47 protein-coding genes (1 of these 47 only partly in view) are annotated in these 57,057 nt (G+C 72.8%); 21 read left to right on the top strand and 26 right to left on the bottom strand.

Going from position 1 to position 57,057, the window contains the following annotated elements; genetic code table 11:
- Positions 1-47, top strand: partial view of a GntR family transcriptional regulator gene (locus tag ACIOD2_RS44685; protein ID WP_400551671.1) — the 3' portion only. The gene continues 682 nt to the left of window position 1, outside the view; only the last 47 of its 729 coding nucleotides appear in the window; its start codon lies off the left edge, out of view; it ends in the stop codon at positions 45-47.
- 193 nt (positions 48-240) lie between these two features.
- Positions 241-405: a hypothetical protein gene (locus ACIOD2_RS44680; protein ID WP_400551670.1), complete on the top strand. Its 165-nt coding sequence runs from the start codon at positions 241-243 to the stop codon at positions 403-405.
- A 49-nt stretch (positions 406-454) separates the two neighbouring features.
- Here the strand turns inward: ACIOD2_RS44680 and ACIOD2_RS44675 are convergent, their stop codons facing one another.
- Together ACIOD2_RS44675 and ACIOD2_RS44670 are read right to left on the bottom strand one after the other, a co-directional pair.
- On the bottom strand, positions 455-583 hold the full coding sequence (locus ACIOD2_RS44675) for a hypothetical protein (protein ID WP_400551669.1): 129 nt from the start codon (positions 581-583) through the stop codon (positions 455-457).
- An 8-nt stretch (positions 584-591) separates the two neighbouring features.
- Entirely contained in the window at positions 592-3,261 is a 2,670-nt protein-coding gene (locus ACIOD2_RS44670; protein ID WP_400551668.1) for an AAA family ATPase, read from the bottom strand.
- Positions 3,262-3,374: 113 nt separating this feature from the next.
- On the opposite strand from ACIOD2_RS44670, the gene ACIOD2_RS44665 reads away from it, so the two are divergent.
- The gene (locus ACIOD2_RS44665; protein ID WP_400551667.1) at positions 3,375-3,794 is read left to right on the top strand and encodes a hypothetical protein; all 420 of its coding nucleotides are present in this window, start codon (positions 3,375-3,377) and stop codon (positions 3,792-3,794) included.
- A 26-nt stretch (positions 3,795-3,820) separates the two neighbouring features.
- Here the strand turns inward: ACIOD2_RS44665 and ACIOD2_RS44660 are convergent, their stop codons facing one another.
- Positions 3,821-4,570: an SDR family NAD(P)-dependent oxidoreductase gene (locus ACIOD2_RS44660; protein WP_400551666.1), complete on the bottom strand. Its 750-nt coding sequence runs from the start codon at positions 4,568-4,570 to the stop codon at positions 3,821-3,823.
- A 94-nt stretch (positions 4,571-4,664) separates the two neighbouring features.
- On the opposite strand from ACIOD2_RS44660, the gene ACIOD2_RS44655 reads away from it, so the two are divergent.
- The 4 genes from ACIOD2_RS44655 (at position 4,665) to ACIOD2_RS44640 (ending at position 9,153) form a co-directional block, all read left to right on the top strand.
- The gene (locus ACIOD2_RS44655; RefSeq protein ID WP_400551665.1) at positions 4,665-5,273 is read left to right on the top strand and encodes a TetR/AcrR family transcriptional regulator; all 609 of its coding nucleotides are present in this window, start codon (positions 4,665-4,667) and stop codon (positions 5,271-5,273) included.
- 73 nt (positions 5,274-5,346) lie between these two features.
- Complete coding sequence (locus ACIOD2_RS44650; RefSeq protein ID WP_400551664.1) at positions 5,347-7,320, top strand: hypothetical protein; 1,974 nt, start codon at positions 5,347-5,349, stop codon at positions 7,318-7,320.
- A 2-nt stretch (positions 7,321-7,322) separates the two neighbouring features.
- Positions 7,323-8,891, top strand: a complete 1,569-nt coding sequence (locus ACIOD2_RS44645) for a hypothetical protein (RefSeq protein WP_400551663.1) — start codon at positions 7,323-7,325, stop codon at positions 8,889-8,891.
- Positions 8,892-8,910: 19 nt separating this feature from the next.
- On the top strand, positions 8,911-9,153 hold the full coding sequence (locus tag ACIOD2_RS44640) for a hypothetical protein (RefSeq protein WP_400551662.1): 243 nt from the start codon (positions 8,911-8,913) through the stop codon (positions 9,151-9,153).
- 4 nt (positions 9,154-9,157) lie between these two features.
- Here the strand turns inward: ACIOD2_RS44640 and ACIOD2_RS44635 are convergent, their stop codons facing one another.
- From ACIOD2_RS44635 to ACIOD2_RS44620, 4 genes are all read right to left on the bottom strand, one after another.
- Positions 9,158-10,471: a DUF4474 domain-containing protein gene (locus ACIOD2_RS44635; RefSeq protein ID WP_400551661.1), complete on the bottom strand. Its 1,314-nt coding sequence runs from the start codon at positions 10,469-10,471 to the stop codon at positions 9,158-9,160.
- Positions 10,468-10,776 (bottom strand): hypothetical protein, encoded by a 309-nt coding sequence (locus ACIOD2_RS44630; RefSeq protein ID WP_400551660.1) that lies wholly within the window; start codon positions 10,774-10,776, stop codon positions 10,468-10,470. The genes ACIOD2_RS44635 and ACIOD2_RS44630 overlap by 4 nt, the downstream gene beginning before the upstream one ends.
- A gap of 125 nt (positions 10,777-10,901) precedes the next feature.
- Entirely contained in the window at positions 10,902-11,735 is an 834-nt protein-coding gene (locus ACIOD2_RS44625; protein ID WP_400551659.1) for an oxidoreductase, read from the bottom strand.
- A 426-nt stretch (positions 11,736-12,161) separates the two neighbouring features.
- Positions 12,162-12,779, bottom strand: a complete 618-nt coding sequence (locus ACIOD2_RS44620; RefSeq protein ID WP_400551658.1) for a TetR family transcriptional regulator — start codon at positions 12,777-12,779, stop codon at positions 12,162-12,164.
- Positions 12,780-12,895: 116 nt separating this feature from the next.
- On the opposite strand from ACIOD2_RS44620, the gene ACIOD2_RS44615 reads away from it, so the two are divergent.
- From ACIOD2_RS44615 to ACIOD2_RS44605, 3 genes are read left to right on the top strand one after another with little or no spacing between them, the layout of a single operon-like run.
- Positions 12,896-14,449 carry a long-chain fatty acid--CoA ligase gene (locus tag ACIOD2_RS44615; RefSeq protein WP_400551657.1) on the top strand — a complete coding sequence of 518 codons (1,554 nt, stop codon included), beginning with the start codon at positions 12,896-12,898 and terminating at the stop codon, positions 14,447-14,449.
- Entirely contained in the window at positions 14,446-15,438 is a 993-nt protein-coding gene (locus ACIOD2_RS44610) for an LLM class flavin-dependent oxidoreductase (protein WP_400551656.1), read from the top strand. The genes ACIOD2_RS44615 and ACIOD2_RS44610 overlap by 4 nt, the downstream gene beginning before the upstream one ends.
- A gap of 11 nt (positions 15,439-15,449) precedes the next feature.
- On the top strand, positions 15,450-16,205 hold the full coding sequence (locus ACIOD2_RS44605) for an SDR family NAD(P)-dependent oxidoreductase (protein WP_400551655.1): 756 nt from the start codon (positions 15,450-15,452) through the stop codon (positions 16,203-16,205).
- Positions 16,206-16,224: 19 nt separating this feature from the next.
- Here ACIOD2_RS44605 and ACIOD2_RS44600 read toward each other — a convergent pair whose 3' ends face one another.
- The 3 genes from ACIOD2_RS44600 to ACIOD2_RS44590 form a co-directional block, all read right to left on the bottom strand.
- The gene (locus ACIOD2_RS44600; RefSeq protein ID WP_400551654.1) at positions 16,225-16,779 is read right to left on the bottom strand and encodes a hypothetical protein; all 555 of its coding nucleotides are present in this window, start codon (positions 16,777-16,779) and stop codon (positions 16,225-16,227) included.
- Positions 16,780-16,781: 2 nt separating this feature from the next.
- On the bottom strand, positions 16,782-18,323 hold the full coding sequence (locus ACIOD2_RS44595; RefSeq protein ID WP_400551653.1) for a Na+/H+ antiporter: 1,542 nt from the start codon (positions 18,321-18,323) through the stop codon (positions 16,782-16,784).
- Between the two features lie 99 nt (positions 18,324-18,422).
- Positions 18,423-20,405, bottom strand: a complete 1,983-nt coding sequence (locus ACIOD2_RS44590) for an amino acid transporter (protein WP_400551652.1) — start codon at positions 20,403-20,405, stop codon at positions 18,423-18,425.
- 512 nt (positions 20,406-20,917) lie between these two features.
- Between ACIOD2_RS44590 and ACIOD2_RS44585 the strand changes: the two genes are divergently transcribed.
- Positions 20,918-23,995, top strand: coding sequence for an ATP-binding protein (locus ACIOD2_RS44585; RefSeq protein WP_400551651.1), 3,078 nt, complete (start codon positions 20,918-20,920; stop codon positions 23,993-23,995).
- A gap of 212 nt (positions 23,996-24,207) precedes the next feature.
- Here ACIOD2_RS44585 and ACIOD2_RS44580 read toward each other — a convergent pair whose 3' ends face one another.
- Complete coding sequence (locus ACIOD2_RS44580) at positions 24,208-24,972, bottom strand: ABC transporter permease (RefSeq protein ID WP_400551650.1); 765 nt, start codon at positions 24,970-24,972, stop codon at positions 24,208-24,210.
- Entirely contained in the window at positions 24,969-25,919 is a 951-nt protein-coding gene (locus ACIOD2_RS44575; RefSeq protein WP_400551649.1) for an ATP-binding cassette domain-containing protein, read from the bottom strand. The genes ACIOD2_RS44580 and ACIOD2_RS44575 overlap by 4 nt, the downstream gene beginning before the upstream one ends.
- Before the next feature lie 354 nt (positions 25,920-26,273).
- Between ACIOD2_RS44575 and ACIOD2_RS44570 the strand changes: the two genes are divergently transcribed.
- Positions 26,274-26,477, top strand: coding sequence for a hypothetical protein (locus ACIOD2_RS44570; RefSeq protein ID WP_400551648.1), 204 nt, complete (start codon positions 26,274-26,276; stop codon positions 26,475-26,477).
- Positions 26,478-26,481: 4 nt separating this feature from the next.
- Here the strand turns inward: ACIOD2_RS44570 and ACIOD2_RS44565 are convergent, their stop codons facing one another.
- Positions 26,482-27,105: a TetR/AcrR family transcriptional regulator gene (locus tag ACIOD2_RS44565; protein ID WP_400551647.1), complete on the bottom strand. Its 624-nt coding sequence runs from the start codon at positions 27,103-27,105 to the stop codon at positions 26,482-26,484.
- A gap of 90 nt (positions 27,106-27,195) precedes the next feature.
- Here ACIOD2_RS44565 and ACIOD2_RS44560 point away from each other — a divergent pair, with 90 nt between their 5' ends.
- From ACIOD2_RS44560 to ACIOD2_RS44545, 4 genes are read left to right on the top strand one after another with little or no spacing between them, the layout of a single operon-like run.
- Complete coding sequence (locus tag ACIOD2_RS44560; protein ID WP_400551646.1) at positions 27,196-28,713, top strand: FAD-dependent oxidoreductase; 1,518 nt, start codon at positions 27,196-27,198, stop codon at positions 28,711-28,713.
- Positions 28,714-28,752: 39 nt separating this feature from the next.
- On the top strand, positions 28,753-29,544 hold the full coding sequence (gene map / locus ACIOD2_RS44555) for a type I methionyl aminopeptidase (protein WP_400551645.1): 792 nt from the start codon (positions 28,753-28,755) through the stop codon (positions 29,542-29,544).
- A 53-nt stretch (positions 29,545-29,597) separates the two neighbouring features.
- Positions 29,598-30,476, top strand: coding sequence for a cyclase family protein (locus tag ACIOD2_RS44550; protein ID WP_400551644.1), 879 nt, complete (start codon positions 29,598-29,600; stop codon positions 30,474-30,476).
- 11 nt (positions 30,477-30,487) lie between these two features.
- On the top strand, positions 30,488-31,507 hold the full coding sequence (locus tag ACIOD2_RS44545; RefSeq protein ID WP_400551643.1) for an aldo/keto reductase: 1,020 nt from the start codon (positions 30,488-30,490) through the stop codon (positions 31,505-31,507).
- A 7-nt stretch (positions 31,508-31,514) separates the two neighbouring features.
- On the opposite strand, the gene asnB is transcribed toward ACIOD2_RS44545, so the two are convergent.
- The gene (asnB, locus tag ACIOD2_RS44540) at positions 31,515-33,038 is read right to left on the bottom strand and encodes an asparagine synthase (glutamine-hydrolyzing) (protein WP_400551642.1); all 1,524 of its coding nucleotides are present in this window, start codon (positions 33,036-33,038) and stop codon (positions 31,515-31,517) included.
- 78 nt (positions 33,039-33,116) lie between these two features.
- On the opposite strand from asnB, the gene ACIOD2_RS44535 reads away from it, so the two are divergent.
- A complete protein-coding gene (locus tag ACIOD2_RS44535; RefSeq protein WP_400551641.1) occupies positions 33,117-33,869 on the top strand; it encodes an IclR family transcriptional regulator in 753 nt (250 codons plus the stop codon).
- Positions 33,870-33,999: 130 nt separating this feature from the next.
- On the opposite strand, the gene ACIOD2_RS44530 is transcribed toward ACIOD2_RS44535, so the two are convergent.
- From ACIOD2_RS44530 to ACIOD2_RS44495, 8 genes are all read right to left on the bottom strand, one after another.
- Positions 34,000-34,278: a DUF6881 domain-containing protein gene (locus ACIOD2_RS44530; protein WP_400551640.1), complete on the bottom strand. Its 279-nt coding sequence runs from the start codon at positions 34,276-34,278 to the stop codon at positions 34,000-34,002.
- A gap of 14 nt (positions 34,279-34,292) precedes the next feature.
- The gene (locus ACIOD2_RS44525) at positions 34,293-39,194 is read right to left on the bottom strand and encodes an RHS repeat-associated core domain-containing protein (protein WP_400551639.1); all 4,902 of its coding nucleotides are present in this window, start codon (positions 39,192-39,194) and stop codon (positions 34,293-34,295) included.
- 98 nt (positions 39,195-39,292) lie between these two features.
- Positions 39,293-40,294, bottom strand: coding sequence for an SDR family NAD(P)-dependent oxidoreductase (locus ACIOD2_RS44520; RefSeq protein WP_400551638.1), 1,002 nt, complete (start codon positions 40,292-40,294; stop codon positions 39,293-39,295).
- On the bottom strand, positions 40,291-41,325 hold the full coding sequence (locus ACIOD2_RS44515) for an NAD-dependent epimerase/dehydratase family protein (RefSeq protein ID WP_400551637.1): 1,035 nt from the start codon (positions 41,323-41,325) through the stop codon (positions 40,291-40,293). The genes ACIOD2_RS44520 and ACIOD2_RS44515 overlap by 4 nt, the downstream gene beginning before the upstream one ends.
- A gap of 77 nt (positions 41,326-41,402) precedes the next feature.
- Complete coding sequence (locus ACIOD2_RS44510; protein ID WP_400551636.1) at positions 41,403-42,371, bottom strand: alpha/beta fold hydrolase; 969 nt, start codon at positions 42,369-42,371, stop codon at positions 41,403-41,405.
- Between the two features lie 95 nt (positions 42,372-42,466).
- Positions 42,467-43,918 (bottom strand): helix-turn-helix domain-containing protein, encoded by a 1,452-nt coding sequence (locus ACIOD2_RS44505; RefSeq protein WP_400551635.1) that lies wholly within the window; start codon positions 43,916-43,918, stop codon positions 42,467-42,469.
- Between the two features lie 87 nt (positions 43,919-44,005).
- The gene (locus tag ACIOD2_RS44500; protein ID WP_400551634.1) at positions 44,006-45,397 is read right to left on the bottom strand and encodes an SMP-30/gluconolactonase/LRE family protein; all 1,392 of its coding nucleotides are present in this window, start codon (positions 45,395-45,397) and stop codon (positions 44,006-44,008) included.
- Positions 45,394-47,232, bottom strand: coding sequence for a ricin-type beta-trefoil lectin domain protein (locus ACIOD2_RS44495; protein WP_400551633.1), 1,839 nt, complete (start codon positions 47,230-47,232; stop codon positions 45,394-45,396). The genes ACIOD2_RS44500 and ACIOD2_RS44495 overlap by 4 nt, the downstream gene beginning before the upstream one ends.
- 387 nt (positions 47,233-47,619) lie before the next feature.
- On the opposite strand from ACIOD2_RS44495, the gene ACIOD2_RS44490 reads away from it, so the two are divergent.
- Complete coding sequence (locus ACIOD2_RS44490) at positions 47,620-48,228, top strand: TetR/AcrR family transcriptional regulator (protein WP_400551632.1); 609 nt, start codon at positions 47,620-47,622, stop codon at positions 48,226-48,228.
- Complete coding sequence (locus ACIOD2_RS44485; RefSeq protein WP_400551631.1) at positions 48,225-49,055, top strand: class I SAM-dependent methyltransferase; 831 nt, start codon at positions 48,225-48,227, stop codon at positions 49,053-49,055. Before ACIOD2_RS44490 ends, ACIOD2_RS44485 begins: the two co-directional genes overlap by 4 nt.
- On the opposite strand, the gene ACIOD2_RS44480 is transcribed toward ACIOD2_RS44485, so the two are convergent.
- From ACIOD2_RS44480 to ACIOD2_RS44465, 4 genes are all read right to left on the bottom strand, one after another.
- Positions 49,040-49,900 (bottom strand): sucrase ferredoxin, encoded by an 861-nt coding sequence (locus tag ACIOD2_RS44480; protein ID WP_400551630.1) that lies wholly within the window; start codon positions 49,898-49,900, stop codon positions 49,040-49,042. The two genes, ACIOD2_RS44485 and ACIOD2_RS44480, sit on opposite strands and share 16 nt — an antisense overlap.
- 136 nt (positions 49,901-50,036) lie before the next feature.
- Entirely contained in the window at positions 50,037-51,224 is a 1,188-nt protein-coding gene (locus tag ACIOD2_RS44475) for a cupin domain-containing protein (RefSeq protein ID WP_400551629.1), read from the bottom strand.
- 17 nt (positions 51,225-51,241) lie between these two features.
- A complete protein-coding gene (locus ACIOD2_RS44470; protein ID WP_323326627.1) occupies positions 51,242-51,376 on the bottom strand; it encodes a hypothetical protein in 135 nt (44 codons plus the stop codon).
- A gap of 551 nt (positions 51,377-51,927) precedes the next feature.
- Positions 51,928-54,900, bottom strand: a complete 2,973-nt coding sequence (locus ACIOD2_RS44465; protein ID WP_400551628.1) for a helix-turn-helix transcriptional regulator — start codon at positions 54,898-54,900, stop codon at positions 51,928-51,930.
- A gap of 383 nt (positions 54,901-55,283) precedes the next feature.
- Between ACIOD2_RS44465 and ACIOD2_RS44460 the strand changes: the two genes are divergently transcribed.
- Together ACIOD2_RS44460 and ACIOD2_RS44455 are read left to right on the top strand one after the other, a co-directional pair.
- Complete coding sequence (locus ACIOD2_RS44460) at positions 55,284-55,892, top strand: LuxR C-terminal-related transcriptional regulator (RefSeq protein ID WP_323326623.1); 609 nt, start codon at positions 55,284-55,286, stop codon at positions 55,890-55,892.
- A gap of 275 nt (positions 55,893-56,167) precedes the next feature.
- Positions 56,168-56,737: a LuxR C-terminal-related transcriptional regulator gene (locus ACIOD2_RS44455; RefSeq protein WP_400551627.1), complete on the top strand. Its 570-nt coding sequence runs from the start codon at positions 56,168-56,170 to the stop codon at positions 56,735-56,737.
- Positions 56,738-57,057: the final 320 nt, after the last annotated feature.

Genomic DNA, 57,057 nt, shown 5'->3' with positions numbered 1-57,057 from the left:
GTCTTGGTGATTTGCTCGCGGGCACCACGGGCGCCGCGCACTCGTGAGACTCAGCCGCCGAGGCCGGGCCTGCGCCGCAGCGACTCGGCCGCGGCCGAGGCCCTGCCGCTCGAAGACACCCGGCGACCTGCTCGCGGGCACCGGACTCCCCCGGCCCGGCGCCGGGCTCAACGGCTCGGCGAAACTCGCGATCCCTTGTCTCGCACTGGCTTCCCGGACCGGCGCGCCGCCTCGACCTCGTTGTCCCCTGGCCGAGCGCCGGCCCCTCGATCAGCCGCCGAGGCCGGGCCGGTCCCGCAGCTACGGTCGGGCGATTCAGCGGCGGCCGAGGCGCTGGTGCTGGAGGACGCCCGCGGCGGTCTTGGTGACCTGCTCGCGGGCACCACCGGCGTCGCGCACGCCTGACTCCCCCGCCCCGGCGCCGGTTCGAGGGCGTGGTCCGTCGCCCCCTCGATCAGCCGCCGAAGTCGGGCCGGGCCCGCAGCTGCGGGCGGGCGATTCGGCGGCGGCCGAGGCGCTGGTGCTGGAGGATGCGCGCGGCGGTCTTGGTGATCTGCTCGCGGGCACCACCGGCGTCGCGCACGCCTGAACTCAGCCGCCGAGGCCGGGCCGGTCCCGCAGCTGCCTCCGTGACGTGATGCCCAGCTTGCGGAAGATGTTGCGCAGGTGGGCGTCGACGGTACGAGGACTGAGGAACAGCTGCGCGGCGACCTCGTTGGACGTCGCGCCGGTGGCGACCATCCGGGCGATGTGCGTCTCCTGCATGGTGAGCTCGCCCGTCGTGCTCTTGGTCCGGGCCTGCGCGGTTTCGCCGGTGGCGCGCAGCTCGGTGGCCGCGCGCCGGGCGAACGCCTCGAGACCCGCGTCCGACGCCAGCCGGTGGGCGGTGCGCAGGTGCTCGCGGCAGTCGCGACGGCGGCCTTCGCGGCGCAGCCATTCGCCGTACAGCAGGTGGGCCCGGGCGCGGTACGGGAGCAGCGGGCTCTCCCGCAGCTGTTCGACGGCTTCGCGGTAGTGGTCCTCGACGCCGGTCACCAGGCCCCGCGCGTACGCCGCGACGCCGAGGCCGGTGGCGGTTCCGCTGGCCTCCGTGCGTTCGGTCAGCGAGTCCATGGCCTCAGCCGCCTCATCGGGGTGGCCGGAGCGGACGGCTGCCTCCACCAGCTCGGGCAGGGCGGCACCGGCGAGGGAGAGGTCGCCGCCCGCGGTGGCCTGACGGGCGGCGGCCAGGGCGGCCGGGTAGTCGGCGCATCCGTTGTGCAGCACGGCGGAAGCCCAGTGCACGTTGGCGATCAGCTGCCCGGCGCCGCTCGCGGTCGCCGTCGCCGTGGCGGTCTCGAAGAGCTTCTCCGCTTCCTCGCGGCGCCCGCGCATGGCCGCCAGGTGCAGCCGGGGGTACAGCATCGGCGGGCCGCCGATCGCGTCGGCGATCGCCTCCTCCTCCGCGATCGCCGCCATCGCCTGCCCGAAATCGCCGCTCAGCGCCCCCTGCGAGGCCAGCTGCGCCAGGCCGAGCCGCAGCACCAGCGGGGAGCCCGACTCGCGGCCGGTCTTCACCAGCCACTCGGTGATCGCCGCCTGCGCGTGGGGGTCCCACATCTCCGACGCGAGCATGATGCCGAGCGCCGGCCGCCGGGTCCACATCGGAGTGTCGCCGCCGTCGAACACCTTGCGCAGCAAGGGAGCCGCGGCCCGATGCCCTTCCTCGGCCAGCAGGACCAGGACGTCGAGGACGTCCGGAGAGCGCGGCGCGGGCGCACCGGACCGGGCCGCGGCCAACACTGTGTCCAGCACACCGCCGGGCCGGCCGACGAGCAGGCCCATCTCGATCGCGTCCAGGTAGACCTCGCGTGACCGGTCAGGATCCACTGTGGACAGCCGCTGCGCGGCCCGCACCATGTACGCCGGCCCGTCGCCGTCGTGGTGCCGCTGGAAGGCGATCTGCCCGCGGAGCAGGTCGACGTCCACGTGCTGGAGTTCGTTCAGGGCCAAGGGATCGACGGTCGTGAGCAGCTCCGCCGCCGCGGCGGGGGCGCCGGCGTCGAGGCCGGCCTGCGCCGCGACGATCGTCCGCTCGATCCGCCGGCCGGCGTCCAGTGACAGCGCGGCCGCGCGTTCCAGGAACGCCGCCGCGGCCACCACCCCACCTCGCGACCGGGCCCGGGACGCGCACCGCTCCAGCTCGGCGGCGACGTCGTCGTCGGGGCCCGCGCAGGCCTGGGCCCGGTGCCAGGCCCGCCGGTCCGGGTCCCCGGCCGGGTCGGTGACCTCGGCCAGCACCCGGTGGGCCGCCTGGCGCAGGCTCGCGCCGGCGGCCTGGTAGACCGCCGACCGGGCCAGCGGGTGGCAGAAGCGGACGCGGGTGGCGAACTCGACCAGCCCGGTGGCGGCCGCGGCCGCGCCGGCGCTCGGCACGTCGATGCCGAGGAGCCGCGCGGCCGGCCACACCAGGCCGGGATCGCCGGTCGGCTCGGCACTCGCGATGGTGAGCAGCAGCCGCGCTCCGGCGGGCAGCTCCGTCAGCCTGGCCTGGAAGCCGTGTTCGATCCGGGACGCCACCGGCACCGCGGCCGGCGAGGCGAACCCGCCGGGCCCCGGAAGTTCGAGCAGTGCCAACGGGTTCCCGCGCGCCTCGGCCAGCAGCCGGGCCCGCACCTGCTCGTCGAGCGGTGCCCGGCTCTGCGCCGCCAGCAGCTCCCGCGCGTCGGCGTCGGCCAGCCCGCCGACGGTCACCCCCGGCAGCTCGGCCAGCTCACCCGCCGCGGCGGGCAGCCGGACCGCGAACACCACGGCGACGGGCTCGGCGCCGACCCGGCGGCCGAGGAAGGCCAGCGCCTTCGACGACGCCGCGTCCAGCCAGTGCGCGTCGTCGACCACGCACAGCAGCGGGCGTTCCTCGGCCGCCGACGCCAGCAGCGCCAAGGTCGCCAGGCCGACGCGGAACAGGTCCGGGGTGCCTTCGGCCAAGCCGAACGCGATCCGGAGGGCGTCACGGTGGCGGCCGGGCAGGTCGTCGAGGCGCGCCAGCACGGGCACGCACAACTGGTGCAGGGCGGCGAACGGCAGCTCCGACTCGAACTCGGCCCCGCAGGCCCGCACGACCCGGAACCCCGGCGCCCGGGCGGCGTGCTCCAGCAGCGTGCTCTTGCCGATGCCCGCCTCGCCCCGCAGGACGAGCACCCCGCCTTCACCCTTGCGGGCCGCGGCGGTCAGCTCGTCGATCCGCCGGATCTCTTCCCGCCTGCCGAAGAGCGTCCGCATGGCCCGAATGCTAGACGGTCCCCGTCGGCAGCCGGGTAGGTGACAACCACCGACGCGAACGGGCGCCCGCCGGTGCGAGCGTGAGGGCACACCAGCAAACACCGGAGGTAACGATGACCACCGAAAACGCCACGCTCGCCACCCGCACCACGACGTCACGCCGAGACCTGGTGGGGCGCGGGCTGCTGCTGCTCGCCTCGCTCGCCACCGTCGGCGCGGGGATCCGCGGGATCGTCTACATGACCCAGGTTTCCGACGACCGGGTCTGGATCGAGAGCTGGCGGATGACCGCGTTCATGCTCGTCGCCGGCCTGTTCGCGCTGCTCGCCTGGACGCCGCGGGCCCAGCGCGGGGTGTGGGAGCTGCTCTTCGCCCAGAAGGCCGTGCTCGTCGTGATCGCCGTGGCGCTGGGCGACGTGCCCGAGGCCCGCGAAGCCGGGTTCGTCGACTTCGGCCTCGTCGTGATCCTCGTGGTGTCGTACCTGCTCTGCCGCGGCTGGGAGAGCTGGCGGACCAAGGCCGCGGTGGCGTGACCGGTCGCGCCACCGCGGGCCGGCGGTCAGATCTGGTTCTCACCGCCGTCGACGTACAGGTTGCTGCCGATGACGAAGCTGCTGTCCGGGGAGGCGAGGAACGCCACCGCGGCGGCGGCTTCGTCCGGCCGGCCCATCCGGCCGATCGCGATGTCGCCGGCCAGCTTCGCCATGAAGCCGTCCGCGTTCTCCGCGCCGACGAGCTCGGTGATCCCGTTGGTGTCGATCGGCCCCGGCGAGACCGCGTTGACGCGGATGCCCCGGCCGGTGAGCTCCTGGGCCCAGGTCCGCGCGAACGACCGGACGGCCGCCTTCGACGCCGCGTACAGCCCGAAGGCCGCGGTGCCGTTGTCGGCGGCGGTGGAGGCGTTCAGGATCACCGAGGCGCCGTCGTTGAGCAGGGGCAACGCTTTCTGCACGGTGAGCAGCGTGCCCCAGACGTTGACGTCGAAGATCCGCTTGTACTCCTCGGCGGTGACCTCTTCGAGCGTCGAGAACAGGGCGGTGGCCGCGTTGGCGAACACCACGTCGAGGCCCTGGCCGCGGTCGCGTACCGCGTCGTAGAGCCGGTCCAGGTCCGCGGGGTCGGTGATGTCACCGGGGATCGCGGTGACGCCCGCGCCGATCACCTCGACGGCCTCGTCGAGCTCGGTCTTGCGCCGGCCGGTGATGAACACGTGCGCCCCTTCGGCGGCCAGCCTCGCGGCGGTGGCCCGGCCGATCCCCCGCGTGCCGCCGCCGGTGACGACCGCGGTCTTGCCTTCCAGCTTTCCCATTCCTCAGACCTCCAGAGACTTCGGCACCGTTCGGTACAGAATTCGACCGTAGCACTTCCGGACCGATCGGTACCGAAGGGGTAGGATGGGTGCCATGGACGTCGCCGGGAAGACACCGATCGGCCGGCCGCGGGGGTTCGACGCCGACGCGGCCCTCGAGCGGGCCATGCTCGTCTTCTGGGAACAGGGTTACGAGGGCGCCAGCCTGAGCGACCTGACCGCCGCCATGGGCATCACGAAGACGAGCATGTACGCCGCCTTCGGCAACAAGGAAGACCTGTTCCGCAAGGCCCTCGAACGCTACGAGGAAGGCCCGGCCGCCTACGTGGCCCGTGCGTTGCGGCAGCCGACCGCCCGCGAGGTGGCCACGGCGTTCCTCGCCGGTTCGGTCTCGGCGAGCACCCGCCCCGGCTGCCCGTCCGGCTGCCTGGGCGTCCAGGGTTCGCTGGCCGCGGGCGAGGCCGGGCGGACCGCCCGGGACACCCTGACCGCGTGGCGCGACGAAGGCCGCGCGCACCTGCACGACCGGTTCCGGCGGGCCGTCGACGAAGGCGACCTGCCCGCCGACGCCGACCCGGCACTGCTCGCCCGCTACGTCATGACGGTGGCGAACGGCATCGCCGTCCAGGCCGCCGGTGGCGCCGGTCGCGACGAACTGCAGCAGGTCGCCGACGTCGCCCTGCGGAACTGGCCGCCCGCCTGAGCACCGCCGCCGTTCGAGCGCGGATTCGGCGTTTGCTCGTTTTCGGCGGGCGGCACCTCCTACCCTCACTGGTGTGGACGGCATCGACAGTCTCCGGCACGCGATCGAGACGATCCCCATTCCCGGCGCCCCGCCCCGCCTGTCCCGGCAGGGCGCGGCCGTCGGGCTCGCCCTCCTGGACACCTCGCTGCGGCTCAACCACGTGCGCCGGCTGACCGAACGGCTGACCGTCGTCGAGCACGGGACCGCGCGGCGCAGCACCGAGGTCGACGTCAGCCTCAAGCTCCTCGACGAGGGTCAGCGCCAGGCCACCGCGCAACTGCAGGACCTCATCGGCCAGGAACACGGCGAGCGGGCCGCGTCGAGACCGGCGCGCCAGCGTTCGCTGTGGGTGCCGCTGGCTCGCCTCCCCCGCCGCGACGTCTCCCCCATCGACGTGTTCGACAGCTCCGGCCAGAAGCTGCCGCGGCTCACCCAGCACGAGGCGTCCCGGCTGGTCGCCTCCGGGCTCTACCGGCTGCTGCGCGGGATCCTCGCCAGCGACGAGAACGCGCAGACCGCCAAGCACGAGCTGAACACCTTCCTGTTCCAGGTGCACGAACCGCGCTGGCTCATCCAGCAGGCGCTGCTGACGCTGCTCACCGAGCGGAACCACCCGGAGGAGGAGTTCGCGCTGGCGCCGGCCGGCGGCACGGTCGCCGGCTACGGCAGGCAGTGCCGGGACCTGGCGCTGGACATCCTCGCCGGCTGTTCCGAGCTGCTGGTCGAATACGCCTACCTGCTGAACGTCGCGGTCCGCGACTACATGCTCGTGGTGGCCCTGGACGACTCGGTCGAGGAACACCGGCTCAGCTACGAGACCCCGCTGCACGTCGACGCGCGGCAGCCGGTGGCCAGGGAACAGTGGCGGCGGCTGGCCTCCAGCCGCCGCGGGTACGTCGTGACCTACGAGACGATGATCCCGGCGACGCTGAAGTCCTACCACCTGGTCGCCCGGACCGCGCCCGAGGCCGAGATCTCCCGGATGTACCTGTCCACCGACGCCGACCAGCACCAGGTCGACGGCCTGACCGAGGACCTCGTCTCGCTGGCCGAACGGCAGGACGCCGCCCCGCTGCAGGAGGCCGACGGCGCCCGGCACAAGATCCTGGAGCTGCAGGCGCAGAGTGTGCTGCGGCGGCTGGCGGACCTGGTGCGCCGCCGCAAGTGGGAGGCCGGCCAGTCCGGCGTGGAGCTTTCCCCGCGCAGCCTGCCGGCCTGCCACCGGCTCGCCGCCGCGGCCACCACGGGCGAGGCGGTGCGGACGGACTCGGGCGAGCTGGACAACTCGCTGCGGCGGCACCCGGAGTTCACCGCCGCGAACCTGCGCGAGGCCGCGCGGGAGCTGACCGAGCGGGAGTTCGGGCAGGACCTGGTGCTCGTCAACGGCATCGCCGACAACGAGGCGCGGGCGTACTGGCGCCGCTCCGGCGGCCGGGACTCGCGGGGCGACCACGTCCGCGTGCGCGCGACGCTCGTGCTCAAGGACTCCACGAAGTCCGGCCCGCTCAACGTGACGTTCTACGCGCTGGCCGTCGCGGCGGTCTCGTTCGTGCTCGGCTGGCTGCTGGTCGGCAGCCCGTGGTTCTACGGCCGGACCGCCACCCAGGAGCTCGGCCACATCGGCGACGGCCAGTCCGTGATCACGATGCTCTTGCTGTTGCCGGGTTTCCTCTACAGCCGCCTGTCACTGCCGCCCCGCCGTACCGTGCTCGGGTACCTCGGCACGCTGCCGCAGGCGCTCGTCCAGCTGAGCATCGCGGCCATCGCCGGGTTCGCGGCCGCCGTCGCGACGCAGAGCCGGGGCGAGGTCGTGCAGGTCACGCTCACGATCGCCGTCGGGTTGCCGGTCATCGCCGCGCTCGTGCTGTTCAGCCAGGCGTCGTGGCGGGAGTCGGCGATCCCGTTGTCCCGCATCGGGGCGCCGCGGTGGGCGGGCACCGGCGCCTGGGACCGCCGCAAGCCGCTGGACGCCGACGTCCGGTTCGACTCGTCCGGGGGGTGGTGAGGATGCGCGGCCAGCGGATCTCCGTGCGGAACGTCGCCGACCTGGCCCGGGCCGGCTTCGAGATCGCGCGGCAGCCGGTGACCAAAGTGGACTTCGAGGTGCACCACGCGATGGCCCGCCACGGGTACCTGCGCGACCTCGTGTCCGCGGAGCCCGACAGCACGGTCTTCCTGGAGACGCTGTGCTCGGCCACGAACGGCGCCGGCGTCGTGATCGGCACCCGCACCCGGAAACCGCTGGACGGCACGGAAGTCGTCGAGCGGGTCGAGGGCCAGCAGCCGGCGGAACGCCCGCAGCAGCACGCGGGCGCCTGGACGTTCCACCAGACCACCTCCCCCAACCCGACGTTCATCTACGAGTCCGCGCAGACCTTCGAGGGCCTGATCGCGATCGACCCTGGCGCGCGCGAGGTGTGCGAGTGGCACGGACTGGCCCTGCGCGACCTGGTGAAGGAGATCTCCGACGCCGCGTCGGCGCTCATCGACGCGCCGCTGCTGTCGTTGCAGAGCCCGGCGCAGCTGCCGACGATCGTCAAGACCCGCAACCACGATCTCCGCACCCGCAAGGAGGTCGCACCCCCGTGCGCGTCGCTGGCGGTCCGGTTCTCGATCGCGGTGCGGGACGTGTCGGCGGCCGTGCGGTTCGAGCTGGCCGACCGGTTCCGGGAGCTGTGCGAGAAGCACCGGTACAGCTTCTGGCTCGCCGACACGCGCCCGGGCCACCGGCAGGGCAACTGGTTCGAGGTCTACCACGCCGACGGCGAGTTCTCCCCGCTGTACAAGGGAGATCTGCGGTCCCGCCAGCGGATCGGCACGTGCCTGCCGGTGACCTTCGTCGGGCCGGCGCGGATCGGCTCCACGCACGCGATCGCGTCCTTCCTGCAGCGCTACCCGCAGGTGGGGGTGGTCGGCTGCGCGGGCACGACGCTGTCGGACGTCGCGTTCGTCCACCTGCAGCTGTCGATCCACGGGGTGGCCGCCGACCGGCTGAACCGCATCCTGGGCAAGCTCCTCGGCGAGTCCTCGACCGCGGCCCGGCCGTACAAGCTGCTGCGCGAGCTGTTCAAGCGGCTCGGCCTGCCACCGGACCCCGACGGGCCCGCCTCGTCCGCGCCGGACCCGACCAGCGACTACCAGACCTTCGCCGGTCCCGCGTTCGCCTACCGCCCGTACCAGATGCCCGACTGCATGGCGGTGTGGGTGTCGTGGGAGATCGCCCGCCAGCACGAGGGTCTCGCCGCCCCGCTCGACTGCCTGTACCGCGCGCTGGCCCAGGTCGCGCCCCGGGTTTCGCCGGGCGACCCGGCTTCGGCGGCCGACCTGGCCACCGTCGAGTACCTCATCTGCCGCGCCACCGAGCAGTCGGTGGTCCGGGGCAAGGCGAAGCTAGCCGTGCCGAAGACGGTGCTGCGCCAGTTCTCCTCGGGCGGCGTCGAACCGCCCGCGGCCAAGCTGTGCGCCTCCCTGGAGGAGGCCTGGAAGGCCCACGTGGACCAGTCCGGTGTGGACGGAGTGAGCGAACTGACGGTGGCGTGGCGCGAATCCTGGCTCGGCCACTGGACCTATTCGTGAAGCGGCCTAGAGTGGGGGCATGACCGAGTCGGAGGAGCTGGCCCGCGCGCTGCGGACCACGGCCAGGAACGCCGCCACCACGGCACTGCGCGAAGGGCTGGAAGAGATCGACGCCCGGCACGGCGCGCGGGTCGCCGACGAGGTGGCCGCCCTGATCGACGTCGCCGGGGTGTACGCCGGGCTCGCCGACCGCGAGGTTCCCGCGCGCGGGAACGGCGACCGCGACGACGAGCCGTGGGAGTACCGGCCACTCACGTCGTAGGGCTTCACTTCTTCCAGTCGTAGCTGAGGGTCGGCGGGTCGTCGGAACCCTTGGTGACGGTGAGGTTCTGGCCGGGGTGCGCGGCGGCGTACCGGGTCATCTCGTCGTACATCCGGTCGCGCATGCCCACGTCGCGCACCTCGATCGTGGCCCGCTGGCCCAGGTTCCCGGAGTCCACGCTCGGGTCGTTGCGGATCGCCAGGTTCCAGAAGTGCTTCTTGTCGGTGCCGTCGGCGCCCTGGCCGTCGTTGGTGAAGTAGACCTCCCCGGTTCCCTTGTCGTAGATCGTCTGGGTCACCTTGATCTGGTCGTCCCCCTGGGCGGCGGAGAAGTAGCCGGAGTCGTCCCCGGCTTCGCTGGTGTAGAAGCCGACTTCGCCGCCGTACGCCTGGCCGAACCCGTAGCTGCCCTTCCACAGTTCCAGCCGGTACTGCTTGCCGGTCTGGGGATCGGTGAACTCCATGTTGTCGCCGCCGTCGCTGGTGTGGTCGAGCTTCGCGCCGATCACCGGCTCCAGCTTGTCGTAGAGGTCGTGCCAGCCGAGGTAGCTCTGCACCGAATGCTCGCCGGTCGTGTAGTAACCGCCGTCCTCGACGTACTTGAAGCCGAAGTAGTCGTAGATCTTCTGCGCGACTTCGGGGTTCTGCATGATCTTGTCCCAGTCGCCGTGCAGCAGCGCCCAGTCGAGTTCGGGGTGCTTCGCGATCAGCGCGGCGAGGCCGGGGATCTCCTTGAGGATGATCGCGCCGATCTCGGCGAGGTTCCGTTTCTCCGACCCCGCGAGCTCCCAGACCGCGCCGGTCTTGGTGCGCAGCTTCAGGCCCTCGGCGAGCAGGACGGCGTCGTAGGTGGTGACCACCCGCTGCAGGTCGGCCAGCAGGATCAGCGCCTTGGCCTTGACGAGCTTGTCCTCCGCCCACGCCAGCACGATGTTGCCCATGCCGTGCCCGTGGTCGTTCCACACGCCGTCGAGCTTCGTCTGCAGGGCCTTGGCCTCTTCGCGTTTGCTCCGGCCTTCCTGCTGGGCGTGCGACAGGGCGTCACGGACCACCTCGAACGACCGCGCCGACTCTTCGAGGTCTTCGGCCTGCTCGTCGCGGTTCTTCTTGAAGTCCTCCAGCGACGACAGCGCCCGTTCGCCGGCCCCGCCGTGCCAGCCTTCGCTCAGCTCGACGCGGACGCTCTCCAGCAGGGACTTGGCGTCCTTGACCGCTTCCTTGGTTTCCCGGCAGGCCCGGGCCCGGTCGTCCAGGTCGGTGGGGCTGCCCTTGTCGAGCTGGTCGGCGAGCTCGTAGATCCTGTCGAACACCGCCGTCACCGATCGATCTTCGCGAAGCCGCTGTCGAGCGATTTCAGGAAGGCGTCGCGGGCCTCGTCATCGGTGGCGTCGTAGCTCTTCGCGGCGAGCTTGATGCTTTCGACCAGGGCCTCGACCTGCTGCTGCGCGGCTTCGAGGTCTTCCTTGCGGGTCAGGAGCCAGACTTCGTAGTCACCCGCGTAGCCGGCCGCCCGGTCCGTGCCCCCGACGTTCGGCGGCCCGCCGGCCGACAGCGACGGCGGCGTCCCGTTGCCGAGCTTGGCCGCGGCCTTGCTGATGTTCTCGACATCGACCTCGAAACCCACTGAGCTTCCTCCCGCACCGACGAGCCGAGTGACACCCGGTCCGCGAAATGTAACAGCCGGGCCCGTGCCGGAACGTCCGTTTCCGGAGACCCGCCGAGGGAGCACGCGCGGACCGGCCGTCCGGTTTAGCGCGGGAAGTCGGCGGACGCGCTGACCGCGGCGAACTTCTCGGTCTCGGCACTGCGGTGCGCGGCCGACTCCAGCGCGCTCCGGACGGCGTCGGCACCCAGCACCAGCCGGCGCGGCAGGTCGCCGGAGGCGAGCACGTCGAGGATCACCTGCGCGGCGCGCACCGGGTCGCCGGGCTGAACGCCGTCGTTCGCGGCGCGGTAGCGGTTGAGCGCGCCGACGGTCTCCTCGTAGTCCGGGCCGGCCGGGTGCAGCGTCATCGACGAACCCTGCCAGTCGGTGCGGAACGCGCCGGGTTCGACGATGACGACCCGCACCCCGAACGGCGCGACCTCACTCGCCAGGACCTCGGAGAAGCCCTCCACGGCGAACTTCGCGGTCTGGTAGGCGCCCATGCCCGGGGTGCCGCCGACGCGGCCGCCGATCGAGGAGAACTGCAGGAACACACCCGATCGCTGCCGGCGCAGCACCGGCAGCGCCGCCCGGGTCACGTTCACCACCCCGAACAGGTTCGTCTCGATCTGGGCGCGGAAGTCGTCCTCGGCCATCTCCTCGATCGGCGCGCTGTTCGCGTAGCCGGCGTTGTTCACCACGACGTCCAGCCGCCCGAAAGCCGTCACGGCTGCCTCGACGGCGGCTTGTGCCGCGGCCGGGTCGGTGACGTCGAGGGCCACCGCGCGCACCCGGTCACCGAACCGGTCGACGAGGTCCTGGAGCTGCTCCGGCCGCCGTGCCGTCGCGACGACCTGGTCACCGGCCGCGGCGACCGCCTCGGCCAGGCTGCGCCCGAATCCGCGGGACGCCCCGGTGATCAGCCACGTCTTCGTCATCTGCCCGCTCCTTACTCAGTAAATGCCACATCCTTGTGACAGTTACAAGGCGGACGGGCAGCGATTTAGTCCCTCGACGTCTGTGACGGCGGGCACGGGCAACCTCGGCGGCCCGTCGGCGTGCAGGCGGAAACACCAGGGGGACGTGATTCCGACTCGGCGTTCGGCATCGGCGCCGTCGCCCTGCCCGGGATCGACGGACGCTGCGCCTGGTCGCTTTCCTGCGGGGAGTCCTGGTCCCGGCGAGCATCGCCGGCTTGGTCCGCGTCGTCGGCGGCGGCGAGGCCGCGATGTCCAAAGTGGTCGTGACGCACCGCGGCACGCCGGTCACCGTCGAGGTGGCGCGGCCTCCTCGGCGTCCGCATGCTCAGGTTCCCCTTGGCACGGCTCGCCGCCGCTCGCAGGAGGAGCCCTGAGCCGTGAACGTCAGCCGACGAGGCGCGGGAACAGCTCGCGCACGCCGCGCCGGAGGTCGTCCAGCGCGCCTTCCGCGCCGACCAGGTGGCGCAGCAGGGCTTGCTGGAACAGGCCGTCGAACAAGGCGTACGCCTCGGACGGCGAGCACGTCGGCTCGGCGCCGGCCAGATCGGCGTAGCCGCGGACGTTGCGCCAGATCATGTCCTGCAGGCTGTCGTCGATCTCGGCGACGTCGTCGCGGAACGCGGCCTCGAACAGGGACTGGGTGCGCAGGTCGTACCAGAGGCGGTGCATCAGCGGGGCGTCGCCGAGGGCGGCGGCCAGCCCGTCGGCGCACGCGGCGGCGAGCTCGCCGGCCGTGGCCGCCTCGCCGACGCCGCCTTCGTAGCGCTGCACGCAGGCGGCCTTGTAGCGCCGCACGCAGTAGGTGATCAGCTCGACCTTGTCGGCGAAGTAGTAGTGCAGCAGCCCGTGCGAGAACTTGGTGTGCTCCGCGATCGTCCGCAGGCTGGTGCGGGCGTACCCGAGGTCGGCCAGCGCGAGGAGAGCCGCGTCGGCGAGCTCCCGACGGCGCTCCTCGAACTTGTCGACGCCGGTCCGGCGCCTCACGGCGGCTGCGCTGGTCACCGGCCGAAGATACCATCGAGCGACTCTCTGACCAATCGTCCAAGAAAATCTTGACATTCGTCCAAATGGCGGTCAAGGTCGTGACCAGCCACCGACGCAGCTCGGGAGGGACGACGATGTCTCTGTACTTCTACCTGGAAAAAGGCGCCTCCCTGAACCCGGACGCGCCCTGCCTGACCCTCGACGGGAACTCCGTCTCCTACGGCCAAGTGGTCGAGCTGGCCGGGGCCGTCGCCCGCGCGCTGCGGCACTCCGGCGTGCGGCCGGGAGACAAGGTCGGCATCCTCTCGGCCAACGACCCGACCGCGTTCACGTGTGTCTTCGGCATCGCCCGCGCCGGTGCGGTCTGGTGCCCGATCAACCCGCGCAACGCCGCCGGCGAGAACGCCGAGCTGCTCGACCTGTTCGACTGCGCCACCTTGATCTTCCAGCCGGGCTTCGAAGACCTCGTCCGCCAGATCGTCCCGAAGCTCCCCAAGCTGACCACCCTGGTCCGCCTCGGCGACGGCGACGACTTCGCCCCGGGCTTCGGCGACTGGCTCGACGCCGCCCGCGACGATCCGCCGGCCGAAGCCGCGCAACCCGACGACGTCGTCGCGCTGGTCGGCACCGGCGGCACCACGGGCCGCCCCAAGGGCGTCATGCTCACCGACCGCAACCTCGAGGTCATGTCGGCGATCACGCTGATGAGCTACCCGTTCGACGGCCGGCCGGTGTACCTGGCCCTGGCCCCGCTGACGCACGCGGCCGGCGTCCTGTGCTTCCCGATCCTCGCCCGCGGCGGCGAGGTCGTGATCATGGCCAAGCCCGACGTCGGCCGGTTCCTGGAGCTGGTCGAACGCCACCGGGTCACGCACACGTTCCTGCCCCCGACGCTGATCTACATGGTGCTCGGCCACGAGGCCCTCGACCGCACGGACCTGTCGTCCCTGCAGTGCTTCTGGTACGGCGCGGCGCCGATGTCGACGGCCCGGCTGACCGAAGCCCTCGAGCGCATCGGGCCGATGGCCCAGCTCTTCGGCCAGTCCGAAGCGCCGATGATGATCTCGACGATGGCGCCCGCCGAGCACCGGCACCCCGACGGCACCGTCCACACGGGACGGCTGTCCTCGGCCGGCCGGCCCTCGCCGCTGGTCACCGTGGCGATCCTCGACGACGGCGGAAAGCCCGTGCCCCAAGGAGAACGCGGCGAAATCTGCGTGCGCGGCTCGCTCGTGATGGCCGGCTACTACCGCAACCCGGAGGCCACGGCGGAGTCCTCGGCCCACGGCTGGCACCACACCGGCGACATCGGGTTCCTCGACGACGAGGGGTACCTGCACATCGTCGACCGCGCCAAGGACATGGTCATCACCGGCGGGTTCAACGTCTACTCCGCCGAGGTCGAACAGGCCGTGATGGCCCACGACGCCGTCCGCGACTGCGCCGTGATCGGCCTGCCCGACGACAAGTGGGGCGAACGCGTCACCGCCGTCGTCCAGCTCCAGCCCGGCGCCGAGCTCGACCCGGGCGAGCTGATCGCGTTCGTCAAGGCCCGCATCGGCAGCGTCAAGGCGCCGAAGCAGATCGAGATCTGGCCGGAGCTGCCGCGCTCCACCGTCGGCAAGGTCCTCAAGGCCGACATCCGCTCCACCTTCACCCAAAGCAGCAAGGAGGCTGTCCGACCATGAAACTCGCGCTCTACCTGCCGAACTTCCGGGACAAAGTGACCGTGCGGGAACTCGAGGACCTCACCGCCCTCGCCGAGGACCTCGACTTCGACTCCGTCTGGACGCTCGACCGGATCATCGTGCCGGAGGCCTCGGACCGCGGGGAGATGCAGTACCCGTTCGGGATGCTGGACGAAATGGGCAAGCAGCTCCCGGTGAGCTCGCGGGGCGAGTTCCTGCAGGGCATGCCGCTGCTCCCCTGGCTCGCCGCGAAGACCTCGAAGGTCCGGATCGGCATGAGCATCATCGACACGCCGTACCGCTCCCCCGGCGTGCTCGCCGCGGAGCTGGCCACCATCGACCACCTCTCGGGCGGGCGGCTCAACGTCGCCGTCGGCTCCGGCTGGATGCCGGAGGAGTTCGCCGCCGCCAGCGCCGCGCACATCTTTCCCAAGCGGCACAAGCACGTCCGCGAAACCCTGGAGATCATGCAGGGCATCTGGACCAACGAGGTCTTCGAGTACCACGGCGAGTTCGCCGACTTCGAGCCGGCCGGGTTCGGGGCCAAGCCGGTGCAGAAGCCGCACCCGCCGATCTTCTTCAGCGGCCTCAAGGACCCGAAGCGCTCGGCGAGCCGCATCGCCAAGTACAACCTGTCCGGCTGGATCGGGATCCAGGACTCGCCCGAGGACATCCAGCGGTGGCGCACCGAGATCCAGCGTGAGCTCGACGAGCTCGACACCCAGCGGTCGGTCGACGACCTCGAGATCTCCAGCATGATCTGGTTCGTCATCACCGACCAGGACATGGACCAGACCCCCCGTGGCAAGGGCACCAACCTGCTCGTGGGGTCCGCGGCGCAGATCACCGACCAGCTCAAGCGCTACAAGGAAGCCGGGCTGACGATGCCCTTCCTGTGGCCGCCGTTCCAGGACGTGCCGGTGGCGAAGACCCTCGACGACCTGAAGCGGCTCAAGGAAGAAATCCTGCCCAAGATCGACGCGATGTGAGAGGAACAGGAATGTCCGAACTCGAAGGAAAGCGTGTCTTCGTCACCGGGTCCGGTGCCGGGATCGGCAAGGCCATCGCGAAGCTGTTCATCGAACGCGGCGCCCAGGTCGTGGTCAGCGACCTCAACGCCCTCTCGGCCAAGCAGGCGGCCGAGGAGATCGGCGCGGCCGGCGTCGCCAACTGCGACGTCACCGACGAAACCCAGGTCCAGACCGCGATCCAGCAGGCGGTCGAGATCCTCGGCGGCCTCGACGTCCTGGTCAACAACGCCGGGATCGAGGTGTCCTCGCCGCTGCTGCAGCAGTCCACGGAGAGCTTCGACCGGATCTTCGCGGTCAACGTGCGCGGCACGTTCGTGACGATGAAGGCGGCGACCCCGCACCTGGTGGAGTCCAAGGGCAACATCGTCAACATCTCGTCCGTCGCCGGCGTCGGCGGCAGCCCGCTGCTCGGTTCCTACTGCGCGACCAAGGCCGCGGTCATCCAGCTGACCCGCGTCGCCGCGGTGGAGATGCGCCCGGCCGGGATCCGGGTCAACGCGGTCTGCCCGGGCTTCGCCGACACGGCCATGGTCGAGCGGCTCGTCCCCGACTTCGAAGCGGCGACCCAGGTCCCCTTCGGCGACCTCGTCGCCGCGAAGCAGGGCCGGCTCGGCACCCCGCAGGACATCGCCGAGGTGGCGGCGTTCCTGGCGTCCGACCGGGCGAGCTGGGTGACGGGCAGCCACTACGTCCTCGACGGCGGCCTGACCGCGTCGCTGGTGTGAGCTCCGGCCGGCGGGCCCGTCACGAGGCGGGCCCGCCGGCCAGCGCCCGCCCGAGGTCGGCGGGATCGCGGATCCAGACGTCGACCGCCGTTCCGTCGCGATGGGTGAGCGTCAGGCAGCCCTGGCGGCCCGGGCCCCACAGCGGCACCACCTCCGCGGCCCAGGACCGGTCGAACACCAGCGGGCCGACACCGCGCCGGCGGTCGCCTTCCCTGGGTTCCCACCGCAGTTCGCCGCCTGACAGGGTCAGCCGTCCCAGCAGTTCGCCGACCTCGTCTGTTCGCCGGGCGTGCCGTCCCTTGGCGCCCAGGAGGTGGGCCGCCGAAACCGGCAGCTGGGCCGGCCACGACGGCGGGGCGCCCGCGGTGCGGCGCCGCCGTTCCCGCCGGAGATCCCGCCGGACGACGATCGTGAGCACGAGATAGACCAGCGCGAGCGTCCCGAGCAGGACGCCCGCCGCGGGCACCCAGCCCGTCTTCAGTCCGAGCAGGGCCGACAACCCGGTCAGGTAGCCGAGGCCGAGCAGCGAACGGGTGCGTCGCCGTAGTTCCCGGTCGCGGCCGTCTCCGGTCATCGTCACTCCAGCCCGGCGTGTTCCAGGTCCAGCAGCCGCTGGATGCGGCGGCGCGTTCCGTCGGTGATCTCGCCCTTCTCGAACAGCCGGGTCAGCTCGGCGGCCTCGACGTCGATCAGCTCCCGACGCAGCCGCCGGTAGTCGGTTCTCCTCTCCAGGTCGGCGGCGTCGTCCTCGACGCGTTCCAGCCGCGCCTGCCAGCCCGTGCGCAGCTGGTCGACCACGAACTCCGGCGCCGACTCGGTTTCGGACAGGTGCCGCAGGTGGTCCAGGCCGGCTTCGGCGAGCTTCCGCCGCGCGGCGCTGAACTCCGTCCGCAGGTCGGCCGGGTCCAGCGCGATCCCGGACCGCCGCACCAGGGGCGCGAGGGTGAAGCCCTGCACCACCAGCGTCAGCACGATCACCGCCGTCGTCAGCAACAGCACCAGATCACGCGCCGGGAGCGCCGAACCGTCCAAAGTGGCCATCGGCAGCGACAGCGCCGCGGCCAGCGGCACCACGCCACGCGCCCCCGCCCAGGAGACGACAGCGGGTACCTGCCAGGACACGCGCTGACCACCGCGGCGCTGGCGGATCGCCGAAAGCAGGAACACCAGCAGCAGGCGCACGAGCACCAGCGTCACGGCGATGGCCACCGCCTGCAGCAGCCACCACGCGCCGGTGCCGGTCAGGCGGCGCACCAGGGTGGGCAGCTGCAGCCCGATCAGGCCGAACACGACGCTCTCCAGCAGGAACACGACGGTCTGGTAGACCGCGCCGACCTGCAGCCGGATCCGCGCGGTCGTCAGGCGCTCGGCCTGCGTCCCCAGGATGACGCTCGCCACGACGACCGCCGTCACGCCCGAGCCGCCGACCGACTCGGCCACGACGTACCCGGCGTACGGCGTGACCAGCGAGATCACCGTCTCCAGGACCGGGTCCTCGGTGCGCCGCCGGATCAGGAAGGCCCCCAGCGCGGTCAGCACGCCGACCGCCACCCCGCCGCCGGCGAGGATCGCGAACTCGCCCGCCGTCCGGCCGAACGACGCGGCCCCGCCCGCGACGGCCAGGAACAGCGCGACCCGGAACAGCAGCAGGCTCGTCGCGTCGTTGAACAGGCTTTCGGCCTGGATCAGGGCCTGCACCCGCGGCGGCAGGGCGAGCCGCCGGGCCAGCGCCGTCACCGCGACCGGGTCCGTGCTGGCCAGCACCGCGCCCAGCACGAACGCCATCCCGACCGGCAACGGCGTCACCAGGACGGCCGTGCCGATCACCGCCGCGGCCGAGAGCAGCACCAGCCCCACCGACAGCACGGCCACCGGCCGCCCGACGGCGCGCAGGTCCCGCCACGGCAGCTCCTCCCCCGCGGCGAACAGCAGCGGGGGCAGCACGACCAGGCTGATCATCTCCGGCGTCACCTGCACGGCCGCCGCCCGGGGCAGCAGCCCGAGGGCGACCCCGGCCACGACCAGCAACGAGGGCGCGGGCACCCGCAGGCGCTTGGCGAACGTCGCCACCACGGTCGCGACGACGACCAGGAACAGTACGGTTTCGACCCCGCGCATCAGCCGGTCCTCCCATCCCGAACCCATCCCGAATCCGGATGCCGACCAGCCTTCCCGGCGTGCCGCGCTCAGGCCACGCGACGCGCCCGCCCCGTCGGGTCAGCCGCCCACGTGGATGCCGGGCCGCTGGGCCGGGTCGTCCTCGGTGGTGCGCAGGATCTCCCGGACGACCGGCGCGGTGTCGCCGCGGCCGAGGATCAGGTAGCGGAACAGGTGCCCGAGCGGGTTGCCCTCCGACCACTCGAAGTGGCACTGCGGCCGCACGCCCGTCGCGTCCCGCAGCGCCAGCAGCACGGCCGCGATCGCGTTGGGCGCCGCCGGGCTGTCCGCGCGCAGGATCCGGTAGCCGTCGACCTCCACGCCCCGCACCTGCAGCACGTTGCTGAACTCGGACGGGTCGACGACGTCGATCTCGAGGAAGAGCGTGTCCGCGTTGCCGGGCACCGGGTTCATCCGCCGCTGCTCGGCCTCCTTGGCCGAGTACTCCGCGAAGTCACCACCCTGACGCCGGTTGGCGATGATGTTCAGGGCGCCGTCGTAGGCCAGCGAGTCGGTGACGAACCGGCGGGCCTGCTCGTCGAACTCGATCCGCTCGGCGCGCAGCTCGGTCGTGCGGGACACCCGCGAAACCAGCGACACCACGACGATGCCGAGGATGAACAGGCCCGAGATGGCCAGGCCGTCCGGCTTCTCGCGGACGTTCTCGACCAGCGCGTAGAGCAGCACCAGCGTCAGCACGGCGAAACCGATCGTGCCGGCGACCTGCTTGCGGCGCAGCGACGAGATGGTGACCGCGACGGCCCCGGAGACCATCATCGCCAGGATCCCGGTCGCGTACGCGCCGGCCTGGGCGTTGACGTCGGCGCCGAACGCGACCGTGATCAGCACGCTGATCACGGTGTAGACCAGCACGACGGGCCGGACGGCGCGGCCCCACTCCGGCGCCATGCCGTAGGAGGGCAGGTACCGCGGCACGATGTTGATCAGCCCGGCCATCGCCGACGCGCCGGCGAACCACAGGATCAGCACGCTGGAGACGTCGTAGACCGTGCCGAACGCCTCGCCGAGCTCCTGGTGGGCGAGGTAGGCCATGGCGCGCCCGTTCGCTTCCCCGCCCTCCTTGAACTGGTCGGCGGGGATCAGGACGGTCGTGATGAAGCTCGTGGCGATCAGGTACACCGACATGATCAGCGCGGCGACGGTCAGCAGCTTGCGGGTGTTGCGGATGCGCGACTCGAGCCGCTCCTCGTCGGACTTCCCGTCGGCCGCGACCAGCGGCATCATGCTGACCCCGGTCTCGAAGCCCGACATGCCGAGCACGAGCAGCGGGAACGCGACCACGGCCGGCCCCACGATGCCGCCGAAGCCGCCGCCGCCCGAGGTGAGCGCGTCCGTCCAGCGGGACAGCGCGGCGGCGTCCGAGAAGAGGTCGACGCCGGCCACGACCACGACGACGGCGTTGAGCAGCAGGAAGACGGCCACCAGCGGGATGGCCACGCCGACGGCCTCGCTGAAGCCCATCAGGAAGACGCCGCCGAGGATCAGCAGCAGCACGACCGTGATCAGCACGGCGTGCCCGTGCAGGAAGCCGGGCAGGTACGGGTTTTCCAGCAGGTGCACGGAGGCGTCCGCCGAGGACAGGGTGATCGTGATGATCCACGACGTCGCCACGAACCCCAGCAGCACCAGCACGAAGATCTTGCCGCGCCAGAACGGCAGCAGGTCCTCCAGCATCGCCACCGACCCCTGCCCGCGCGGGCTTTCCCGGGCGACGCGCCGGTACATCGGCAGCATCCCGAGCAGCGTCAGCGCGACGATCAGCAAGGTCGCCAGCGGCGACAGCGCGCCCGCGGCCAGCGCGGCGATCCCCGGCAGGTAGGACAGGGTGGAGAAGTAGTCGACGCCGGTCAGGCACATGACCTTCCACCAGGCCTGCGGCGTGGCGTGGTCCTCGGCCGCCTCCGGTCCCGCGGGCGACACCCGGTGCTCGAGCAGCCACCGCACGGCCCGGCCGGACGGCGGTTTCGCCTGTACTGGGCTGTCCACGACAGCCGGAACCACGAATTCAGGTGCGGTGCTCAAGCTACGACTCCCCGATCGACTCCCGTGCTGCACTCCCGGGCGCAAGGATGCCCGACCGGCACGGGACCGCCCGACCCGGGCCCGGCCGCACCCGTCCTGGTCCGGCGCGGGACACGGATGGCCTGATGCCCGTGACCGCCGAGCCGGCGTGCGGTGCGGACCGGCTGGTCGCCGACCGACGGCCCACGGCCGAGCGCGCACCCGGGTCCCGCCCGGGCGCACTGCCAGCCCCGCGGCGTGCGGCGCGGACCGGCTGGCGGCCGCGCGAACGACCCGGACAAGGCCTCGTAGGTCCTCGCCGCGCCGACCGGCTGCCCACGGCCGAGCGCTCACCCGGATCCCGGCCGGGCGCACTGCCAGCCCCGCGGCCTGCGGCGCGGACCGGCGGGTGGCCGAGCGGCGGCCGAGCGAACGACCCGGACAAGGCCTCGCAGGTCCTCGCCGCGCGGACCCGGGCGCGGCTCGGCCCGGAAGACCCGTACACCGCCCCGGCCCCCGATAGCCTGATGTCCGTGACCGTCGAGCTGGCCCTGCTGTCCGGGGTCTCCTTCCGCGGCCGGGCGCTGACCGGGTCCCGGCCGGGCGCGCTGCTGGCCCTGCTCGCGGCCGACCTGCGCGCGGGGTGCGGCGCCGACCGGCTGGTCGCCGAGCTGTGGCCGGACGAGCGGCCCGAGCACCCGGCCAAGGCGTTGCAGGTTCTCGTCTCGCGGACCCGGGCGCGGCTCGGCCCGGACGTCATCGTGAACACCCCCACCGGCTATCGCCTCGCGCTGCGCGACGAACAGGTCGACACCTCCGCCGTCCTGCTTCACGCGGCAGCGAGCGACCGAGCCCTCCGCGACGGCGACCACGCGAGCGCCCTCGGCCACGCCGAAGCCGGGCTCGCGCTCTACGGCGGGCCCGTGGACACCGCCGCCGACGACCCGCTGTCCACCCTGCGGGCCGCTCGCGCCACGACGTACCGGAGCCTGACCCGTTCCCAGGGGCTCGCGCTGGCCCGGCTCGGCCGGTACGCCGACGCCGCCGTCCCACTCGCGAAAGTCCGGCCGCCGGACGAGGAAGTCCTGCTGGAGCTGCTGCGCTGCGAGACCACCACCGCCGGGCCGGCCGCGGCCCTGAAGCACTACGAGGACTACCGGCGAACCCTGCGCGACGAACTCGGCAGCGACCCCGGACCCGCGCTGCGGGCGTTGCACCGCGAACTGCTGCTCGCCGACACCCCCGCGCAGCGCCACGGCGTCCGCCACGAGCCGAACCCGCTGCTGGGCCGGGACCGGGACATCGCCGCGGTGACCGCGCTGCTGCGCACCTCGCGGGTCGTGTCGATCGCCGGCCCCGGCGGTCTCGGGAAGACCCGGCTCGCGCACGCCGTCGGCCGCCAGGCCGACCAGCGGGTCGTGCACTTCATCGAGCTGGCCGGGCTCACCGCGGACGGCGACGTCGCGGCGGCGGTCGCGGCCGAGTTCGGCGTGAGCGGCGCCGCGGCGCTCGCCGACGTCGCCGAGGCCCTCGGCCCGAACCCCGTGCTGCTAATCCTGGACAACTGCGAGCACGTCGTGCGGGGTGCGGCGGACCTCGCGCACGGCCTGGTTTCGCTGAGCGGCGAGCTGCGGGTGCTGACCACCAGCCGGGCCCCGCTCGGCCTGTCGTCCGAAGCGGTCTATCCGCTCCCGGAGCTGGATCTCCCGACGGCCGCCGAGCTGTTCACCCAGCGCGCCCGCGCGGCCCGGCCCGGCGCCGACCTGCCGGCGGAGGCCGTCCGGACCCTCTGCGAGCGCCTGGACGGGCTGCCGCTCGCGGTCGAGCTGGCCGCGGCCCGGATCCGGACCCTGTCCGTCACCGAGATCGGCGAGCGGCTGGCGGACCGGTTCACTGTGCTGCGCGGGGCCGCCCGGGACGCCCCCGGCCGGCACCGGACGCTGCACGCCGTCATCGACTGGAGCTGGCACCTGCTCGACGGCACCGGCCAGGCCGCGATGCGCGCGCTTTCGGCGTTCCCCGGTGGCTTCACGGCCGGCGCCGCCCGCCACCTGCTCGGTGACGACGGCGTGCTCGAGCAGCTCGTCGACCAGTCGCTGCTGAAACCGGCCGACGACGGTGCCGGCACCCGGTTCCGGATGCTGGAGACCGTGCGCGAGTTCAGCGGGGCGCGCCGCGACGAGATCGACGGCGAAACCGGCCGGGTGATCGGGTCTTTCCTGTCCTGGGCGCGGGATTTCGGGAAAACGCACCACGATTCGGTCGTCGGTCCCGACCTCGTGCAGGCCGTCGGGCGGATCCGGGTCGAAGAGGACAACCTGGCGCTGGCCCTGCACCACGGGCTCGAGCGCGAAGACGGGCCCGCCGTCGCCGCGATCGCGGCGGTCCTGGGCAGCCTGTGGGTCACCGAGTCGAACTTCACGCGGCTCACCGCGCTCGCCGAGGACACCGCGTGGCTGCTGTCGCACCACCGCCCGGCACCCGACCTCCTCGAGGCGACCCGCACCGCGGCCGTGCTGGGCGCGCTCATCAGCCTGCTCATGCGCACCGCGTCGGCCCGCCGCACCCTGGTCACCCTGCGCCGGCTGCCGTCCGCGCCGCCGGACGACCCGGTCCGGGCCATCCAGGCGGCGTTGTGCGTGCCGGATGATGCCGCGCTGCAACGACTCTGCGACAGCGACCGGCCGATCCTCGCGGGCATGGCGTGCTACATCGCCAGCTACGCCAGGGAAAGCGTCAACGATCTCGAAGGCGCGCTGCGGGCGGCCCGGCGGATGCTCGCGCGGCTCGAGCACGACGGCACGCCGCTGCCGGTGGCGCTCGCGCACGCCCGCGTCGGGGAGCTGTGCCTGCAGGTCGATCCCGGCGACGAGGCCCTGCGGCACATCGAAGTCGCGGTGTCCCTGCTCGAACAGCTCGGCGCGCGGTCGACGTCCACCCGGGCCCGCTGGGCGAAGGTGCTGGCCAACCTGCAGCGCGGCGCGTTCGACGAAGCCGAGCAGGGCCTGCAGCCGGGCGCCGAGGACGACGAGCCGATCGGGCTGCCCATGTTCGACGTCTGCTCCCGCGCCGAGATCCTGCTCAGCCGCGGTGACGTCGAGGGGGGCCTCCGCCTGTGGCGGCAGGCGGCCGACCACCTGCGGGCCATCCCCGGCGCGGGGCTCTGGAAGTGGGAGGTCCAGGCCGTCGCGGTGGTCACCCACGCCCGGCACGACCGGGCAGACCTCGTCGCGGACGTCGTCGCGGGCCTGACCGGTCCACTGTCCACAATGGTCACGACCGCGCCGGTCGTGGAGTTCCCCGCCTGCGGCTCGCTTTTGGTGGCACTGGCCGTTTCCGACCTCGGCCGCGGTGACACGGCCTCAGGTGCCCGGCTGGTCGCGCTCGCCGAGCGGTTCGGCCTGCAGCGCTCGTTCCAGCCGGCGATGTCGATCACGCGGCTGCGGGAGGTCGCGGAGCAGGCCGATCCGACCGCGTACGCCGAGGCTGTCTCGGCGTACGCGGATTTGGACCACAACGGCCTGCGCGCGGCGGCGTCGGCCGAGCTGGAATCGCGGGATCAGCGTGGGCGCCTGAACCGGACCCCCGCGATCAACGCGGATCCCGCCTGAACAACGCACGCGCCCAGAAGCAGCCCACCAGCGCCGGACCCACGCACCAACCGGCATGTCGACCACACGACTGCCGATCGTCGCCGAGCAAGCCCGCCCCTCCGCGTACGCCGAGGCGAACGCCAACCCAGACCACAACGGCCTGCGCGCCGCGGCTTCAGCCGAACTGGAATCGCGGGATCAGCGTGGGCGTCTGAACCGGACTCCCGCGATCAACGCGGATCCCGCTTGAACAACGCCCGCGCCCAGAAATAGCCCACCAGCGCCAACCCGACACACCAGCCCACCGCCACCAGGCCGTGCCCGGCGACCGGCGTGCCCAGCAGCAGGCCGCGCAGGGCGTCGATCACCGGGGTGAACGGCTCGTGCGCGGCGAACCAGCGGACCGCGCCCGACATCGCGTCCGGGGACACGAACGCGCTGCTGAGGAACGGCAGCAGCTGCACCGCGAACGTGAACGGCGCGGTGCCTTCGGCGGTCTTGGCGGCCAGCCCGACCGCGACGCCGAGCCAGGTGAGCGCGAGCGTGAGCAGGGCGAGGATCCCGAAGGCGCCCAGCCACCGCAGCGGGTCGCCGTCCGGCCGGAAGCCCAGCAGCACCGCGACCGCGACCACCAGCACCGCGCTGACCAGGGTCCGGACGGTCGAGCCGACGACGTGGCCGGTCAGCACCGACGCGCGGGAGATCGCCATCGTGCGGAACCGGGCGATGACCCCCGCGGTCATGTCCCGGTTGACCGCCATCGCCGTCGTCGTGGCGCCGTACCCCACGGTCATCAGCAGGATCCCGGCGACGAGGTAGTCGATGTACCCACGGCCCTGCGCCGCCGGCCCGAGCCCGGCGGTCAGCGCCCCGCCGAACACCCCGACGAACAGCAGCAGGAGCACCACCGGCAGGGCGATCGTCATGACCATCGCCCCCGGGTTGCGCAGCGTGTGGCGGAAGTTGCGCCGCACCATGGTCGTCGCGTCGCTCATCGGGCGGTCTCCTTCGTGGTGGTGTGGCCGGTGAGGGCGAAGAAGACGTCGTCGAGGTCGGGGGTGTGCACGGACAGCTCTTCGGGGTCGATCCCGGCCTCTTCCAGGCGGTCCAGCACGGCCCGCAGCGCGCGGACACCGCCGTCGCCCGGCACCTGGAGGGTGCCGGTCTCGTCGTCGCGGCGCCCTTCGCCGAACGCGCGCGCGGCCGCGTCCAGGTCGGCGGCGTCACGGAACTGCAGGCGCACGTGACCACCGGGGACACTCCGCTTGAGCTCCTTCGCGGTCCCGGCCGCGACGATCTCGCCGTGGTCGAGGACGGCGATCCGGTCGGCCAGCTCGTCGGCCTCGTCCAGGTACTGCGTGGTCAGGAAGATCGTGACGCCGCCGGCCACCAGCTCCCGGATGATCTGCCACATCGTGCGGCGGCTGCGCGGGTCGAGCCCGGTCGTCGGCTCGTCGAGGAAGATCACCCGCGGGTCGCCCACCAGCGTCATCGCCAGGTCGAGCCGCCGCCGCATGCCCCCGGAGTAGGTCGACGCGAGCCTCCCGGACGCGTCAGTGAGGTCGAACCGGCCGAGCAGCCCGGCGACGCGCTGCCGTCCTTCGGCCCGGCCGAGGTGGTGCAGATCCGCCATCAGGACCAGGTTCTCCTCGCCGGTCAGCAGGTCGTCCACCGCCGAGAACTGGCCGGTGACGCCGATCGCCGCCCGCACGGCGTCCGGCTCGGCGGCGAGGTCGTGCCCGGCGATCCGGGCCTGCCCGCCGTCGGGGTGGATCAGCGTGGAGAGGATCCGGACCGCGGTGGTCTTCCCGGCCCCGTTCGGCCCCAGCAGGGCGAACGTCGACCCGGCCGGCACGTCCAGATCGATGCCGTCGAGCACGACGTGGTCCCCGAACGACTTCCGCAGCCCGGTGACCGCGATCGCGGGTGCGACGCTGTCCATGTGCCTCCTTTTGCCCGCGTGACCTGGCCGGTCACGACAGGAGGAGGATGCGGGGCGCGGGATTCACGACGGTTTCACCGCGGTTTCCGCCGATTTCCGGCGTGACTTCGCGTGCCGCCCGGCGCGAACGCCGGTCCGGCCGGTACACTGGCCGTAGCCGGGAGCGCCGACGTGCGGTCGAGCCCCGGAAACCTGTACTTCTGCTTCACCGGCCCCGCTGCTCACAGCCGTGGCCGTTCCGTCCAGCTCGAGGGACCCGGTCCCGGCTGGCGGTCTCACCGAAACCAGCTTCGGCGGCGTGCAGCCGCCCTCAGCGGTTTCCCACGAAAGGATCTTCCCATCAGCAATTCCACGGTGGACAGCTCGTTGTTCAGCCACCCCGTCGTCGAGCAGCCCGGCCCCGAGGCGCTCGCCACCCCGCAGCACAACCGGTACGGCGGCCTGTTCCTCCAGCCGTTCTACACCCCGGAGTCCATGGCCGACGAAGAGTTCGAGCCCGCTCCGCAGCAACGCTCCCGCAAGGCCCACGACCCGTCCGGGCGCCGCGGCCGCCGCTGACCTCCTACCGTTCACTGTGGACGGTGGCGGCCGATTCGTTGTGCCGCACCAGAGGCAGGAAGAGGTCGTCCACGATCGCCTGGATGCGCGCTTGCTCCGGGGGTTCCAGGTCCATCAGCAAGTCGTGGCGCACCAGGTCGAACGGCATGGCCAGGACCACCGCTGGGATGTCCGCTAGATCGATCTCGCCTCGGTCGTGAGCGCGCTGGTAGAGGGCCCGCGGGAGCGGCTGATCGCCCATGACCTTGTCACGCACCTGCGCCGGGGTCAGGCCGGTGCCGGCCAGCAGCCCCGAGAAGGCGGCGGCCGCCGCGATGGCGAAAAACCCGGCCAGTGCCTCGCTCACCGCCGTCAGCTGGGCGATCAGGTCGCCGCGCAGCGTGCCCGTGTCGGGAAACGTGACCGGGTGGGCGCCGCGGTGGTGCTCGAACGCGGCGAACACCAGCTGGTCCTTGTTGGCCCACCGCCGGTAGAGCACGGCCTCGCTGGTGCGCGCGCGTACCGAGATCGACTCCATCGTCAGGCGGGCGTAGCCGGCCTCGACCAGCTCGTCCCAGCCGGCCGCGAGCAGCTCGGACTCCAGCTGCTTGCCGTGCCGCCGCCGGCGGACGGGTTCCTCGGTGCCCACCCGGCTCACGATAGAAAGCCTTTCCTTTCTTGGCAAGAGCGCCTACCGTGAGATAGGAAGTGATTCCTATCTTGCGCCGGGGTGGAGACGATGACCGAGACGACAAGACCCGTGCTGATCGCCGGTGCCGGCCCGACCGGGCTGACGCTGGCCTGCGAACTCGCCCGTGCCGGCGTCCCCTTCCGCCTGGTCGAGGCCGCCCCCGGCCCGCAGCCCGGCTCGCGCGGCAAGGGCGTCCAGCCGCGCACCCTCGAGGTGTTCGACGATCTCGGCGTCGTCAGCCGGGTGCTCGCCCACGGCCGGATGGCCATGCCGATGCGGTCGACCGCCCCCGGCGGCCAGGTGACTCTGGGCGGCGGCCACACGCCCGAAAGCCGCCCTGACGTCCCGTATCCGGCCAGCCTGATCACGCCCGAATGGCGGGTCGAGGAAGCACTGCGGCTGCGGCTGGCGGAACTCGGCGGCGCGGTCGAGTTCGGCACCACGCTCGAGCGCTTCGAGCAGTCGGACGACGGCGTGTCGGCGGTGCTCGTCAAGGACGGCGAAACCGAGACGGTCACCGCGCGCTGGCTGGTCGGCTGCGACGGCGGCCACAGCGTCGTCCGCAAGCAGGCCGGCATCGCGTTCGAGGGCGAGACCCGCGACGCGGTGCGGATGATCGTCGCCGACGTCGAGGTCGACGGCCTCGATCGCGACGCCTGGCACATGTGGCGGCACCCCGAAGGTCTGGTCAACCTCTGCCCGCTGCCCTCCACCAGCGCCTTCCAGTTCCAGGCGAGCATCGCGCCGGGCCAGGATCCCGGCCTCGGCCTCGCGAACATGCAGGCGGTCCTCGAGCGGCGCAGCGGCCGTACCGACATCCGCCTCCACGAGCCGGAGTGGTCGTCGTTGTGGCGCGCCAACATCCGCCTCGCCGGCCGCTACCGCGCGGGCCGGGTCTTCCTCGCCGGCGACGCCGCGCACATCCACTCCCCCGCCGGCGGCCAGGGGATGAACACGGGCATCCAGGACGCGCACAACCTGGGCTGGAAACTCGCGGCCGTCGCGAACGGCGCGTCGCCGGCGCTGCTCGACACCTACGAGGCCGAGCGGCGGCCCGTCGCCGCCGACGTGCTCGCACTCTCGAACGCGCGCCTCGCGCAGGCGATCGAGCAGAAGGGCATCCCGGTCCGCCGCGACGCGAGCACGACGCAGCTCGCCGTGGGCTATCGCGGCTCCACCTTGGCTCGCGACGACCGTGACGACACCGCCGTGCTCCGCGCCGGTGACCGCGCGCCCGACGCGACCGGGCTGACGACGACGGACGGTGAACGACGGCTGTTCGACCTGACGCGCGGCGGGCAGTTCACCTTGCTGAACTTCGGGACCGCGGCCCCGCCGCCGGGCATCCGGACGCTCCGCGTCGTCGAACGACCGGCCGGGCCCGGCGATGTCGCCGACACCGGCGGCCACCTCGCCCGTGCGTACGGCGCGGCCGAGGGCACCCTCGTGCTGATCCGCCCCGACGGCTACGTCGCACTCGTCTCCGACGCCGGCGACGTCCCGGCCGTGGCGGCGTACCTCACGGAGATCGGCTGGGCTTCGGTCACCGAGAGCGTGTTACGGTGACGGTATAACTATACCGGTACCAAGGTAGTGAGGGTATTCGTGATCGAACTGAAGACGCCTGCGGAGATCGAGCGCATGCACGTGGCCGGCCGTTTTGTCGCCGAGGTGCTCACCGAGGTCGGCCGGCTCGCCGACGTCGGCGTCAACCTGATGGACCTGGAGCACCACGCGCGCGGCATGATCAAGCGGCGCGGGGCGGAGTCGTGCTACTGGGACTACGCGCCGTCCTTCGGCGAGGGCCCGTTCCGCAACGTCATCTGCCTCTCGGTCAACGACGCGGTGCTGCACGGCCTCCCCCACGACTACGTCCTGCGCGACGGGGACGTGGTCACCGCGGACCTCGCCGTCGGCATCGACGGCTGGGTGGCCGACTCGGCGCGCACCGTCATCGTCGGCACCGCCGCCGAAGAGGACCTGCGGATCATCCGGGCCACCGAGGAAGCGCTGGAGGCGGCGATCGACGCGGCGCGCCCCGGCAACCGCCTCGGCGACATCTCGGCGGCGATCTACGCGGTGGCCTGCGAGTACGGCTACCCCGTCAACACCGAGTTCGGCGGGCACGGCATCGGCCGCACCATGCACGAGGACATCCACGTCTCCAACAAGGGCCAGGCGGGCCGCGGGATGAAGCTCCGGCCGGGCCTGACCCTCGCGCTCGAACCGTGGTTCGCCCGCACGACCGACAAGATCGTCTACGACGAGGACGGCTGGACCATCCGGTCGGCCGACGGCTCGCGCACGGCCCACTCCGAGCACACGGTCGCCATCACCGAGGACGCCCCGCTGGTGCTCACCCGGCGCGCCGAGGAGGCCCCGCCGACGCGCGCCTGACCGTCCACAAGGGACGCCGAGTACGGTGGGCCCGGACGAGAGGGGCCCACCACATGGCCGAGCCGACCGACGCCGACCTGCCGGACAACTGGGGACGGTGGGGAGCCGACGACGAGCTCGGCACCCTCAACCTCATCACCGGCGAGGTGCGCGCGAAAGCCGCCGAAGAGGTGCGGACGGCCCAGTGGGTGTCGCTGGCCCTGCCGATCACGCCCAACCCGATGGTCAGCGGCCCGTTCGCGCCGACGACGGTGGACGTCTCCCCGGTGCAGCACATGATGTCGCACACCGGGATGGGCGTGGCCGCCGACCTGATGTTCGTCACGAACCACCACGCGAAGTCGACGCACCTCGACGCGCTGGCGCACTGGTCGACCGACGACGAGGTCTACCCGGGCCGCCCGAGGGCGCAAACCGTGACTCCCGGCGGTGTCACGCACGCGTCGACCACGGCCTTCGCCGCCGGGATCGTGACGCGCGGGGTGCTGCTCGACCTGGCCGTCGACGGGCCGCTGCCCCCGGCGTACGCGGTGACGTCACAGGACTTCGAGGAAGCCGAGAAGCGCCAGGACGTCGAAGTGCGTTCCGGTGACGCGCTGGTGCTCCGGCTCGGCTGGCCGGCCACGCCGGTGCCCGGCACGGCGTCACCGGGGATCAGCCTCGACGCGGTGCGGTGGATGCACCGGCGCGGGGTCGCCCTGTGCGCTCCCGACCGGGGCGACGCGCAGCCGCCGCTGGACCCGGGCGGGCCGTCGCCGCTGCACGGGGTCGCCCTGGGCCGGCTGGCGATGCCGCTGATCGACGCGGTCGCGCTCGACGACCTCGCGGCGTTGTGCGCGGAGCTGGGGCGTTACAGCTTCCTGCTCACCGTCGCCCCGCCGCGTATCCACGGGATGACCGGGGTCCCGGTCAACCCCATCGCCCTGTTCTGAGGGGACTTCCGATGACACAGCTCGGCCGCAGCGGTATCGACGTGTTCCCGCTCGCCCTCGGCGGGAACACGTTCGGCTGGACCAGCGACGAGGCGACCTCGCACCAGGTGCTGGACGCCTTCGTCGCGGGCGGTGGCACCTTCGTCGACACCGCGGACGGCTATACCGCGTCAGTGCCGGGCAACTCCGGTGGCGAGTCGGAGACGATCATCGGCTCGTGGCTGGCCGCCCGCAAGAACCGCGACGCCGTCGTGATCGGTACCAAGGTGAGCACACATCCCCGGTTCAAGGGCCTGGCCGCGCCGAACGTCGCGGCGGCCGCGGACGCCTCGCTGACCCGGCTGGGGACCGACCGCATCGACGTCTACTACGCCCATTTCGACGACCCCAAGACACCGCTCGCCGAAACCGCCGCGGCGTTCGACGCGCTGCACCGGGCCGGCAAGATCCGCGCGGTGGCGCTGTCGAACTACACCGGCGCCCGGATCACCGAGTGGCTGGACATCGCGCGCCGCGAGGGTTTCGAGCCGCCGACCGTGCTGCAGCCGCACTACAACCTGGTGACGCGGCAGCCGTACGAGCGCGAGATCGTGCCCGTCCTCGAGGAGTCGGGCGTCGTCGCCGTGCCGTACTTCGCGCTGGCCAGCGGGTTCCTCACCGGCAAGTACCGCCGGATCGGCGGGTTCCGCAAGATCCAGCCCTACCTGTCGGTGGTGGGCGGTCTCCTGACCGGCAAGCACCGTCGCGACAAGCAGGAATTCGGCGGCGCGGCCCGCCGGATCCTCGCGAGCCGCTACTTCACCGCGGCCGGCTTGGCCGTCGTCGACGTGGTCGAGGAGATCGCGGCCGCCCGCGGCGTCGAGATGGCCACGGTGGCGATCGCCTGGCTGCGCGACCGCCCGGGTGTGGTCGCCCCGCTCGCCAGCGCCCGCACGGTGGAGCAGCTGCCCGCTTTGCTGGCCTCGGCGACGCTGGACCTCACCGTGGACGAGAAAGCCGCGCTGGACAAGGTTTCCGGCCAGCTCGGCTGACGGGGGCTCAGGCCATGGCGAACCGGGTCAGCACCGCGTCCGGGCGGACCTCCGGCAGCGCTCGTCGGAACGCGCGGTAGTACGCCAGTTCCTCTTTGGACCGCAGGCCGGTGGCCGGATCGCTGCCCTCGGTCAGTTCCGTGTCGCCGATGCGCTGGTTCCAGTACGGGGTCAGCAGGTCCGCGGCGCCGCTGCCGGTGCCGAACTCCAGCTTCGGCCGCCACAGCAGGTGATCCGGCAGCCAGCCGGTGAACGCGCGGCGAAGGTGGCCCTTCTCGAGGCCGTCGGCTTCGAGCGACTTCACGGTGTCCGGCAAGGACATCGCGTGGTCGACCACCCGGGCGTCCAGGAACGGAACGCGCGCCTCGAGTCCGTGGGCCATCGTGACGCGGTCGCAGCGCTGGAGGTTGAGGCCGTGGAGCAGCTCGATGGTGCGCCGCAGCTCGCGGTGCAGGGCCGCCGGGTCGCGGTGGAGTTCGTGGTAGTAGCCGTAGCCGGCGAAGAGCTCGTCCGCGCCTTCGCCGGTCAGCACCGCCTTGACGTGCTCTGAGGCCAGCTCGGCGAGGAACCAGTTCGGTACCGCGCTGCGGATCAGGCCGGCGTCGAACGACTCGACGGACGCGACGACGTCGTCGAGCGCGGCCACGGCCTGTCCCGCGTCGAAAACCGTTTCGTGGTGGTCGGTCCCCAGGAATGCCGCGACCTCGCGGGCCGCGAGCAGGTCGGCGGACCCGTCCACGCCGACGGCGAACGTCTTCAACCGGCGGCCTTCGCGGGTGTACTCGGCCGCGGCGACGGCGGCGACGATGCTGGAATCCAGTCCCCCGGAAAGGAAAACGCCGACCTCGACGTCGGCCATCAGGTGCCGCTGGACCGAGTCGACGAGCACGTCACGCGTCCGCTTTTCCAGTTCCGCCGTGGTGAAGCCGTCCTGGACGGGCGCGGAGGTGACGGCCGTCGCGAAGCGGACCAGGCCGTCGGACGGCGTCCACCAGCAGCCCGGCGGGAACATCTCCACCGCGTGCTGGACCTCGACCGGGAAGGCGCGCATCTCGGACGCGAAATAGTACAGGCCGCCGACCTCCGCCCAGTAGAGCGGCTTGATGCCGAGGCGGTCGCGGGCCGCGACGAACCGGCCGTCCGGCGTCGCCGCGCAGAGCGCCCACATCCCCTCCAGCCGGTCGAACGCCCAGGGCCCGCGTCCGGTCAGCAGCGCGAGGGCCGACTCGCTGTCCGAGGCCGTGGTGAAGTCGTGGCCGGGCAGGCTTTCGCGCAGGTCGGCGTCGTTGTAGATCTCGCCGTTGCAGACCAGCGACCACGGCCCGGGGTCGCCGAGGGGCTGCCGCCCGTTGGCGGGGCCGACGATCGACAGCCGGTTGTGCCCGAGCCACGCCTGCGCGCCCACGCACGCCTGGCCGGTGTCGTCGGGACCGCGGTGGGCCAGCCGGGTGAGCATGGTCCGGCCGGCGGCCACGACGTCGGAGGTGATCGCTTCCGGGGACGGGGTGTAGCACGCGACTATTCCGCACATGGCCCTCACGCTAGGTCGGCCCGTGCGAGGATCTCAACCGCAGTTGCGCTCCGCGCACGGCGGCCGGACACTGGGCCGATGGCGAACGACAGTCTGACCAGCGTGCACCGGGCCCTGGAGGTGCTGCGGGCACTCGGTTCCGGACCGTTGGGCGTCCAGGCGGTCGCCGAGGCGCTGGACGCCGAGAAGACGCAGATCTCGCGGACGCTGAAGGTGCTGCTCGAAGAGGGTTTCGCCGAGCGTGACCCGAAGTCCCTGGAGTACCGCCTCGGCTGGCGGCTGTACGCGCTGGCCGGCGCGGCCGGGGACAGCCGGCTCCGCCAGGACGCGCCCCGGGCGCTGCGCGCGCTGGTCCAGGAGCTGGGCGAGGCGGCGTACCTGACCGTCCGGGAGGGCGACGCGGCCCTGACCGTGCTGAGCGAACAGGCCGGCCGCAGCGTCCAGGCGCGCGAGTGGGTCGGCCGGGGCACGCCGCTGAGCTGCACGTCCAGCGGTCGGGCCCTGCTGTTCGGCCTGGCCGACGACGAGGTGGCCGCCCTGCTGAGGCTGCGGCCGGGCCGGCTGCCCGGCACCCGCCACGCCCCGCTGACCATCGCCGCCGTGCTGAAGCGGCTGCGCCAGGAACGCGCGGCGGGCCACGTGGTCGCGGCGGAGGAGCACGAGATCGGCCTCACCGCGGTGGCGGCCCCGGTACTGGACTTCCGCGGCGCGCCCCTGGCGGCGGTGAACGTCTCTGTGCCCACGTATCGGCTGACGCCGGAGGTGCTGGAGCGGATCGTGGAAGCGGTGACGGCTACGGCCGCGGAGCTCTCGGCAGGCGCTCGGCCCTGAGCCGACGCAGCGGCGGTCGTGTCCCGGGGCCGCCGGTGCTTGTCGTCGTGAGTGAGAAACAGGGTTGGAACACTGTTTCTCACTCACGACTCGCCGCGGCAGACTCCCCAGGCCGCGGCGGCCCCCGGTGTCAGTCCTTCGTCGCGCGAGCCCACAGCCGCTCGAACTCCGCGGCGTCGATCACCGTCGGTGTCAGCACATCCTGACCCGCGAGGTCCTCGAACGACGGCAGCGGCACTTCACTGAGCCCCGTGCGGCCCGTCGAGTGCCAGTCGTCGGCGTAGTGCAGGGTGCCGTCGGGGAAGGCCTCGACCTTGCGGACCTCCCAGCGGTCGTCGTCGAGTTCGCTGTAGATGTCCGCTGGGGCGTCGGCCGCGTCGTGGCGCCAGTGCACGTGCAGGTAGTCCATGTCGGGTCTCCGGTTCAGCGCTGCCGCGGCGGCCGCGGGCGGGCCGCGTCGCCCCAGTCTTCCTGCCCCATGCTGTCGCCGAGGTGCGGGCCCTGGGGGTTCGGGCCGTGGCTGACGTGCGAGTCGCCGATCTCCACCGGCCGCGGGTTCGGGTGGTTCGTCGGCTGGTCGTTGTGGTGCACCACGTAGACGTCCGGCCGGTGGTCGGACTGCGAGATCGTGTAGCCCTGGCTCTCCAGCGCGGACGGGCTGACCTCGATGTGGTGCGTGAAGCTGGCCCCGGAACCCGGGTTGAGCACCAGGGCCTGGGACAGCCCTTCCTGCGACAGCTGCCCCGGCGCGATGTTGGTGAAGTAACCACCCGAGCCGTACCGGGCGTGCGAGCCGACCAGCGGGTTGTCGGGGGTGCCGTGCGTCCACGCCGAGGGCCGCACGTGACCGCTGCCCATGATGCCGTTCATGCCGGCTTCGTTGGTGTAGTGGTAAAGGCTCCCGTTCGGGTTGTCCGGGGTGTGCGGCACCGTCGCGTGCGGCGTCGTCGGCAGCGGGTTGTCGTAGTACGGCGGCGGCGGCCGGTTCCCGTTGCGGGGCGGCCGGCTCGGACCACCGGAACCACCGCCGTTGCCGTTGCCTCCACGGCCGTTGCCACCACGGCCGCCCGGGTTGCCACCGCCACCACGGCTGGACCCGCCGCCCCCGGAGCCGGACGCGGCGGCGTCGGAGCACGGGGTGAGGCCGGACGGGTCGATGAACGCCAGCGGGTTGGCCACGTACGCCTGCGGGTTCGGCCCGCCGCCCAGGCCCAGCGGGTCGGCGCTGAGGAAGCGCGCGGTGCCCGGGTCGAAGTAGCGGTGGTAGTTGTAGTGCAGGCCGGTCTCGGCGTCGAAGTACTGGCCGGGGAACCGCAGCGGGGTCACGGCGGGTGCGTTGTCCAGCGGCCGGCCCCAGATCGTCTGCGACTGCTGGCGGACGACCACGCCGTCCAGCCCGATCAGCTCGGTCGGGGTGCCGACGACGTCGGTCATGATCGCGTAGAACCGCTGGTCGACGACCTGCTGGACGCCGTCCGGGCCGAGCAGCCGCTCGCTCTGCAGCAGCGGGAGGGCGCTGCCGGGCTCGACGTCCCAGCTGCGCAGCCGCCGCTGCCGGGCCGGGGTCAGCTGGTGCTCCTCGGCCAGCGCGGCGCCGTCCCAGGTGAAGTCGACCTGCTCGGCCACCGTGCCGTCGGCCGCGAGCCGCTGCTTCGCGACCCGCCTGCCCAGCGGGTCGTAGCGGTAGCGCCAGCGCTGCCCGTCGGGGGTCGTGACGCCGGTGAGCCGGTCCTCGGCGTTCCAGGTGAACCGCCAGACCTGCGGCCGCCCGTCGAGTCCCGGGGCGACGCGCTCGACGAGCCGGCCCTGCTGGTCGTGGGCGTAGCGGGTGGCTCCGGCGCCGGTGATCCGCGTGCCCGCGTACGTCCGGGGCCCGGCGAGCGGGTCGGGCACGGTGCCCGCCTGCGCGCCGGTCACGTTGCCGGTGCTGTCGTAGCTGTAGCGCTCGGCGTGCGCGCCGGTGACCGCGCTGATCCGGCCCACCGGGTCGAGCTCGAACGCCCGCGTCCCGGCGGCGGCGTCGTGCATCGCGGTGAGCAGGCCGTCTTCGCGGTAGTCGTAGGCGCGCCGGTGCACCAGGGCGCCACCGGCCGACGCCACGGTCTGCGCGGCCAGCCGGCCCGCCGCGTCCCAGTGCTGGCGCGTGTCGGTGACGCCCCAGCCGCGCTGGACCACGCGGCCCGCCGCGTCGCGGCGCAGGCTCATCGTGTGCCCGCCGACCTGCAGCCCGACCGGCGCGCCGGCACCGTCGTAGGCCCACTGGCTGACCAGTCCGGACGGCAGGGTCCGCCGGGTCCGCCGGCCGAGCGCGTCGTACTCCGAGCGCACGGTGCGGCCGTTGCAGGTCTCCGTCAGGGTCCGGCCCATGGCGTCGTAGGTGAAGGTGACGTCGGCGTCGGCGTTGACCGTGCGCAGGAGCCGGCCCGCCGCGTCGTAGGTCCAGCGGGTGACCTCTTCGCCGGCGCGCTGCTCGACGACCCGGCCCAGCGCGTCGCGGGTGAACGCGAGCGTCTCACCGGCGCCGTTCGTGCGGCTGGTCAGGTCCCCCGCCGCGTTGTAGGTGTAGCGCAGCACCCGGCCGTCGAAGTCCGACTCCTCGACCAGGTTCCCCGCCGCGTCGTGGCGGTAGTCCCAGCGGCGCCCCTGCTCGTTGCGGACCGCGACGAGCCGCAGTTCCGTGTCGTGGGTGAACTCCATCCGGCTGCCGTCCGGCGCGATCCGCGCGGACGGCAGGTCGAAGCCGCCGACCTCGGTCAGCGTCCGCGCGCCGGTGGCGTCACGGTGCTCGCGGAGGTTGCCTTCGCCGTCGTAGGTCCACTGCTCGGTGCCGCCGCCGGGGCCGGTCATCCGCAGCGGGCGGCCCTCGATGGTCCAGGCGTAGCGGGTGGTCTCGCCGGCCGGGCTGGTCTCCGCGGCCAGGCGGCCGAAGGCGTCGTACTCGAACGTGCCGGCCGCGCCGGTGGGCCCGGTGACCGACTGGGTCAGGCCGCGCACGTCGGAGACGATCGTGGTCCGCCCGCCGAGCGGGTCGACGATCGTGGCGAGGTTCCCCGCCGCGTCGTAGCCGTAGGTGGTGCGGGCGCCCGCGGCGTCGACCACCGCGGTGAGCTCGCCGCGTTCGCCGTACTCCCGCTCCGTGCGCGCGCCGTCGACGTCCACGGTGAGCACCGGCCGGTGCCGCTCGTCGTAGCGCGCCGAGTCGGCGGTGCCGTCGGGGTAGCCGACGCCGACCAGGTCGCCGGCCTCGTCGTAGGTGTAGGTGGTGGCGCCGCCGAGCTCGTCGGTGCGGACGAGCAGCCGGTGGTGGCGGTCCCAGTCGTAGCGGACCTCGTGGCCGAGCGGGTCGATCTCGCGGGCGACCTGGCCCCACTCGGTGAAGTGGTAGGTGATGACCGCGCCGAGCGAGTTGGTCGCGCGGGTGACGCGCGCGGCCGGGTCGTAGTCGAAGGTGTAGTCGAGGTACCCGCCGTCCCCTTCGGTGCGGACGCAGCGGCCGGCCTCGTCGTAGCGGTAGCGGTAGGAGAAGCCGTTGCGGTCCTCCCAGCTCGTGATCCGCCCGTCGGCGTCGTAGCCGAACCGCAGCGGACGCCCGGAGGAGTTGACCACCTCGACGAGACGGCGCGCGTCGTCGTAGCGGTAGCGGACCAGCGGCAGGTCGGCCGGGGTGCCGTCCGGCAGCCGGGCGCCGCCCACCAGGTCGAGCGCGGTGACCAGGCCGGCCGTCGTCTCGACGTTGAGCAGGTAGCCGCCGGAGTGGCTGATCGTGGTCAGGACGCCGTGCTCGTCGCGGCCGAAGTCGATGCGCGGGCCGGAGCCGCGCAACACGGCCGTCACCGGTCGCTCCGCACCGCCGGCCGGGGCGAAGAGCAGGGTCTGCGACAGCTCGGGCATGGTGACGGTGAAGCCGCCGTCGGCGGTGCGGGCCAGCGGCCAGCGGGGGCCGAACTCGGGCAGCACCGAGCCGCTGTCGCCCGGCAGCGGGTAGACCATCAGCGCGCCGTCTTCGGCGGCGAAGCTGACGCCCTCGTCGTCGATCTCCAGCCGCTGGTCCAGGGTGGACGCCCAGGTGCGGCCGAACGACCGGCCGACGCGGTAGTCCGACAGGTGCGTGCGCGAGACGATCAGCGGGAGCGCGGCCCGCAGCTCGACGTCGGTCTGCGGCAGGAACATCCGCCCGCTCGCGACGTCGATCGGGTCACCGCAGTCGGGCAGGTCCTTGGTGGGGGTGGAGTTGTGCGGCGGGTTGCCGTTGCCGCCCCGGATGTCGCCCTTCGCCCCCGACGAGGTCGTGGAGTCGCCGCCCGGCCCCTTGGCCGGCGGCGGCGTGCCGTTCGGGCCGCCGTCCGGCGTGTCGTTCTTCGGCGGCGGGGTGTGATCACCGGACGGCGTCGTCGAGTCGCCGCCCTTCGGCGGCGGCGGCGAGTGATCGCCCGACGGCGTCGTGGAATCGCCGCCCTTCGGCGGCGGCGAGTGGTCACCGGACGGGGTCGTCGAGCCGCCGCCCTTGGCCGGCGGCGCCTTCGGCGTGCCGTCGATGCCGCCGACCTTCTTCGGCGGGGCGACCTTGCTGCCGTTCTTGAGGCCCTTCAACGCCTTCGCCGCGTCCGAGAACAGGTCTCCGGCGCGCTTGAGCAGCGGGATCAGCGCCTTCAACGCCGTCACCAGCCGCTTGACCAGGTCCGCGATCTTCGACGCCGTCTTCGCGACCGCGCCGATCACCTGCGGCACCACCCACGTGAGCCCGATGCCGAGGGTGAACACGACCTGCAGCGCCCAGCTGATCAGGTGCCCGATCAGCTCGGCGATGATGTCGCGGACCAGGGCGCGCACCGCGGCCACGACCTCGCCCGCGGTCTTCACACCGCTCGACGCGCCTTCGCAGCCCTTCTGGGCCGAGCCCAGCAACGCGACGGCGTCCTCGGTCCGCTGCCGGTAGGCGTCGGCCGCCGGGCCAGTCCAGGACTGCAGGTCCGCCTTCACCATGTCGCCCAGGTCGGTGCCGACACCCTGCAGCTCACCCGCGATGTTCTTCCAGGTCTCCGACTGGGCCGCGATCTCGTCCGCGTTGCCGGTGAGGCCGTCGAGCGCCTGCTTCAACGGCCCGACGTGCTCCATCAGCCACGCCACGCCGGCCGCCAGGATCGCGCCGAACGGGTCCATCGCCATGGACAGCGCGTCCAGCGCGGTGCCCACCGCGCCCATCGCGACCGACGCCCAGTCCCCGCTCTCGATGGCCGACTTCAGGTCGGCCGCCGACTCCATGAGCGAGATCCCCGTGTAGGGCTTGGTGGAGTCCTGCGCCTGCGCAACGAGAGGGTTGGTCACCCGTTCAGGCTAGCTGGCCGTCATTTGTACCTACGCAGGTCATCGGCCGGACACCCGCGTATCCCCCGACCGGAGGTACAAAAGGGCAGGAATTTCCCCTAACGCGTCGGGAACGGGACGCCGGTCAGCCGCTCGCTCAGCTCCCACAGCCGGGCGGCCGCGGCGGGATCGATCGCGTGCGGGGACACCCCCGCCGTCGGGATCTCGGCCGTGCCGTGGCTGCGCGCGTCGTGCCCGCTCTCCCCCGCCACCGGCGCGATGTTGTTGTCCACGCAGTACACCCCGCCGACGCCGTCGAGCTGGGGACTGATCGCGCACCACACACTCGTCGACGCGCCCTGCGGCACGTTCTTCTTGCCCGAGTAGGGATCGATAACCGGTTTGCCGTCTTCGTCGACGAGCTTCATCGCCCGCAACGTCCCGGGTGCCGCCCACCCGCTCAGGTTCGTCTCGACGATCGATCCCGGGTGGACGGAGAACGCCCGGACACCACGGCGGTCGAGTTCGAGCGCGAACAGGATGTTCGCGGTCTTCGACTGGCCGTAACCGAGCATCGGCTGGTACTCGCGGTGCTCGAAGCCGACGTCGTCGAACACGACCGGCGACAACCGGTGCGCCGCCGCGGACACCGACACCACGCGGGCGTCACGCGCCAGCGCCGGAGACAGCCGTGCGGTCAGCTGGAAGTGCCCGAGGTGGTTGGTCGCGAAGTGCGACTCGTGGCCACGCGCGTCCCAGGTCAGCGGCACGCCCATGATGCCCGCGCTGTTCACCAGGATGTCCAGTTGCCGTCCGCCGGCCAGGAAACCGGCCGCGAACGCGTCCACCGACTCCGGGTCCGCGAGGTCGAGCCGGTCGATCTCCACACCCTCGACGCCCTCGAGCATGCCTGCGGCCTTCGCCGGGTCCCGGACCGGGACGACGACGTGGGCGCCGCGGGCGCGCAGCACCCGGGTGGTCTCCCGGCCGATGCCCGAGTGCCCGCCGGTGACGATCGCGACCTTGCCGGTGAGGTCGATCCCGGCGGCGACCTCCTCGGCCGTCGACGCGGCGTCGAACGGCGTGTCCAGGATGGGTTGCTGGGCCCGGGAAACGGTCATTTCCCTGCCACCTCGTGCTCGATGAGACTGCGCGCGCAGTCGAGGACGCTGACCTCCGCCGGCCGCGGGGCCCAGTCCAGCAGCCGCTTCGCCTTGGCGATGCTGTGCCGGTTGCGGCGGCCGAGGCCCGGCATGACGTCGCGCAGCGAGCGGTCGAACACCGCCGCCGCCCGCACGGCGATGTCCGGCAGCTTGCGCGTGGGGGCCTTGCTGCCCGCCTCGCCGAGGCCGTCACGCAGGATCCGCGCGATGTCGTGCATCCACAGGAACTCCCCCGTCGCGAGGAACCGCTGCCCGGCGGCCTCGGGCGCGGTCATGGCCCGGACGTGGACGTCGGCCAGATCGCGCACGTCGACGACCTCCAGGCCGATGCGCGGGGTGCCGGGCATCGCGCCGGAGAGCAGCCGCGCGATGATCTGCACCGAACCGAGGGTGCCGGCCGAGAGCACCGGCCCGAACACCGCGCCCGGCAGGACCGTGGCGAGCGTCATCGGCCCCTTGCAAGAGTCCATGAACTCCCACGCCACGAGTTCGGCGGCGGTCTTGGAACGCCGGTAGGGCAACAGCTTCGGCGCGTCGAGGTCCGTCCACAGTGTCTCGTCGGTGACGCCGTCGTCGGCGTAGGACGACGGACTGGCGGTGTTCGCCGCCGACGTCATCACCACCCGCCGCACCCCCGCCGCGGCCGCGGCCCGCAGCACGCGCACCGTGCCGTCGCGCGCCGGGACGAGCAACGCCTGCGCCTCGTCCTTCGCCCCCGAGGCGTCCGCGCCGAGCGGCGACGCCACGTGGAGCACGTAGTCGCAGCCGTCCACAGCCTCCTTCCAGCCGTCGTCGGCCGTCAGGTCCGCGACGGCGAACTCCAGGTGGTCCACCCGGTCCGACACCGTCGCCACGGCCCGCCGGACCCGGTCGCCGCGGCTCGCGTCGCGCACGGTCGCCCGCACGTCGTACCCGCGGCCGAGCAGCTCCGCGATGCACCAGCCCGCCACGTAGCCGGTTCCGCCGGTCACCAGCACCGAACCCGCCATCACGCCTCCTCGAGATTCGTTAGCCGTTCGGCTAACGAATTCAGGTTAGCACCGTCCTGCAACCACCGCACCGTGGGTCACGCGCGCACCCCCGCCCCGCGCAGGAACGGCACGACCCGCTCGAGCACCGCGGCCGCCTGCCCGTAGGTGATGGCGTGGCCCTGCCCCGGCAGGGTGAACAGCTCCAGCCGCGGGATCCACCGCCGCACCTGCGCCGACTGCGCGTACGGGTTGACGGCGTCGTCGGTGCCCCAGGCCGCGAACACCGGGATCCCGGTGCGCCCGACCGCCTGGTAGACGTCCGGCTGCCAGGTCGAGTCGTAGTTGCGGACGGTGTTGAGGATGCCTTCGGCGATGCCGCCGAAGCCGGTCTGCTCGGCCATCCAGGCCACCATTTCGTCCCGCGCGGGCCCGGGCGGGTAGGCGTCCGCGATCATGCTCCGCACCTGCGACGGCCCGGCCACGCGGAAGATCCAGTCGCCGATCACCGGCCACCCCAGCACCGGCGCGACGACGTCCGTGCGCCCACCGCCACTCGGCGCCATCAGCGCGAGCGAGGCGACCCGGCCGGGGTTCTCCGCGGTGAAGGCCGTCGCGATCGCCCCGCCGAGCGAAGCGCCGACGACGTGCGCCGGCGCGCGAACCCCGAGGCCGTCCAGCAGCTCGCGCAGCTGGCGCGTGGAGAACTCCCGCGTGTACGGCACGTCCGGCCGCTCGGAGTAGCCGTAACCGAGCAGATCGGGCATCACGACCCGGAAACCCGCGTCCGCCAAGGGTTTCCGCCACGCCGCGAAGCCCTGGCCGCCGACCACACCGCCGTGCAGCAGCAGCACGACCGGCCCCTGCTCGGGCCCCGAGACACGCACGTGCACGACCCCCTGGGACGTCGGCACGAACCGCTCGGCCTTGCCGTCGCGCAGCAACGCGGCGCGGGCGGATTCGCCGAGCGTCTCCCGCGTCGCCCCTGCGACGACATAGACCGCCACCAGCGCCACGACCAGGCCCACGACCGTGGCCCCGCCCCACTTCAGCAGTTTTCTCGACATCGGACACCCTTCCCCGGTGTTCATTAGCCGATCGGCTAATGAACACGCTACACCGAGGACCTGGCTTGGTGCCGGGCCGAAACTCCCTGCCGGGTTCAGAGCAGGCCGAGTGCCCGCATCGCCAGCCACAGTTCGTGTTTGGCGCTCGGTGTGTGCAGCAACGACCGTCCGAGCGCCTGCTCGATCCTCGCCAGGCGCTTGCGGGCGGCCGGCGGGGAGATGCCGAGGGCCTCGGCGGTCGCCGGGAGGCGGGTGTCGGCGTGCAGCCAGGCCCGGATCGTCTCGGCGCCGACCGGGAGGCCCTCCTGTTCGAGGGGACGGAGCTGGGACCGGGCCCAGACCTTCGCCGCCGGGGTGGCGAGCAGCTCGTCGAGCGTGGCCGTCTCGTGCGGCGTCGTGCGGTGGGCGGAGTGCAGCCGCAGCGCGAGCCAGGCGGCCGACTGGTCGGCCACCCGGGTGAGGTCCAGGCCGAGCAGGTCGCCGAGCAGGCGCAGGCGGGCGGCGAGGGTGTTGCGGTGGATCTTGAGGTGCCGGTTCGCGCCGCTGTCGAAGGTGAGCCAGGACGTCAGGGTGGCGAGGAGCTCCTCGGCCCCCGGGTCCGGCCGCCGCGCCGGGGAGTAGGACAGGCAGGGGGTCAGGAACCCGGCCGCCCAGGCGGGCCCGGCACCGCCGAGGAACGGCGTGAGGTCGGCGTGCCGGTCGAACCGGGCGTACCCGCCGGGCACGCCACGGGCGACGGCCAGGGCGTGGAACGCCTGCTCGTAGCCGATCGCCGCCTCCCGCAGCGGCACCTCCTCGCTCGCGCCGACCCGGGATTCGGGGGCGTGCTCGGCGATCAGCCGGTCGAGGTGCGCGCGGCTCACGGCGGAGTCGCGGCCGGACGGCACCAGCGCGATCAGGTGCCGGGCGCGGACGGGACAGCGCACGATCCACGCCTGTCCCCGCGCGAAACGCTCGATCTGGTCCGCGACCTCGGGACGGCGGCCGGCCGGGCACTCGACGATGTACACCCGGGACACTTCCGGCAGCTGGGGCCCCAGCGTCGCGGCGATCCGGCGCGCGGCGGCCACGCTGCCGATCATGAGCAGGTGCAGCACGACCTCGCGGCTGTGCGCCATCGCCAGGGCGACCTGTTCGCGGGCCTGCTCGGCTTCCTCCAGCCGCCAGCACAGGCCGAGGAACCGGGCGGTGTCGGCGAGCAGGACACCGTGCCGGTGCCCCTCCCGGCCCGTGACCACCAGGTACGGCGGCTGTCCCGCCCCCGCACCGAGGCTGACGAGGTCGATGGTGCCCGCCTCGCCGCCGAGCACGGCCGACGGCGTCCCGTTGCGGCGCATGCCGGCCACCGCCGTGGCGGCCGCGGCCAGGGTTTCGGGACGCGGGCGGAACCGCGCGACGAGGGTCCCGCCGTCGGCATCGAGCAGCGCCACCGCACCTCCGGTGCGCCCGGCGAGCCATTCGAGCAGCGCGCCGACCGCACCGGGGCCGGTGGACAACCGCGCCAGCGTGACCAGGTCGCCGGCGCGCGCAGCTGCCGTCACCCGCACCTGACTCACCCTCCGTGGCCGCGAAGGGTTCACTTTAACCGCACCGCACGCCGGCCCGGTAGAACGGCCGGCGTGCGGTGCGGCCGGTCAGTACGGCCAGCCGGGCACGTTCAGCCGCACGCTGTACAGCGCGAAGTTCCCGCTGTCACCGCCGCCGGACGGGGTGCCCGAGGTGAGGTAGAGCGTCTTCCGGTCCGGCCCGCCGAACGCGACGTTGGTGGTGTTCGGGCCGGCCGTGATCGTGCCGAGGGCCTGTCCGGCCGGCGAGAACACGTGGACCTTCCCGTCGCCGAACGTCACCTGGTAGACGTTGCCCGCGCAGTCGACCGTGCCGCCGTCGGTCCCGGCCAGCGAGGCGAAGTCGCCGCGGGCGCCCGTGCTGCCGTCCGCGGCGACCGGGTACCGGTAGATCTTCCCGGTCGCGTTCCCGCCCACGTACAGGGTTTTCCCGTCCGGTGACAGCTCGATGCCGTTCGGCTCGCGGATGGTGTCGTCGATCAGCGTGACGACACCACCGCGGACCCGGAACACACTGGTCTTGCCCGACATCCGGTCGGGCCGGTTCGCGCGCTGGAAGTCCGGGTCGGTGAAGTAGACGGTCCCGTCCGCACCCTCCGTCACGTCGTTCGGCGAATTGAACAGGCGTCCCTGGTAGTCGGCCGCGATCGTCCGCCGCTGCCCGGTCGCGAGGTCGTACGCCGAGACGCTGCGCTGGTCGTGCGTCGCGGCGTACACCGACTTCCCGTCCCGGCTCAGCGCCAGCCCGTTGCTGCCGGCGCCCGCGACGAACGTGGTGAACGCACCCGTCGACGGGGTGAACCGCAGGATGTCCGACGGCTGCACGTTCTCCGTGCCGGCGCCGTCGTGCATGTTGGTCAGCAGCAGGGTCTGGCTCGCCGCGTCCCAGGTCGGTCCCTCCAGGAAGTTGAAGCCGTCCCGGATCGCGGTCGCGGCCACCACCGGTGAGGGCAGCGGGTTCCCGAACGGGCCCTGGGGACACGGCCCGCCGGCCGGTGCCGAGGCCGGCAGGACCCACTGCTGGTTCGCGCCGGTGGAGCAGGACCACGTCTGCAGCGGCGTACCGTCCACACTGGACACACCGGTGGCGTCGAGGCACTTCCCCGCACCGGCGTTGACCAGGCGGCCGGCGTCGGCGGTCCAGCGCTGCGCGGCGGTGCCGTTGCAGTCGTAGAGCTGCACCGCGGCGCCGTTCTGGGCAGACGCGCCCGCCACGTCGAGGCACTTGCCCAGTGCGGTGATCGTCCCGTCCGCGCCGGCCGTCCACCGCTGGGACGTCCCGCCGGTGCAGGTCCACAGCTGGACCCGGGTCCCGTTGGTGGCGGCCCCGCCGGTGACGTCGAGGCACTTCCCGCCGATGCCGGTGATCGCGCCCTGCCCCGCCGCCGAGGCGCCGGTGACGGTCAGTCCGGTCGCCGCCAGCACGGCCGCCGTCACGGCGAGCCCTCGCCGGAGCGTCACGCCGGCACCGTCCAGCGCTGGTTGGGCCCGCCGCTGCAGGTCCAGATCTGCAGTTTGGTCCCGTCCGCCGTGCCGCCGTCCTTGACGTCGAGGCACTTCCCGCTGCCCGCGTTGACCAGGGCACCGTTCGCCCCGGTCGTCCACCGCTGGTTGGCGCCGCCGAAGCAGTCCCACAGCTGGACGGCCGTGCCGTCGGCGGTCCCGCTGCCGGTGACGTCCAGGCACTTGCCGAGACCGCGGACCGTGCCGTCGGAGGCCAGGGTCCACTGCTGGTTCGGCCCGGACGCGCAGGTCCACAGCTGCGGCAGGGTCCCGTTGACGGTCGAGCCGCCGGTGACGTCGAGGCACTTGCCGCCGAGCCCGGTGATCGGGCCGGTCCGGCCGGTCGGCGGCGGGGTGGTACCGCCACCGGTGCCCGGCCAGGTGAACGTCGCCATCGCGCCGCCGGGCAGCTGGTAGCCGAACGACTGGCCGCCGAAGGAGACCTGGAAGTTCTGCGTGCCACCGCTGTTGACCGCGACGAGCACGATCGTGCCGTCCGGGTTGCGGAACGCGACGTTCTGGATGCCGCCGTCGCCGTAGCCGGTCGAGTCGATCCGCACCGCGCCCGGCTGGACGAACTTGCTGAGGTGGCCCAGGACGTAGTACTCGGCGTTGTAGGTGACGTTCGAGCCGTTGGTGGTGACGACACCGGTGCAGTTGCCGCAGCTGCCGATGACCGGGCCGTGGTTGTTGTCCAGCGCCATGTTCCAGGTCGTCACGGTCTTCGCCCAGTTACGGGTGGCGCCGACGGCGAGGTTGATCCCCTGCCAGCGCAGTGAGTCGGCGAAGGTGTTGCCCGACTCCGTGCCGGAGCACTCGGTGAAGAAGATGTCCTTACTCGGCTGAGCATTGTGCACTGTGGACTGTCCACTCGGGTTGCCGCCGTAGCAGTGCCAGGCGGAGCCGGCGACGTTGGCGCCCGCGCCGCTGTTGACCTGCTGCGGGAACGTGGTGTCGTCCCAGTTGTGGTCGTACCCGAGGATCTTCGTGCTCTGGCCCGCGCTGCGGAGTTTCGGCGCCAGGTTGTTGATGATGTTCACCTGCTGGCCGGAGGTCATCTTCATGCCCGGGTAGGCCGGCGGCGAGAAGTTCGGCTCGTTCTGCACGCTCAGGTAGTCGATCGGCGCGCCCGCGGCCTGGTAGGCCTGGGTGAACTTGGTGAGGTAGTCGGCGTACGTGCCGACCTGGCTGTCGTTGAGCGAACCGCCGACCAGGTTGTTGCCGGACTTCATCCACGCCGGCGCACTCCACGGAGTGGCCATGATGGACAGTTTCGGGTTCAGCGCCTTGGCCTGCTTGACCAGCGGCAAGATGTAGGAGTTGTCGTGGGCGACGGAGAACCGGCTCAGGCCGGGGTCGGCCGCGCCGTCGTCGTAGGTGTAGAAGCTGCGGGAGAAGTCGGTCGCGCCGATCGGCTGCCGCAGGAAACTGAGGCCGACGCCGGTAGACGGGTTGAACAGGGCGTTCATGATCTCGTCACGCCGGGGCGACTGGGAGACGTTCCACGCGGCGGCGTCGGTGAAGGACGCGCCGAAGCCGACCATCGACTGGTAGGTGCTGTTCGGGTTCACGGTGATCACCGGCCCGCTGCCCCCGCTGCCGAAGGACACGCTTCCCTGCTGCCGCAGCAGGTTCGCCCGGTCGGCGGTGGTGAGCCACACGTTCGCCGACGTCGCGGCCGACGCGGGCTGGGCAGGCAGGGCGAGCACACCGGCCGCCGCCGCGGCGGCGGCGATGGCGACCACCACCGGCCGGGACCGCCTTCGTACGGGGACACCTGACATCGAGGACATGCCGCTCCTTTGCACGCAGGATGATCGGGGCTCATCTGCTGCCACAGTGGCGGCTGTCAGGCAGTCTGGGGGAAAACTCGCGGCCCTTCGGCCGCGTCGTCAGATAGTAAATAAGTATTACTTACGATGTCAAGACTTGACGAGTCCCACGCGATGCTCGTCGGCTTCCTCCGGACCACTCGCCGATCAGGTACTGCCCCACGACGGACGCGAGACCGGCCCCGGTCACGGAGCCGGCCGGGTCGGACCACCACTCACCGGCGACCTTAGCCGGGACGCGGCGACCAGGCGGCGTTCCCGGCTGGCCGACGTTCTCTGACACGGCGTCAGAGTTCGTTACCTCTGACACCTTGTCAGAGTTACGGCCATGCGGCTAACCTCGGCCCCATGGCCGACAATCCCGCGCCGACCCGCCGCCGCCGGTCCGATGCCCAGCGCAGCATCGACGCCATCCTCGACGCGGCCCGCGTCGTGCTCGGCGAGCGATCCGACGCCGGCATGGAGGAGATCGCCGCCGCGGCCGAGGTCAGCCGGCAGACCGTCTATGCGCACTTTCCTTCCCGTGACGCGCTTTTCGCCGCGCTCATCCAGGCCGCGGCCGCCGAGTACACCGGTTTGCTGGACGACGTCGGCCTCGACACCGCCCCGCCCGTCGACGCGCTGGCCGGTTTCCTCGACGCCGGCTGGCGGTTCCTCCGCCGCTATCCCCTGCTGCTCGACCCCACCGCGCAGGCCGCCCGGCCCGAACGGGACGACCCGCACGACGTCGTGCCGCCCCGGCTCGAACGGCTCATCCGGCGTGGCCAGCGCGCGGGCGAGTTCGACCGCGCGCTGCCCGCCGGCTGGCTCACCGCCGCCGTCATCGGGCTCCAGCACACCGCCGCGGCGGAGGTCGCCGCCGGCCGCCGGACCGCCCGCAAGGCGGCATCCCTTTGCCTCGAAAGCTCTTTGCGCCTCTGCGGCGCTGCAAGCCAACCCACCCGGGAGTCGTCATGACCGAAAAGATCGACGGAGCGACGCTGGACGGCGTCGCGGCCACCGGCCTGTGGACCCTGCGCAACCGAGCCGAGGAGTCGCGGAACCCCAGATCGGCGTTCCGAGACCCGCTGGCCGAGCAGCTCCACCGCACGATCGGCTACGACTACGAGCGGTTCGGCAAGCCCAACCAGGGTCACCCGCTGCGCGCCCAGGCGCTCGACAGCGCCCTGCGCGCCTACCTGGACCGGCGTCCCGCCGCCACCGTGGTCGCCCTCGGCGAAGGTCTGCAGACCACCTACTGGCGGCTGGGGCGGCCCGGCGTCGACTGGCTGTCGGTGGATCTGCCGCCCGTGATCGAGCTGCGCCGCCGCCTGCTTCCCGAAGAGCCGCGCCTGCAAGAGATCCCGGCCTCGGCGCTGGACCGCTCCTGGCTGGACGTCCCCGATCCGGCGCGGGGCGTGTTCATCTCGGCCGAGGGCCTGTTCATGTACTTCGAACGCGAGCAGGTGCTGTCCCTGATCGCCGACTGCGCCGCGCGGTTCCCCGGCGGGCAGCTGTTCTTCGACTCGATCCCCGCGTGGCTGCGCGACCGGACGCTGAAGGGCTACCGGATGTCGGACCGCTACACCGCGCCGCCCATGCCGTTCAGCCTGACGGTCACCGAGGCCGCCCGCCTGCCCGGGCAGATCCCGGGCGTGGCCGGCGCCGAGGAGCTGCAGCTACCGCTGGGCCACGGGGTGCTGGGGTCGAAGATCGTCCGGAAGCTCGTGTCCCTGCCCGGCCTGCGCGACCTGCGTCCCTCGCTCACGTTGCTGAGCTTCGCCGCCGATCAGGACAAGGCGTAACGGGCCTCGGGTCCCGACAGCGAAATCTGCCGCACCGACTCCAGCGCGAAACCGGACAGCACGACCCGAGCGGAGCAGCGGCTCACGCCCGAACCGGCCGACGGCACCCGGCGCAGCACGACCTCGTACATCCCCCGCGGCGCGGACACCAGCACCACCCGGGAGTCGCCGTGGGTGTGTTCCTCGACCGCCAGCACGGCGTCCACGCCCCGCGCGCCGACGCGGCCGCGGACGGCGATCTCGGCGAACTGCGCCGAGGGGCTGTCCGCCGAGGTGCGGCCGCGGAGGTGCTCCAGGCGGACGTTGCCGTGCAGTGCCTCCTTGGCCACCAGCTCGGCGTCCGCCACGCCGAGGCCGCCGTGCAGGAAACCGTCCGGGACCGTCAGCAGGTTGCCCGCCCAGCGGTCACCGCCGACGTGGCTGACCTCCCACACCTGCCCCGGATGGTTCTGGGCCAGACCGGCGACGACCGGCCGGCCGTAGACCGCGCAGCACATGTCCTTGCTGCCGTGGGTGCAGACCAGGAACAGCGGCCCGGACACGGGGATGCCGTGGCCACCGCGGCCGGCCGCGACCGCGGCGAAGTCGAGGTCCGCGAGCTCGCCGAGGTCGTTCACCTCGAGCCGCTCGAGCCACCGGCGACCCGGGCGGCCGCTGGCCAGGAACACCGTGCGCGGCGCGCCCGGCACCCGCGCGTGCCTGCCCGGTTTGCGGATGAGCAGGGGACGCAGGCCGGCCTGCCGGGCGGCGTCGAGCTGCCGATCGGGAAACACCTGGTCGACGGTGGTTTCGAGGGCGTCAGGGCCCCACGCTCCGGGCTGCTCGATCAGCAGCCACGACGTCATGCGCCCCGCTGTTCCGGCGGGGTCGCCCCCGAGCGCGCGGGCGAGCGTGGCGCACCCCGGCTCGGCGTCCGGTTTTCCGGCGCAAGCTCCCCCTGGAACACCGGAGCTCGACTTAGGCATGCCTAAGCATATCGGACTACGCCGGAGAGAGCAGCCCCTGTGTGACCAACTCCCCCAGCAACGCCCGCAGGGTCACCCCGTCGAGGGATGGTGCGGCCTCCGCGAGCGCCGGGACGCCGTGTGGCGAACCGTCGAGCAACGCGGCCAGCACCGGGCGCGCGATCGCCGCGAACACCAGCCGTTTCCCGGCCGCGACCAGGGCAACGGTGCCCTCGCCGTCTTCGAGCGCCGCCCGCGGGGCGAGCAGCCGGACCGCGAAGTCGTCCCCGGGCGGGAGCAGCTCGGCCGTCGCGGACCACGGCAGCCCGATGTGCGGGTGCGCGGGCGCTTGCGCGTCTCGATCGGCGAGAAACCGGTCCACGAGGTCGTCGGTCATCAGCTCGGCGATCTGCTGCCGCAGCTGCGCCGCCCGTTTCGTCCGGTCTCCCGGGCCCGCGAACCGCGGCAGGTCCTCGCGGAACAGCTCGTCGGCCCGCACCTGGTCGGCGAGCCAGGCCACCAGGTCGACGCCGGTCGCCGGGTTGAACCCGATGGTCAGGTGCAGGGACTCCTCGCCGACCGCGGAGACGTCGTGCCAGTGCCCGCGCGGCACGTACAGGACGTCACCGTCCTCCAGCAGGAAGTCCTCGAGGGGCTCGCCCTCCGGCCGTGGCGGGAGCTCGACGTCCCGCTGCAGCGGGGAAGGCCGGGTGATGCCGTGCAGCCGCCAGCGTTTGCGGCCGGCGATCTGGATGATGAACGCGTCGTGGTCGTCCCAGTGCACGTCGAAGCCGTGCGTGGTCCCCCACCCGGCGTACAGGTTGACCTGGACGCGCTCCCGCAGGTCGTGTTCGAGCCGCGCCGCCAGGTCGCCGACCGGCTCGACGAGCTCGTTGACCGAGTCGAGCACGAGGGTCGCCCCGGCGCGCAGCCGCTCGGCGAACGGCGCGGACAGCACGCGGGGCACCAGCCCGGTGCGCCGGGTCTGCACCATCTCGGTGTAGCTGTGCGCGGGCACGACCTCGCCGTCGAGGGCGAGGCGCAGCCGCGGGAAGTCCAGGCGGTGCTGCCTCAGGACCCGGTCGAGGTCCGTCCACCGGAGCAGGGAGGCGAACCGCCCGGGCCGCCCGGTGAACCGCCGGGGCGCGCGCCCCAGCACGTCGGAGTGGAACTGGCCGGCCTCGAGCGGAGCCACGAGGTCGGCCAGTCCCGGAACTGCCGTCACGACAGCCCTTCGCCGGGCTAGTCGTTACCGTCGTTGTCGGCCACCGCGCCGTTCGCCTTGCCGCGATCGACGGCGGCGGGCAGCGCCTCCACGCTCAGCAGCAACCCGCTGACCGGCGCCTGGTTCTCAGTTGCCGTGTGTTCCTGCCCCATCCGGACCTCCCAAGACATCGACGACTGGTCGGCTTCACGCTACGTCAGGCCGACTTTGCCGTCATCGATCATTTGAGTAGTCCTCGATCACCCGGAGTGCCGGTCCTGCGGGAGAAGGTGTGGCGCCGGCCTCGGTCACAGCGACTTCGGGGCAGACGATCGGAGGACGCGTCGTCACCGCCACGTGCTCGCCCCCGGGGAGGACGGAAGCCATCGCCGAGGACACGATGATGGTGCACAACCGGATCCTCTCGCCCAAAACCGGGACTCTCGGCGCGACCTGCTGATCGATGCCAACGAACGGCAGCTTCTCGCAGATAACCAGCACGGCCGCCGCGTGATCTTCGAGATGTCGGAGAGCGCCGTCACCCCGGGTGACCTGTCCGCGGACGACTTCCGCGCGGCCCGTATCTGCGAGAGTTCGCGGCCATCGCGGCAGATCACCCGGAGATCTATCAGAACCCGCTTCGCATGTCGCGTATCTCCACGTGGAGACGGAAGCCATCGCCGAGGAGTTCCCGGGAACCGGCCAAGTAACGTCGCCGAGATTCTCACGCGAAGGCCTCACCGGTGGTGGCCTCCTGGGCCAGATCCAGCATGGTGCTGTGCAGGCTCGGCTCCGACGGGCCGAGGACGTCGAGGGCCAGCGCGCTCAGCGCGATCCGGTTGGGCAGGCCGGTCTTGGTGAGCAAGTTGCCGACGTGGCGTTCGACCGTGCGGGGTGACAGGTGCAGCCGGGCCGCGATCTCCTGGTTGTTCAGCCGGCCCGCCAGCAGCCCGAGCACCTCGTACTCCCGGGCGGTGACGCCGGCCGAGCGCAGCCGCGCCGGGATGTCGTCGGTGCCCGCGCGGTGCTGCGGGACCCGGGCGCCCGTGCGGCGCAGCAGGGCCCGGCACGCCCGGGCGACCGCCGGGACCTTGCCCCGGTGGAAGTACCGCTCGGCGGCGCGCAGCCAGCCGACCGGGTCGCCCCAGCCGTCGTCCAGCGCGGCCTCGCCCACCAGCCGCAGGGCCAGGTGCCGGCTGGTCGCGTACGGCTCGGCGATCCGCAGGGCCTCCACCATCGCTCGTTCGGCCTGGCGGCGCTTGCCTTCCCGGCCCAGCAGGACGGCGCGGGCGAACTCGGCGAACTGCCGGTCCCAGCGCAGGGTGGCCGCCGGGTCGGCGTGCACGGCCCGCCACTCGGGACGGCCCGCCGTGCCGTCCAGCACCCGCAGCAGCAGGTGCAGCCCGAACCGGCCGGAGAGGTGGTCGATGTCGCCGCCGGCCTCCTCGTGGTGCGCGGCCAGCGCGAGGTCCTCCCGGGCGCGGGCGTGGTCCTCCTCCAGCAGGGCGCAGAACGCGCCGGCCAGGCCGTGGATGCGGGGCGCGTGCAGCGTGACGTCCCCGCGCCGGCGCCCGAACTCGGTCAGCGCCTCGGTCAGCGCCGCGCGGTCGCCCCGGTGTCCCGCGAGCACGACCCGCAGCAGCAGGACGTAACGCGTGGTTTCGGCCTGGCGGAACCGGATCGTCGCGTCCAGCGCGTCGTCGAGCAGCTCGGTGGCCTCGGCCAGCTCGCCGCGCAGGATCGCGTGCAGGGCCAGGCCGGCCTCGGCCTGGTAGCGGGCGGTGACCGAGCCGGCCGCGCTCGCTTGCTCGCGGGCCCGGTTCAGCCGGGTGAGGTCGCCGGTGCGCAGCGCGTCGTCGTTGCCCAGCCGGACCAGCGCGTGCAGCTCCCAGAGCGGCAACCGGTGCAGCACGGCCAGGGAGTGGGCGTGCTCCAGGTGGGCGGTGGCCTCGGCCGCGTCACGCTGCCGGGCGATCGCGGCGAGCAGCAGCCAGGCCTGGCAGGCCACCACCGGCAGCGGCACCGACTCGGCGACCGTCGCCGCCCGCCGGGCCAGCGCCTCGGCGGCGGCGCGCCGGTCCGGGCCCGGCTGGTCGTAGGCGAGGTGCGCGGCGACGACGTCGATCACGGCGACGTCGGCCGCCGCGGCGTCCGGCCCCAGCAGCGCCCGGGCCGTGTCCACCTGGGCCAGCGCCTCGTCCACCCGGCCGGCCACCTCCAGCGCCCAGGCCAGCCGGGTGTGCAGCACGGCCCGCCGGGCCGGGGTCAGCGCGTCGAACCGGTCGAGCGCGGCGACCGAGGACAGGGCCCGGTCCACCAGGCCGTCCTCGGCCAGCGCCAGCAGCAGCTGTTCCAGGGTGTCCGCCCGGGACGCCGGGTCGCCGGCGAGCAGCTCCCACGCCTGGCTCAGCAGCGCGACGGCCGCGGTGCTCGCACCCCGGTCCAGCGCGCGCCGGCCGCTCTCGGCGAACAGCCGTCCGGCGGCGGGCCGCTGGTCGGCCGCCAGGCGCAGGGTGGCGGCCAGTTCGCACCACTCCCCCGGCAGGCCGGGGTGCACCGAGTCCACGGCGTCGGCGGCGCGGGTGGCCAGCCGGATCCGGTCCTCGTCACCGAGCTGGGCCAGCACCGCCGCCCGGCCGAGCGGGTGCCGGAAGGTGTACCAGCCGGCGTCTTCCGGGTCCGGTTCGACCAGCGGGCCGGCCAGGTCGTCGCGCAGCAGGCTCACGACGTCGTCCTCGGTCAGGCTGATGGCGCGGGCGAGCACGGCGAGCGGGAACCGCGACCCGAACAGCACCGCGGCGGACAGCACGTCCCGGGTGCGCTCGTCCAGCGCGGCGATGCGCGTGGACAGGGGGCGCGCCAGCGCGGGCGGCGGCACCGGGTCGGCCCGGTCCGCGACCACCCAGAGCGGGCCTTCGCGGACGACGACCTGCTCCTGCACCAGCGCGGTGACGACCTCCTCGGCCAGGAACGGGTTGCCGGCGCTGCCCGCCCACACCAGCTCCAGCGCCCCGGCCGGCACCGTCTCCGGGTCGGTGCCGAGGCGGGCGCCCACCAGCGCGCGCAGGTCGGCCCGGGTGAGCCGGGCCGGCTCGAGGAGCCGCCCGCGGCCGCGCTGCGCGGCGTCGCGCACCAGGGCGAGCGCGGCGCCGTCCGTCTCACGCAGCCCGCAGAGCAGCAACGTCGGCTGCCGGTCGACGTTGTCGATCAGGTACTCGAGCAGGGCCAGCGACGCGGTGTCCGCGTCGTGCAGGTCGTCCAGGGCGAGCAGGCAGCCCCGGCCCTCCCCGGCCACCCCGGTCAGCCGCAGCACGGCCTCGCCGAGGGTCACCGGCGACTCGACGGCGGGCCCGGCGGGCGGATCGCACCACTCGGGCACCAGCCGGCCCAGAACCGTCGCGTAGGAGCCGAGTGCGGACGGCTCGACCGGTTCCGTTCGGAGGAGGTGCAGAATTGCTTCGGTAAATGGGCGGAACGACACCGATGGTCCGATTGCGCTCGCCCGCCCGCGCAACAGCGCCATCCCCGCCGCGTTCGCCAGTTCGATGCCCTCGGTTATCAGCCGGGACTTGCCGATTCCACTTTCCCCCACGACGAACACGGCTCCGCCGCGCCCATCCCGGGCAGCTGACAACGCATCGTCCACCACCCGTAACTCTTCGCTCCGACCGACCACAATTAGTGAGCGGTATTCCATGCCGGAGAATGCTAATCGATTCTCACGGACCACGCCGTGCGTAATTGTGCTCAACGCTGTCGATATTTTTGACCGCAGCCGATCGGGGTAGTTTCATGATCGCACAATGGGATTTCCGGACGGTTCGGAGGAAAACCGACGGCGACCCTAGCGGAACGGGCGCGGGTGGTCATGCGGGCCCGGCCCGCATGTTTTGGCGTCACCCGCCGGCCGCGCGCTTGCCCGGCGCCGAGGCTTGGGTTGACCCTCACGGCATCCGCGCAGGTCAGCGATATCGCCGCGGTGCGTGCGGGGCGCCGCGGGAACCTGGGGGTCCGTGACCGAAGCGGGACGCTCCGTCACCGGCCGAGGCTGGAAGCACGAGCCGGACCCGAGGAGGACTCATGGGCGAACCCGTCGCCGTCAGCGTCGTCGCGCAGGACCCGATGCTCGAAGCCGGGGTGACCGTGGCGGTGCACGGCTGCCCCGACGTCGACGTCTCCCCGCCGGGGGTGCCGCCCGCGGTCACCGTCGTCATCGTCGACGAGCTGGGTGAGCACGAACTGGACCTGGTGCGGGCCACCCGCACGGCGGCCCACCGGCCCGAGGTGGTGCTGGTGGCCACCGAGCTGACCCCCACCCAAGCGCTGCACGCGATCGCCACGGGCGCCCGGGGTCTACTGCGCCGCCGCGAGACCGATCCGGACAGACTGGCCCGCACGGTGCTGGCCGCCGCGGCGGGTGACGCCGCGATGCCCCCGGACCTGCTCGACCACCTGCTGGACCACACCGCCGCCCACCGGCCGCCGGGCCCGGCCGGCCTCGGGCTGAGCGACCGCGAGCGCGCGGTGTTCCGCCTGGTCGCCGACGGCCGGGAGACCGGGGAGATCGCCCGCGAGCTGAGCTACTCCCAGCGCACGGTGGCGGGGGTCGTGCACGACGTGACCAACCGGTTCCGCCTGCGCAACCGGGCTCATGCGGTGGCGTACGTACTACGGGCGGGTCTGCTGTGACCGGCCGAGAGGGGCCGACGAGCGCGGCCCAGCGGCACGGCGCTGCCCAGCCGGGCGAGCTTGCCGAGATCCGGCGCGAACCGGCGACGACCGAGAGCGCGACACCACACCGGCCAGGCGAACTTGCCGAGGTCCGCCGCGAACAGCCGGCGCCGCCGGTCGACGGACCAGGCACCAAGTTGCCCGCGACACAACACCAACCCGGCGCTCCTCAGCCAGGCGAGCTTGCCGCGATCCCGCGCAGACCGGGGTACGCGATACCGCCCTCCGAGGAGGTGCGGGTCCGGGTCGCCGCGCCCGACGCGGCTCTGCGGGCGAGCATGCACACCGCGCTGGATCGGGCCGGGGTGCCGCTGGCGCGGGAGCCGTCGTCCGACACGGTTCTGCTGGCTGCGGCGTCCACTGTGGACGAAGCGCTTGCGGACTGTCCGAACGGGGACCAGGCCGGGATCGTCGTCGTCGCGGATCGGTTGGCGGCTGATGGGGTGCGGCGGGCCGTGCGGGCCGGGGTTGCGGTGCTCGTCCAGTCCGCCCGGGCCACGCCGACGCGACTGGCCGCGGCGGTGCGCTCGGCCCACGACGGCGACGGCCGCCTCCCGCACGAGGCATTGGTCCGCCTGCTGGGCACCGACCGGCGGAAACAGGCGGCCCCACCGCGGCTGACCGCCCGCCAGCTCGTCATGCTGCGGCTGATGGCCGAGGGGTTGGACAACATCGGCATCGCCCGGGCGCTGTCGTGCTCGGCGCACACGGTGAAGAACGTGATCTACGACCTGATGAGCCGCCTCCAGGCCCGCAACCGCGCACACGCGGTCGCCGCCGGAGTGCGCGCCGGGCTGATCTGACCCGCCCGCGGAGGCACGCACCTGAAGTCCGTGAAGGTGGCCTTTAGGGGCGCGGCGTGACCCAAATCGACCCGAAACGCGGTTGGCGGGGCCCCCCCCCCCCGCAACCCGCGGCCAGGGGTTTCACAGCAGCAACGGGCGCCCCCCCCGGGGGGCCCCGCCCTGGGGGGGGCCCGGGGGGCCCCCGGGGGCGCGCCGCCGGCGGGGGCGCCCGCGGGGGCGGCGGGCACCCCCCCCCCCACCGGGGGGCCCCCCGGCGGTGTGCGGGGGTGCCCGGGTCAGACCCCGGGGGGCGACACCAGGTCGCCCAGCACCCCCCC

Origin of the sequence: Amycolatopsis sp. NPDC088138 (assembly GCF_044741685.1) — a bacterium.
GTDB lineage: Bacteria > Actinomycetota > Actinomycetes > Mycobacteriales > Pseudonocardiaceae > Amycolatopsis.
The sequence above is the reverse complement of the archived record's forward strand: the minus strand, read 5'-3'. Positions and strand labels throughout refer to the sequence as shown.

What these genes read in the sequence shown, in the direction of transcription:
- ACIOD2_RS44670 (WP_400551668.1), bottom strand. Translation starts at nt 3,261, where the DNA reads ATGCGGACGCTCTTCGGCAGGCGGGAAGAGATCCGGCGGATCGACGAG.
- ACIOD2_RS44665 (WP_400551667.1), top strand. Translation starts at nt 3,375, where the DNA reads ATGACCACCGAAAACGCCACGCTCGCCACCCGCACCACGACGTCACGC.
- ACIOD2_RS44660 (WP_400551666.1), bottom strand. Translation starts at nt 4,570, where the DNA reads ATGGGAAAGCTGGAAGGCAAGACCGCGGTCGTCACCGGCGGCGGCACG.
- ACIOD2_RS44655 (WP_400551665.1), top strand. Translation starts at nt 4,665, where the DNA reads ATGGACGTCGCCGGGAAGACACCGATCGGCCGGCCGCGGGGGTTCGAC.
- ACIOD2_RS44645 (WP_400551663.1), top strand. Translation starts at nt 7,323, where the DNA reads ATGCGCGGCCAGCGGATCTCCGTGCGGAACGTCGCCGACCTGGCCCGG.
- ACIOD2_RS44640 (WP_400551662.1), top strand. Translation starts at nt 8,911, where the DNA reads ATGACCGAGTCGGAGGAGCTGGCCCGCGCGCTGCGGACCACGGCCAGG.
- ACIOD2_RS44625 (WP_400551659.1), bottom strand. Translation starts at nt 11,735, where the DNA reads ATGACGAAGACGTGGCTGATCACCGGGGCGTCCCGCGGATTCGGGCGC.
- ACIOD2_RS44615 (WP_400551657.1), top strand. Translation starts at nt 12,896, where the DNA reads ATGTCTCTGTACTTCTACCTGGAAAAAGGCGCCTCCCTGAACCCGGAC.
- ACIOD2_RS44610 (WP_400551656.1), top strand. Translation starts at nt 14,446, where the DNA reads ATGAAACTCGCGCTCTACCTGCCGAACTTCCGGGACAAAGTGACCGTG.
- ACIOD2_RS44605 (WP_400551655.1), top strand. Translation starts at nt 15,450, where the DNA reads ATGTCCGAACTCGAAGGAAAGCGTGTCTTCGTCACCGGGTCCGGTGCC.
- ACIOD2_RS44600 (WP_400551654.1), bottom strand. Translation starts at nt 16,779, where the DNA reads ATGACCGGAGACGGCCGCGACCGGGAACTACGGCGACGCACCCGTTCG.
- ACIOD2_RS44595 (WP_400551653.1), bottom strand. Translation starts at nt 18,323, where the DNA reads ATGCGCGGGGTCGAAACCGTACTGTTCCTGGTCGTCGTCGCGACCGTG.
- ACIOD2_RS44580 (WP_400551650.1), bottom strand. Translation starts at nt 24,972, where the DNA reads ATGAGCGACGCGACGACCATGGTGCGGCGCAACTTCCGCCACACGCTG.
- ACIOD2_RS44575 (WP_400551649.1), bottom strand. Translation starts at nt 25,919, where the DNA reads ATGGACAGCGTCGCACCCGCGATCGCGGTCACCGGGCTGCGGAAGTCG.
- ACIOD2_RS44560 (WP_400551646.1), top strand. Translation starts at nt 27,196, where the DNA reads ATGACCGAGACGACAAGACCCGTGCTGATCGCCGGTGCCGGCCCGACC.
- ACIOD2_RS44550 (WP_400551644.1), top strand. Translation starts at nt 29,598, where the DNA reads ATGGCCGAGCCGACCGACGCCGACCTGCCGGACAACTGGGGACGGTGG.
- ACIOD2_RS44545 (WP_400551643.1), top strand. Translation starts at nt 30,488, where the DNA reads ATGACACAGCTCGGCCGCAGCGGTATCGACGTGTTCCCGCTCGCCCTC.
- asnB (WP_400551642.1), bottom strand. Translation starts at nt 33,038, where the DNA reads ATGTGCGGAATAGTCGCGTGCTACACCCCGTCCCCGGAAGCGATCACC.
- ACIOD2_RS44535 (WP_400551641.1), top strand. Translation starts at nt 33,117, where the DNA reads ATGGCGAACGACAGTCTGACCAGCGTGCACCGGGCCCTGGAGGTGCTG.
- ACIOD2_RS44530 (WP_400551640.1), bottom strand. Translation starts at nt 34,278, where the DNA reads ATGGACTACCTGCACGTGCACTGGCGCCACGACGCGGCCGACGCCCCA.
- ACIOD2_RS44520 (WP_400551638.1), bottom strand. Translation starts at nt 40,294, where the DNA reads ATGACCGTTTCCCGGGCCCAGCAACCCATCCTGGACACGCCGTTCGAC.
- ACIOD2_RS44515 (WP_400551637.1), bottom strand. Translation starts at nt 41,325, where the DNA reads ATGGCGGGTTCGGTGCTGGTGACCGGCGGAACCGGCTACGTGGCGGGC.
- ACIOD2_RS44510 (WP_400551636.1), bottom strand. Translation starts at nt 42,371, where the DNA reads ATGTCGAGAAAACTGCTGAAGTGGGGCGGGGCCACGGTCGTGGGCCTG.
- ACIOD2_RS44495 (WP_400551633.1), bottom strand. Translation starts at nt 47,232, where the DNA reads ATGTCCTCGATGTCAGGTGTCCCCGTACGAAGGCGGTCCCGGCCGGTG.
- ACIOD2_RS44490 (WP_400551632.1), top strand. Translation starts at nt 47,620, where the DNA reads ATGGCCGACAATCCCGCGCCGACCCGCCGCCGCCGGTCCGATGCCCAG.
- ACIOD2_RS44485 (WP_400551631.1), top strand. Translation starts at nt 48,225, where the DNA reads ATGACCGAAAAGATCGACGGAGCGACGCTGGACGGCGTCGCGGCCACC.
- ACIOD2_RS44480 (WP_400551630.1), bottom strand. Translation starts at nt 49,900, where the DNA reads ATGACGTCGTGGCTGCTGATCGAGCAGCCCGGAGCGTGGGGCCCTGAC.
- ACIOD2_RS44470 (WP_323326627.1), bottom strand. Translation starts at nt 51,376, where the DNA reads ATGGGGCAGGAACACACGGCAACTGAGAACCAGGCGCCGGTCAGCGGG.
- ACIOD2_RS44465 (WP_400551628.1), bottom strand. Translation starts at nt 54,900, where the DNA reads ATGGAATACCGCTCACTAATTGTGGTCGGTCGGAGCGAAGAGTTACGG.
- ACIOD2_RS44460 (WP_323326623.1), top strand. Translation starts at nt 55,284, where the DNA reads ATGGGCGAACCCGTCGCCGTCAGCGTCGTCGCGCAGGACCCGATGCTC.